The following is a 55,643-nucleotide window of genomic DNA, read 5'->3' on the forward strand; positions in this document are numbered from 1 at the left end:
GCCGGGTGGCGGGAAGCAACTCCTCGACTGGAAAGGACATCTGACTCCTCGTTCCCGTTCGTGTCCGGCTCGGCGCGGCCGACCATACCCCGGGCTCCACCGGACCCGCCTCCCTTTTCCCGGGCGCCGTACGACCGCGCACGGCCCGGGCGGTGCTGCCGCCGATCCGGCTGCCGGGTGGGCGGGGCGGCTCCGGGCGGCACGGGCTTGCGGGGAGCTGCGCGCCCGGGCGGCGCGGGCGCCGTCCGGCCGCCGGTGCCGCACAGTCACCACCCGATCAGATTCACGGTTCGCCGCGCGACCGCACGGAGAAGAGAGTGTGATGGGGACGCGGTAGCGGGCCGACGGACGTGAGGAGCTGGGGATGGAGAGCGCGTACGTGATCGTGGGTGCCAGCTTGGCGGGGGCCAAGGCGGCCGAAACCCTGCGCGAGGAGGGTTTCGAGGGGCCGGTGGTCCTGATCGGGGACGAGCAGGAGCGCCCGTATGAGCGCCCGCCGCTCTCCAAGGGGTACCTGATGGGCAAGACCGCGCGGGAGAAGATCCACGTCCACTCCCCCGAGTGGTACAAGGAGCATTCGATCGATCTCCGCCTGGGCACCACCGTCACCGCCGTGGACCTCGCCGCGCACCGGGTGACGCTGGCCGACGGCAGCAGCATCGGCTTCGGCAGACTGCTGCTCACCACCGGCGCGAGCCCGCGCCGGCTGCAGGTGCCGGGCGCCGACCGGGAGAACGTCTGCTACCTGCGCCGGGTCGAGGACAGTGACCGGATCCAGGCGTTCCTGCGGCCCGGCGCCAGGGTGGCCGTGATCGGTGCCGGGTGGATCGGCATGGAGACCGCGTCCGCCGCACGCGAAGCCGGCTGCGAGGTCACGGTGCTCGGGCGGTCGGAGCTGCCGCTGCTGGGCACCCTGGGCCGGGAGGCGGCGCGGGTCTTCGCCGATCTGCACCGCGACCACGGGGTGGAGCTGCGCTTCGGCGTCCAGGTCACGGAGATCACCGAGCACGGGGTCCGGCTCGGCGACGGCACGCTGGTCGAGGCGGACGCGGTGATCGTCGGCATCGGGGTCACCCCGAACACCCGACTCGCCGCCGCGGCCGGACTGAGGGTCGACAACGGCGTGCTGACCGACCAGCACCTGCAGAGCTCGCACCCGGACGTGTTCGCGGCCGGCGACGTGGTCAACGCCTTCCACCCGCTGTACGACAGGCCGATCCGGGTCGAACACTGGGCCAACGCGCTGCACCAGCCGAGGACGGCGGCGCGTTCGATGCTCGGCGAGGAGGCGGTGCACGACCGGGTGCCGTACTTCTTCACCGACCAGTACGAGCTGGGCATGGAGTACACGGGCTACATCGAGCCCGGTGGCTACGACCGGGTGGTCTTCCGGGGCGACGTGCCGGGGCGGGAGTTCATCGCCTTCTGGCTCTCCCGTGACCGGGTGCTCGCCGGAATGAACGTCAACATCTGGGACGTGACCGACGCGATCCGCGACCTGGTCCGCTCCGGACGCCCGGTGGACCCGGACGCCCTGGCCGACCCGGACACGCCGCTCGACCGGACCGGCCGGCCCCAGCAGGGCTGACCGATCCGGGCGGGGCCGGAGCCAGGGCCGGGACGGGACTCGAGGCCGAGGCGGGAGTCGGGGCCCGGGCAGCACGCCGGGTGGCGGCGCGCTCAACCGGCCCGGGCGGTGAACGAGTCCATCGCGCGGAGCTACTTGAGCTCGTCGTGCGCCTTGGTCAGCAGTTGCATCGCGAGGTCGTTGAGCGCTCTGGCCCCGGCGACCTCCTCACCGACTCTGGGCTGCGGCGCGTCGGCGTGGTGCCGGGTGCTGTAGCCATGGGAGCGGACCTCCGTGCCGTCCGGGAGCCGGACCAGCGCGACGGCCTTGGTGCGGTCCCCTTCTTCCTCGAACTCCAGCTCCACGTGCCATCCGACGAGTGTGTGCATCATGATCGCCACCTCCACGGGTTCCGCTATCCAGCGTGCTCCGGGCGGCGGGCGCTCGCCACCCGCCCCGGTGGCGATCCTGACGGACGCCGGATGGGGGCGGTAGCGGTGCGGGACAGGTCCGGGCGGGTGTGGGCCTTCTCGGCCCCAGTGCGCCCGGACGGCCGGCGGGGCAACCGGGAGCCATGTTGAACGCGTTCAGTTTTGCCGTAGAGTCTACTGCGGCAGTGTTTTGAACGCGTTCAAGCGCGGCGCCGACCGACAACGGCCACGCCCGCGCACGTCCACACAAGGGGTGGGACCGTGACCGCACAAGGGGTGGGACCGTGACCGCACTGGTCAACCTCATCGTCATGCTCGGCATGTTCGTCGTGATACCGACAGGGCTCACGCTCATCGACGGCCCCGGCACCGGCCGGGCGGCCCGGCTCTGGCCGATCGCCGCCACCGCGGGCGCGCTGGCGCTCTGGCTGCCGCGCGGGCCGGGCGCCACCGCTCTGGGCTGCGGCTACGCCGGCGCCACCTTGGCGCTGGCCGCGCTGGCGCCGCTGCGGCTGCGCCTCACCGGATCCCTCGCCCCCGCCGAGATCGCCACGCTGACCGCGCTCGTGACACCCTCGGTGGCCGGCGTTGCACTGGTCGCCGAACGCTCCGGGCACCGGCTGTTCGGCTTCGACCTCAGGATCCTGGCGCTCACCGTGCCGCACTTCCACTTCGCCGGATTCACCGCCGCGCTGATCGCCGGCCTCCTCTGCCGCACCTCCCCCGACCGGCTCGCCGCCCGGGCCGCGGCACTCAGCGTCCCGGTCGGCACCCTGCTGGTCCTCGCCGGGTACTTCATCGACGACTGGGCCCAACTCCTCGGCGCCGTCGTGCTGACCTGCGGCATGTGGCTGGTCGGACTGCTCACCTGGCGGGACCTGCGCTCCCGCGCCTGCTCGAGGGACCTGCTCACCGGCCGGCTGTTCGCAGTCTCCTCCGCGGTGCTCGCCGCCACCATGGTGCTCGCACTCTGGTGGGCCCTCGGCCGAGCCGCCGGCTTCCCGCACCCCACACTGACCTGGATGGCCGCCACCCACGGCCTCGGCAACGCGCTCGGCTTCGCGCTCTGCGGACTGCTCGCCTGGCGCCGGACCAAGGAGCTCCACCCGTGACCAGCAAGCTCAACTACCCGGAGGTCGGCCGTACCACGGTCCCCGGCCGGGCACTGCCCGCCGGCTACAACCACCTCCACCACCGGGTCCTGATAGGCCACGGCCGGGACGTCCTTCAGGCCGCGGGCGCGGCCGTCACCGGCTGGCGGATGCACCGTGCAGCCGGAGTCCGGATGCGGACGACCGCGGTCCGGGCGGAACCGGGGGTCGCGGTCGAGTGCGCGATCGGCATCGGGCCGCTCCGGCTGACCGCGCCGTGCGAGGTGGTCTGGAGCAGCTACCAGCCCGACCGGATCGGCTTCGCGTACGGCACCCGCAACGGGCACCCCGAGTGCGGCGAGGAGTCCTTCGTCGTCGAGATGGGCCCGGACAAGGCCGTCTGGTTCACCGTGACCGCTTTCAGTCGCCCCAGCCGCTGGTACACCCGGCTGGCCGGGCCGATCGTGCCCTACCTGCAGCTGCGTTACGCCCGGCACTGCGGACGCACCCTGCGGCGGCTGGCCGGCTGCGGCTGAGCAAGCGTTCGAAGCGTGCGGGGAGCGAACGACCGGCGGCGGCCAGCGCCGGGGCCAGACCGAGGCCGTATCCGATCGCCAGCGGGACGCCAGAGGAGGTCCGGCCGCGGGCGGCCGCGCCGAGCGGCGCAGCGGCCCGTATCCGCGCCCCGGTGCCCGGCACGTCCCCGGCGTGCGCGCCGACCGCGAGGGCGGCCCGGGCACCGCGGCCGCCCCGTCCACGGGGACTCTCACCGGCCGAGCCGCCGCAGGGCCCGCCCGGCGCGCAGCACGACCCCAACCGGGCGCACCCACAGTGCCGCGCATGCGTCGACCGTCCACACCAGCGTCCGGATCATCGTCAACAACGCCCTTCTCCCAACGGTGTTCTGGCCTTCTCGGCGTGGTATGGCGAGAAGTACGGGTTGAGCCGGACGGCCTCGCGCAGCTGGCCGTCGGCCTCGGGTACGCCGAGCGAGCGCTCGATCGCGTTCCGGTGGTAGGCGAACACGGCACTGGCCCAACCGGTGGGCCGGCCCGACGCGGGGCCCGGCCGAGTTCGTCGGCGGCCAGGACACTCTTCATCTCCAGGGCAGCGGGGCGGGAGCTGGTCCGAGGGCGGGTGCGCGCGTGTCCAACCGCCGGGCACTCGCGGGCCGTTCGGCCGTGCCACAACCTAAGGCGGCGGTTGATCTTCGCGTACGCGCGACCCCGGTCACGCACCGGATGGGCCACCGATTTCCCCCGTAAGGATCAAGAATTCACGATCGGAGGACATCCGGGCCACCGCGGGCACGGGCGTTCGAGCTCGGCGCCGATGACGTGCGGCCACGAACCGCCCTTGGCACTGCCGCTCGACGATGGGTTTCCCCACGCAGCCTGTCCGGGGCTGGTACACCGGCCGCCCGGGCCCGAAGGCGGGTTCGCTGCCCGGCGGGCTGACGCCGGGATCCGACTACGTGCCGGCGTTCGGGTGACCGGTGCGCCGCGCCAGGAATAGCGGGCCGCCGGCTTTGGTTGAGGCGGGTCGTACGTCCACCGACCGCACTGAAAGGGCAGGTGTCCCGAGATGAGCACCGTCGAGCTGACCAAGGACAACTTCGACGAGGTCGTCCAGGGCCCGGATGGCAAGGGCTTCGTCTTCATCGACTTCTGGGCGAGCTGGTGCGGGCCGTGCCGCCAGTTCGCCCCGGTGTACGAGAAGGCTTCCGGGCGCCACCCCGATCTGGTCTTCGCCAAGGTGGACACCGAGGCGCAGCAGGAGCTGGCGGCGGCGTTCGAGATCCGCTCGATCCCGACCCTCGCGATCATCCGTGACGGGGTCCTGGTGTTCTCGCAGCCGGGCGCGCTTCCGGAGCCGGTGCTGGAGGACTTGATCGGCAAGGCCCGGGCGCTGGACATGGACGAGGTCCGCGCCAAGGTGGCGGAGGAGCAGGCGAACGCCCGGGGGTGACCGGCCTGGAGGCGGCTCTCCACGACGGCCGGGCCGGCCTTTCCGGGGCCGGCCGACTGTCGTGCAACTCCCCGGGCGCGGTGGCCGGCACGGCCTGTTACACGGTCCGGTCCGTACTCGTCGGGTCGGGTCGACCCCTGGACGGTCCCGGTCACCTGCTCCCCGCGCCACCCGCAGCACCTGCTGCGCGGACACGCCCCTGGACGGACCTGATCCCTTGAACGGACGCCCGCTGCGGCTCCGGTCCGCGCTGGTATTGCCGACGACACGCCGTCGGTGCGGCCGCCGGGCGGGGTGGGCCCGTCGGAGGATGGTTCCGCCCCGTCGGATGGCGGCGGCAGCGCACGCACAGCGGCAGCAGAGCGAGAGCGAGAGCCATGACCCCGCAACCCGAGCAGTACGACGTGGTGGTCCTCGGCGCGGGTCCGGCCGGCGAGAACGTCGCCGACCGCACCCGCGCCGCCGGGTTGAGCACCGTCATCGTGGAGAGCCAGTTGGTCGGCGGCGAGTGCTCGTACTGGGCCTGTATCCCGAGCAAGGCACTGCTGCGACCGGGCAGCGCGCTGGCCCACGTACGCGCCCTGCCCGGTGCCAAGCAGGCCGTCAACGGCGGTCTGGACACGGCCGCCGTACTGGCCTACCGGGACGAGTTCACCTCCCACTGGCACGACGACGGCCAGGTCGAGTGGCTCCGCTCGGCCGGGATCGACCTGGTGCGCGGGCACGGTCGACTGGCGGGTGAGCGGGCCGTGCTGGTCGACGACGAACGGCTGCTGACCGCCCGGCACGCCGTCGCCGTGTGCACCGGCAGCCGCCCCGCCCTGCCGCACATCCCCGGGCTGGCCGAGGCCCACCCCTGGACCAGCCGGGACGCCACCAGCTCCGCCGTCGTACCGCCCCGGCTGGCGGTGGTCGGCGGCGGCGTGGTCGCCGTCGAGATGGCGGCCGCCTGGCGCTCACTGGGCTCCGAGGTCACCGTGCTGGCCCGCGGAGGGCGGCTGCTGGGACGGATGGAGTCCTTCGCGGGCGAGCTGGTCGCCGAGGGCCTGCGGGAGGCCGGAGTTGACGTACGGTTCCACACCGAGGTCACCGCGCTGCACCGTGACGGGCCGGTGACGCTCACCCTCGGCGGCGACGGGGAGCTGGTGGCCGACCAAGTGCTTTACGCCACCGGGCGGTTGCCCCGCACCGACGACATCGGAATGGAGAGCATCGGCCTCTCCCCCGGCAACTGGCTCGACGTGGACGACAGTTGCCTGGTCAAGACGGTACAGGGCGGCTGGCTCTACGCCGTCGGCGACGTCAACCACCGCAACCTGCTCACCCACCAGGGAAAGTACCAGGCGCGGATCGCCGGCGCCGCGATCGTCGCCCGCGCCCGCGGGGAGCAACCGGACACCTCCGTGCGCTGGGGCGAGTACGCGGCCAGCGCGGACACCGCGGGGCCGCCCCAGGTGGTCTTCACCGAGCCGGAAGCGGCGGCGGTCGGTCTGACCCTCGACGCCGCCGAGCGCGCGGGACTGCGCGTGCGGGCGATCGACTACGAACTCGGCCAGGTCTCCGGCGCCTCGCTCTACACCGACGGTTACCAGGGGCGGGCCCGGATCGTGCTCGACCTTGAACGCCGGGTGGTCGTCGGCGCGACCTTCGTCGGCCCGGCCGTGGCCGAACTGCTGCACTCCGCCACCGTGGCCGTGGTCGGCGAGGTCCCGATCGACCGGCTCTGGCACGCGGTCCCGGCCTTCCCGACCATCAGCGAGGTGTGGCTGCGACTGCTGGAGACGTGCCGGGACAGCGGGTGAGCTGTCGAGGCGGTCGACACGCCGGGGGCGCGCGGCAGCCGGGGGTATCCACGAAGGAGATCAGATGAGCGGGACACTGTTGGCCGTCGGCACGCAGAAGGGCCTCTTCCTGGGACGCAGCCCCGACCGGGTGCGGTGGGAGTTCAGCGGGCCGCACTTCCAGATGAACGCGATCTACTCGATCGGGATCGACCGGCGGGACGGACGGGTGCGGCTGCTGGTCGGGGCCGACAGCAGCCACTGGGGACCGTCCGTGCAGTGGTCCGACGACCTGGGGGCGAGCTGGCAGGACCCGCCCCGCCCGGCCGTGCGCTTCCCCGCGCACACCGGGACCTCGCTGGAGCGGGTCTGGCAGCTCCAGCCCGCGGGGAACGAGGCCCCCGGCGTGGTGTACGCGGGGACACAGCCCGCCGCCCTGTTCCGCTCGGAGGACCGCGGTGAGAGCTTCACCCTGGACGAGTCGCTCTGGTCCCACCCGCAACGCAAGGACTGGGCGGCCGGGTTCGGCGGCCAGGGCCTGCACACCGTCATCACCGATCCGCGCGACGCGAACGTGCTGACGGTGGCGGTCTCCGCCGGCGGGGTGTACCGCACGGCGGACGGCGGGCGGGCCTGGCATCCCTCCAACGCCGGTATCCGGGCGCCGTTCCTGCCGAACCAGTACCCGGAGTTCGGCCAGTGCGTGCACAAGGTGGCGGCCGACCCCGTCGACCGCGACCGCCTCTACCTGCAGAACCACGGCGGGGTCTACCGCAGTGACGACGGCGGCGGCCACTGGCAGGACGTCGGCGACGGCCTCCCCGCCACGTTCGGCTTCGGCGTCGCCACCCACCCCCGGCAGTCCGGCACGGCCTACCTCTTCCCGCTCGACGCCGACTACGCCCGGCTCCCGGTCGGCCACCGCTGCCGGATCTTCCGCACCCAGGACGCGGGCGCCAGCTGGCACCCGCTCTCCGACGGCCTGCCGGAAGGAGACCACTACGGTGTGGTGCTGCGCGACGCGCTCTGCACCGACGACGGCGAACCGGCCGGGGTGTACTTCGGCAACCGCAACGGCGAGGTCTACGGCAGCGCGAACGACGGCGACAGCTGGGCGCTGATCACCTCGCACCTGCCGGACGTGCTCTGCGTCCGGGCGGCGGCGCTGTCCTGAACGAGGGGCCGTCGCGGCACCACCCCGGCGGAGGCGTCCTGAGCGAGGGGCCCTGCGAGCAGCTTCGAGAGAGCCGCTATGCGAACAGCTCCGCGGTGACGAACCCGGGAGCAACTCCGAGACGGCAGGCGCGGAACAGGGCTCGGAGCCAAGAGGGCAGCCGTGGGACGACGGCTGCGAGCGATCCCGAATCGAGGTCATCTCAAGCGGGGAGCCGTCGATGCTGGTGGCGAGTTGGATCTACTGCCCGCCGGCGGGTCGATCTCGGCCCAGTGATGCGCTTGCCTGCAGCGTCGCGGAGGGCGTCGGCGAGGGCGGGGAAGGCGGGGCGGGGGCAACCAGGTCGAACGGGTTCTCGCCCGCCGGCCGTGGCCCGCCAACCTCGAGGACCGAAGCGACCCGCGCGCCGATCCGCCGGCCGTGCACCACCGTCAGCGTTCCGCGCCCCCGCGTTCCGCACTCCGGCGCTCGGCCGCCCGCAGCCGATCGCTGACCTCACCCAGACTCTCGCCCAGCATCGCCAGCTGTTCCCGGCTCAGCACGTCGATCAGCACCTCGCGCACGGTGGCGACATGCCCCGGCGCGGCCTCCCGCAGGACTCGCCAGCCTTCCTCGGTCAGCTCGGCGAACACCCCGCGCACATCGCTGGCACAGGAGCGGCGGCGGACCATCCCCGCCTTCTCCATCTGGGTGACCTGGTAGGTCAGGCCACTCTTGGAGGTGACCAGCCGGTCGGCCAGATCGGTCATCCGCAGCGAGCCGTCGGGCACCGCGGAGAGCTGCACCAGGATCTCGTACTGGGTGTGGGAGAGTCCGGCGTTCTCCTTGAGCTGCTGCTCCAGGCGCCGTTCGATCAGGTTGCTGGCGACGACGAAGCCCCGCCAGGCGGCCATCTCCTGCTCGTCGAGCCAACGGGGTTCGTCCATGACGCCATTCTACCCTGTTGTTCAAATTCGAACTAAGGTGTACCGTCGAACATGCACGGTTCAAATTTGAACTACTTAGCCGGGAGTCGAGCAGACCATGACCACCGCCGCCCCCACGCGCATGCCCGCTCTCTACCTCTCGCACGGCGCACCCCCGCTGGCCGACGATCCGGTCTGGCCCGGCGAGCTGGCCGCCTGGTCGGCCGGGTTGCCCCGGCCGAGGGCGATCCTGATGATCTCCGCGCACTGGGAGGAGGCCCCGCTAGCCCTGGGTGCGACCACCCCCGTGCCACTGGTCTACGACTTCTGGGGCTTCCCCGAGCACTACTACCGGGTCCAGTACGCCGCCCCTGGCGCACCGGAGCTCGCGGAGAGCGTACGCAAGCTGCTGCGCGCCCCCGGCGTCCCGCTCCAGGACATCCCCGACCGCGGGCTGGACCACGGCGCCTACGTGCCGCTGGTGGAAATGTTCCCGGACGCCGACGTCCCGGTGCTCCAGGTCTCGATGCCGACCCTCGACCCCCAGCGGCTACTGGAGATCGGCCGCCGGCTGGCTCCGCTGCGCGACGAGGGCGTACTGATCGTCGGCAGTGGCTTCTTCACCCACAACCTGCGGGCGATCAGCCCCGACGGCCGAGTGCCCTCCGTGATGGCCGAGTTCGACGACTGGGGCCGGCGCGCCATGGCCGCCCAGGACCTGGACGCACTGCTCGATTTCGAACGCAAGGCTCCCGCCGCGAGGTTGGCCCACCCCCGGACCGAGCACTTCGCACCGCTCTTCGTCACCCTCGGCGCGGGAGAGGCCGACCTCGGCTCGCAGCGCAGCGTCATCGACGGCTTCTGGATGGGCCTCGCCAAGCGCTCGATCCAACTCGGCTGAGCCGCCGCCCCGTCCCGTCCCACCCCTCGCCCACCGCCCCCTCGACCCACCGCGTCCCGGCCCCGCACCGCCACTCCGCCTCCCGGCAGCCCGAAGGGCCGACCGGGAGCGCCCGTTGATCGCCCGATCGGCCCTTCGAACCCTGCGGTCAGCCGGCGTCCGCGTCACCACCGACCGCGAAGGCGGTGCCACCGGCGCCACTGGCGTCGGCGTCACCACCGACCGCGGCGGCCACGCCACCGGCAGCGGTGTCGGTCGCGTCGCCGCCGACGGCGTAGGCGCCGTTCGGGGACACGACCGCATCGAGGTGGTGGGCGAAGGCCACATCGGCGCCGCCGATGAGAGCGACGCCGGCCATGGCCGCCGCAGCGGCGATCCTGGCGATCGAGGTGCGCATGAGTCCTCCGGATGTGGTGCGGAACCAGATTGCTGACAGGACGCCACGATCTTCGGCGCACCGGAGCGCGACCCGGCAACCGGACGCACCCGATCCACCCTCACGGACCACGAAATACACCGGTACGGCCGAGCAGCCGCCCGCCGACACCGGAGGCCGCCTCCGTGCGGCCGCCCTTGACCCTGACACTGGCGGCAGGGTTGCACGCTCTCCCCATGAACAGCATCGACAGCACCACCCCGCTGCACGGAAAGGTCGTCGTGGTCACGGGCGCGGGGACCGGGATCGGCCGCGCCACCGCACACGAGTTCGCCGCCCTCGGCGCCGAGGTGGTGGCCGTCGGGCGCCGTCCCGGGCCCCTCGCCGAGACGGCCGCCGGCTGCGCCTCCTCCCGGATCACTCCCCTGTCCGCCGACATCACCGCCCCCGGTGCGTGCGATCGGCTCGTCGAAACCGCGCTGGCCCGGCACGGGCGCCTGGACGTCCTGGTGAACAACGCGGGGATCACCCGCAGCACACCGCTCGGCGGCATCTCACCCGCCGCGCTCGAACCGCTGCTGGCCACCAACCTCACCGCCCCGATCCTGCTCACCCAGGCCGCACTTCCCGCGCTGACCGCCGCCCGCGGCGTGGTCGTCAACGTCACCACCTCGGTCGGTCAGCGCGCCTGGCCCGGTGGCGCCGCGGTGTACGCGGCCACCAAGTCCGCGCTGGAACTCCTCACCCGCAGCTGGGCGGTGGAGCTCGCTCCGCGCGGCGTCCGGGTGGTGGCCGTCGCCCCGGGTGCGATCGAGACGCCGATCGGCGAGCATGCGGGACACACGCCGGAGCAGAGCGCCCGGATCCGCGACTGGCAGATCGCGCACACCCCGCTCGGCCGGCTCGGCCGGCCCGAGGAGGTCGCCTGGGCGATCACCCGGCTGGCCTGCCCGCAGAGCTCCTTCGTCACCGGCGTAGTCTTCCCCGTGGACGGCGGCGCGGTCGTCGCATGAGACCGGCGGGGTGCGTGGGGGCGACGGTGCGGATCGGTGAACTGGCCGCGACCTCTGGCGTGTCGGTCCGTGCCCTGCGGCACTACGAGCAGGCCGGCCTGGTCCACTCCGAGCGTTCGGACAACGGCTACCGGTCGTACGGTGTCGAAGCCGTCAATCGGGTACGCAACATCCGCCATCTGCTGGACGCCGGCCTGACCCTGGAAGACGTCCGGGTCTTCCTGCCCTGCCTGGACGGCGACTTGACCACCGCCGCCCCCTCCGCGAAGGGCCTGCGGGTGGCGCTGGACCGGCTCGCCGTGCTGGAACGGCGGATCGCGGCGCAGCGCGAGGTGCGCGACCGCCTCGCGGCCGCCCTGCGCTCGGCCGGAGTGACGCCTGGAGTGATGACAGGGTGACGATCCGGATGCCGGCCGGACCGATGGACGGAGTTACGGGCAACACCACGGCCGCGCTCACGATCAGGGGTAGGCGGGAGGCGGCGAGGCCGGGCAGAGTGGCGTCATGCAGACACCACTCACCGTGATGGACTTCCTCGACCGGGCCGAGCTGGTCTACGGAGACCGCGTCGGCCTGATCGACGAACCGGTTCAACCAGCCGAATCCTGGGGCGAGGTGACGTACCGACGGATGGCTCAGCTGGCCCGCGCCCAGGCCGCCGGCCTGGACCGGCTCGGCGTCGGTCCCGGCGAGCGGGTCGCCGTCGTCTCGCACAACTCGGCCCGCCTGATGACCTCGCTGTACGGGGTGAGCGGCCACGGCCGGATCCTGGTACCGGTCAACTTCCGGCTGAAGGCGGAGGAGGTGGCGTACATCGTCGAACAGAGCGGTGCCTCCGTCCTGTTGGTGGACCCGGAACTGGACGAGGCGCTCGCCGGGATCGCGGTCAAGCACCGGTTCGTGCTCGGCGCCGGGAGCGACGAGGTGCTGTACGACTTCGCGAACGAGCCGGTCCGGCACCCGGTCAGCGAGTCGCAGACCGCGACCGTCAACTACACCAGCGGAACCACCGCCCGTCCCAAGGGAGTCCAGCTCACCCACCGCAACCTGTGGCTCAACGCGGTGCTGATGGGACTGCACTTCGGGGCGAGCGACCGGGACGTCTATCTGCACACGCTGCCGCTGTTCCACGTCAACGGCTGGGGCCTGCCGTTCGGGCTGACCGGGCTCGGCGCCCAGCACGTCATCCTGCGCAAGGTGGACGGCGCCGAGATCCTGCGCCGGGTCGAGCGGCACGGGGTGACCTTCCTGAGCGGCGCACCCGCCGTCGCGGCGATGATCCTGGAGGCCGCCGCCGACTGGGACGGGCCGGTCCCGGGGCGGGACCGGGTCCGCATGGTCCTCGCCGGCGCACCGCCGCCCACCGCGCTGGTGCAGCGCTTCGAGGACGAGTTGGGCTGGGAGTTCATGCAGCTCTACGGCCTGACCGAGACCTCTCCCCTGGTCACGGTCAACCGCGGCCGGGCCGAGTGGGACGCGCTCCCCGCCGCCGAGCGGGCCGGGAAGCTGGCGCAGGCCGGTGCGCCCGCGCTGGGCACCCGGCTGCGGGTGGACGGGCAGGGTGAGGTGCTCGTCCGCTCCAACACGGTGCTGGAGGGCTACTGGCAGCAGGCGGAGGAGACGGAGGCGGTGCTGAAGGACGGCTGGTTCCACACCGGCGACGGCGGCACCCTGACGGACGGCTACCTCGCCATCGCCGACCGGAAGAAGGATGTCATCATCTCCGGTGGCGAGAACGTCTCCTCGATCGAGGTGGAGGACTGCCTCTACCGCCACCCGGCGGTCCTGGAGGTCGCGGTGATCGGCGTGCCGGACGCCAAGTGGGGCGAGACGGTCAAGGCGCTGGTCGTCCTCAAGGACGGGCACCGCGCCGACGAGGCGGAGCTGATCGCGCACTGCAAGCAGCGGCTGGCCGGCTACAAGTGCCCGACCTCGCTGGAGTTCCGTGACGCGCTGCCCAGGACCGCCACCGGCAAGCTGCAGAAGTTCCGGCTGCGCTCGCCCTACTGGGAGGGACACGAGCGGCAGGTCAACTGACCGCGGCGGGCCGGGTGACGGTCCATCGGATCGGTCCGGCCGGGCGACGGACTCCTGACCAAAATCCCGACCGCCCGGCCCGGCGCGGCCGTTACGCTGTGGATGCCGCAGCACCTCGCCGTTGGAGACGTAGGAAGGGCACCCGGATGGCAGAGCTCACCTCGCTACTGGACGACCTGCGGGCGGAGAGCGCCGACCTGGACGACCTGGTCGCCGGACTGGCCGGGGCCGGGCTGGCCACCCCGACCCCGGCCACCGGCTGGACCATCGCCCATCAGATCGCCCACCTGGCCTGGACGGACCGCTGGTCGCTGCTGGCGGCCCGCGACCCGGAGGGCTTCCGGGCCGCCGCCGAGCGGGAGTTCACCTCCGGCGCGGATCCAATCGAGGCGGGCGCGGCGGAGGGCGTGGGCGAGGAGGGCGCCGTACTGCTGGACCGCTGGCGCGCGGGGCGGGCGGAGTTGGCGTCCGCCCTGCGTGAGGCCGAGGCCGCCGGGCTCCGGCTGCCGTGGTTCGGGCCGCCGATGAAGCCCGCCACCATGGCCACCGCCCGGCTGATGGAGACCTGGGCACACGGGCAGGACGTCGCGGACGCCCTCGGCGTGGAGCGCGAGCCGACGGGCCGGCTGCGGCAGGTGGCCCACCTGGGCGTACGGACCATGGGGTTCGCGTTCGCCCTCCACGGACTGCCGGTACCGCCACCCGACCTGCCGCTCCGCGTTGAACTCTCCGCACCCACCGGCGAATTGTGGACCTGGGGCCCCGAGGGCGCGGCCGACCGGGTGAGCGGTCCCGCACTGGACTTCTGCCTTCTGGTGACCCAGCGTCGACACCGGGACGACCTGGCACTGCACGCCGAGGGCGCCACGGCGTCGGCCTGGCTGCCGATCGCCCAGGCGTTCGCGGGTCCTCCCGGAGGCGGCCGGCTGCCGGGAGCGGCCGGCTGACCGGACCCACCGACGCATGGTCGGCGTCCGCCGCCGGAGCCGAGGCAGGGGATCTCCTGTCCGACCGGGCAGCCTAACCGTCCGACAGCCCCGGCACAGGCGAAGGCAGCCGGGCCTTCGGCGCTCCGTGGCACACAACCCGGGGCTCCGCCCGACGGCAATCAGGGCACCCAGCTGACCGCATGAGGGCCGGACGCCAGGCTCCCGGAGCTCGGTACCGATGCCTCAGACACCGATGCGGAGCGCGGTCAGACGGGTGGCGACCAAGTTGGTGGCGCCGTGGTCGCGCTCCACCAGGCCGTGGACGAGGAGGCCGGCCCGGTCCAGGGCGGTGCGGCGGTTGGGCTCCCAGACCATGCGGTTGCACACGACGTTGATCAGTCCGGTCTCGTCCTCCAGGCTGAGGAAGAGGACACCGCCTGCGGTCGGTGGACGCTGACGGTGCGTCACCAGTCCGCCGACCAGGACGGAGGTGCCGGGCTCGATCCCCGGGAGGGCCGATGCCGGGAGGACTCCGCCCCGGTCGAGGGTGGGGCGCAGGTGCTGCATGGGGTGGCTGGTGGCGGAGGTGCCGGTGGCCCAGAGGTCGGCGATGGTCTCCTCGACCGGAGTCATGGCGGGCAGCGGCGGCGCGTCCACACCGGGGGCGGTTCCCGGCAGGGTGTCCGGCGAGACGGTCGCGTACACCCCGGCGGACCACAGCGCCTGGCGCCTGGTCAGCCCGAAGCAGCCGAAGGCCCCGGCCGTGGCCAGTGCCTCCAGGACCGGCGCGGGCAGGACCGTGCGCCGGGCGAAGTCCTCCAGGTCCGCGTAGGGCTGCCCGGCGGCGATCGCCTCGGCCTGCGGGGCGCCGATCCCCCGGACGGTGGTCAGCCCGAGCCGGATGGCGGGCTGCGGATTGACGGGACGGCCGGGACGGCCGCGGCCGGGCAGGACCGGGACGCCTTCCAGGGTGGGCCTCGGGGCACTGGCGTTGACGTCCACCCCGAGGACCTGGACGCCGTGCCGCCGGACATCGGCGACCAGGCTCAACGGCGAGTAGAAGCCCATGGGTTGGTTGGCCAGCAGGGCGCAGGTGAAGGCGGCCGGGTAGTGGTGCTTGAGCCAGGCACTGGCGTACACCAGGTAGGCGAAGCTGATCGCGTGGCTCTCCGGGAAGCCGTAGTTGGAGAACGCCTCGATCTTGACGTAGACGTCCTCGGCGATGTCGGCGCGGATGCCGCGCTCGGCCATGCCGTCCAGCAGGCGCTGCCGCAGTTCGGCGACCCGCCGGTGGGAGCGTTTGGCGCCCATCGCCTGGCGCAGCCGGTCGGCCTCGGCCGGGGTGAACCCGGCGCAGTCGATGGCCAGTTGCATCATCTGCTCCTGGAACAGCGGCACCCCGAGGGTCTTGCTCAGGGCGTTCTCCATCAACGGGTGCGGGCAGTGGGCCGGTTCGACCCCGGCGCGGCGGCGCAGGTAGGGGTGGACGGAGCCGCCCTGGATCGGTCCGGGTCGGATCAGCGCGACCTCGACCACCAGGTCGTAGAACTCGCGCGGCTTCAGTCTCGGCAGGGTGGCCATCTGGGCCCGCGACTCGACCTGGAAGACGCCGACCGTGTCGGCCCGGCAGAGCATCTCGTACACCGCCTCGTCATCCGGCGGAATGGCGGCCAGGTCGAGCCGGCGGCCGTGGTGGGCGGCGATCAGGTCGCAGGTGTCGTGCAGGGCGGAGAGCATGCCGAGACCGAGCAGGTCGATCTTGACCAGCCCGGCTCCGGCGGTGGAGTCCTTGTCCCACTGCAGCACCGAGCGCCCCGGCATCCGGGCCCACTCGGTGGGGCAGATCTCGCCGACCGGTTCCCGGGTGAGCACCATGCCACCCGAGTGGATGCCCAGATGCCTCGGCAGCCCGTGGAGTTGGCGGCCGAGGTCGAGCACGTCGGCGGGGATCACCGCGTCCGCCCCGGGTGGGCCGTGGAAGTCGACCTGCCGGGTGAAGGCCTCGATCTGCCCCTGCGGGTAGCCGAGCACCCGGGCAGCGTCGCGCAGCGCCAGCCGGGGCCGGTAGGTGATGACGTTGGCGACCTGGGCGGCGTGCTCGCGCCCGTAGCGGCGGTAGACGTACTGGATGACCTCCTCGCGGCGGCGGTTCTCGATGTCGAGGTCGATGTCGGGCGGCCCGTCGCGTTCGACGCTGAGGAAGCGCTCGAAGAGCAGCCGGTAGCGGATCGGGTCCACGGCGGTGATGCCGAGGGCGTAGCAGACGGCGGAGTTGGCGGCGGAGCCCCGGCCCTGGCACCAGATGTCCTGCTTCCGGCAGAAGTCCACGATGTCGTGGACGATGAGGAAGTACCCGGCCAGGTCCAGCTGTTCGATGACGTCGAGTTCGCGGGCGAGCTGGCGCAGCGCGGGTTCGTTGCCGGCACCGAACCGGACCGGGCCGGCCTCGGCGACCAGGGCGCGCAGCTGGCCGGTCTCGCTCTGCCCCTCGGGCACCGGGAAGCCCGGGAGCCGGGGGTCCAGTCCGCCGAAGTCGAAGGCGCAGGCGCGGCCCAGTTCCACGGTGGCCTGCTGGACGCCCGGGTAGCGGGCCAACCGGGCGGCCATCTCGCGGCCGGACCGCAGATGGGCCGTGCCGGAGGCCTGCGTCCAGCCGGCCGCCTGCTCGACGGTGCGGCGCTCGTGCAGTGCGGCCAGCCCCTGGGCCAGTCTGGCCTCGGCCGGGGTGGCGTGGTGCACGTTGTTGGAGGCGACGGCGGTCAGACCGAGCTCCGCCGCGAGCGCGGCCAGCCGGTCGTTGCGCAGGTCGTCGCCGGGCAGGCGCTGGTCGATCAGTTCGACATGGACGTTCTCCCGGCCGAACGCCTCCATCAGCAGCTGGAGTTCGCGCTTCGCCGCCGCCGGACCGCCGGAGGCCAGCGCGGCGGGTACCCGTCCCTTGCGGCAGCCGGTGAGCACCGCCCACTGGCCCTGGTGGGCGGCGGCGAGCCTGGCGAAGTCGTACGCCGGACGGTTCTTGGCACTGCCCGCGAGCTGGGCGGCACTGATCTCGGCGGACAGGCGGCGGTAGCCGGCCGGGCCGCGGGCCAGGACCAGCAGATGCTCGTCGGGGCTCAGCCCGAGCTCGGCGCCGAAGACGGTCCGCAGTCCCAGGTCCTTTGCCGCGTCGGCGAACCGCACCGCCCCGTACAGGCCGTTGTGATCGGTGAGCCCGACGGTCTCGATACCGAGCCGGACCGCTTCCTCGGCCAGCACCTCGGGATCGCTCGCGCCGTCGAGGAAGCTGAACGCCGAGTGGGTGTGCAGCTCCGCCCACGGGACTCCCGCCCCGGGCGGGAGTTGGGACGGCGACGGCGTGCGCGGGGACGGGCGGCGGCGCAGCGGTACGACATCGCCGCCGGTACGCGCGGGCGCGGGCCCGCCGGTCCGGTCGGCCCCTGGCTCGAACCTGCCGGTACGCACGGGCGCGGGCGCGGACTCGCCCGGTCGGCCGGCCATGCGGCGGCGCAACTCGTTCCAGGGGAGTGAGGGGTGACTGGTGAATCCCATCGCGGGTCGTGCTCCGTCGGGGTGGTGCGGGGTGGTGCGGTGGTGCGGTTCGGCCTGCCGGAGCCTCCTTCGTGCCGTCCGTCCACGCGCGGTCGCGGATGCGGTAGCGGCGGTACGCCGGCGCCGGTTTCGGACGGCGCCGGTCGCGGGCGGTATCAGTCGTAGGCGGCCTCCACGGACCAGTGGCCGCCCTCGGCGGTGAGCATCAGAGCCCGTTCGCCGGCCACCGTGATCTGGAAGCGGGCCCGGCGGCGACGCCGGTCCGGGTCCCACCAGTACTCGACTGCGGGCCAGGGCCCGGTCCAGCCGGTGACCTCCAGCAGCCTGCCGTCCAGGACGAGCCGGGCCGGTGGGGCGGACACCTCGGCCCGGCCGCTGACGGTGACGGGCAGGCCGTCCGGGTCCAGGACGGTGGCCGGGACCGGGCTGCGCGGCACCACGCTGGGCGCCGGGTCCTGCACCCGGCCCGGCCAGGGGGCGGGTGCGGGTGCCTCGTACGCCTCGCCCCAGGGGACGCGCGCCAGTTGCTCGGCCGGGCCCCGGCCGCCGGCGGGCTCGGCCCGGCGCAGTCCGGCGTGCCCGAGCACCGCCTGCACCCGGGCGACGGCGCGTTCGACCCGGTCCTCGGCCACGGCCTGGCCCCAGAGCGCCAACTGCCGTCCCTGATCGGGCACCAGGCCGTCGGGGACGAGGCGCAGCGTGGTGAAGCCGGCGGAGGCGGCGGGTTCACCGGAGCCTGCGGCGTCGGCAGGGTCAGTGGCGTCGGTGGAGTCGGCGGCGGAAGCCGGCGTGAAGGTGCCCGCGGTCTGCCAGGCCTGGAGCTGCCAGCGGACGCGTTCGGCGAGTGCGAAGGGACCGAGCTTGCCCTCGTGCCGCCAGAGGCGGGTGGCACTACGGCCGTCGGCGCAGGTCACCTCGACGGCGAAGCGCCGACAGGCCAGTCCGGCCGCGGCCAGCCGAGTGTGCAGCTGTTCGGCGAGCGTGCGGGCGATGAAGATCAGTGGTTCGGCGAGCAGCTCCGGCGGGTCGAAGCGGTGTTCCACCGCGAGGTCGAGGCCCTCGGGACGGGGCACCAGCGGACGGGACTGGAGCCCTCGGGCGCGACGGTGCGCGGCCGTCCCGGTCGGGCCGAAGCGGTCGGCGACCGCCCGGCCGGAGAGCGCGGCGAAGTCGCCGACGGTGTGCACTCCGAGCCGGACCAGCAGTTCGGCCAGCGGCTCGTCACCGAGCGCGGCCACGGGGTACGGGGCGAGGAACTCCGCCGTCCTGCCGTCCGGTACGAGTATCCCGGCACGGGCCGCCAGCACCGCCGCGAACAGCCCGTCGGCCACCCCGACCTGGCAGTGCGGCAGCACCCGGGCCTCGGGGTTCGCGGCCTCCGGCCCGTCGCCGGGGACTCGCTGCCCGGTCGGCAGCCGTACCCCCGCCTCCGGCGGCGCGTCGGCCTGGGCGTCCGGGGCGGGCCGGGACATGCCCCGGGCGAGGGCCGCGGCGACCGCCGCGTGCACCCGGGTGGCCAGCGCCGCCTCGCCGCCGAAGTAGCGGCCGGGCCCCTTGACCGGGATCGCGCACATCCCCGGGCGCAGCACCTCGACCCGGGGCGTGAACGCCTCCACCGCGGCGACCACCGGTTCGAACAGGCGGGTCTCGGTCTCCGGGTCACGGTCGCGGAGCTCCAGCGCCGGGCAGAGCCGCTGGGCCAGCCGCAGCCGCTGCCCGCGGCGGACGCCCGCGGCCCGAGCCGCGTCCGAACAGGCCAGCACCCGCCCAGCTTCCAGCACCGCGACCGCCCGGTCCGTACCGGCGGCTTCCGGCGCCGTGGCCACGACCGGCCAGTCCGGGCACCACACCACCAGTACCCGCGGCACGCCCGGGCCCGGACCGGCGCCTGCGCCCCCGTCCGGGTTCGGACCCCGCTCCGCCGTCACCGCCATCTCACACCGCCGTACCGCTCACACCGTCGCCACACCGCTGCCCGAACCACCGCTCACACCACCGCCAGTCCGAGACCGCCGAGCGCGGGCTCCGCCTCGTCGGGCCCGGAAAGCACGGCGGGCCCGGAAAGCACGGCGGATCCGGGGAACACAGTGGCCCCGGGAGGCACAGCAGTCCCGGAGCGCACAGCAGCCCCGGAAGACCCGACGGGCACCGTCTCGACCGACTCCGCGGATTCGATCACCCGCGCCGTGCCGTGTTCGTCCGGCAGCCACAGGTGCGCCGAACGGGCGCGGGCTCCGGCCCCGCGCCCCTCCGCCGTGATCTCGGCCTGCCGTCCCACCAGCTGTCCGTACCCCTCACCGAGGCCGAACCAGCGGGCGGACTTCACGGCCAGCCGCAGCCCGGCGCCCGGCCAGGGGCCCGCGACCAGCAGCGCACAGCCGCCGCGCCGCAGCACGGCGGTGAGCCTGGCCGCCAGCTGCGCGGACACCGGCCCTTCCGGGCGCAGCAGGATCAACCCGACCGCTCCGGCCAGGGCCGCGACGACCTCCGGCCAGTGCTGCCCCGGGTCGTCCACGAGCAGCAGTCGTCGCAGGTCGAAGCCGTAGCCGGCGGCGGCCGTCAGCCCTAGGTCGGGCAGTCCCACGGCCGCCGACCAGGTGCCCTCCACCGCCGCCGCACCGGCCGCCAGGGCCAGCAGCAGTCCGGTGTCGCCCAGGACCGACACCGCCGTGCCTCGCCGCAGCCCGCCGCCGGGCAGCAGTAGTGCCAGCGCGGGGAGGACGGGCAGCAGGTCTTCTCCGGTCGGCGCGAGGGTGGCCGGCCGGATCAGCGCGGAATCGAAAGTGGGCACACTTCAGGATCGAACATATGTTCAGTGATATTCAAGTCCAACTATCTGATAGGGCGACAGAAACGCTCTGACCTGCTCAAATGAGGAAATCCGAGACCGTTCGATCACGCTCCGCATTCGGACGTCAAAATCGAACACCCGACATGCCGACTCGCCACCGACACCGCCCGGGGGCGGTGCCGGCAGTGGAGGTCACACGGCGGTGGCAGCCCCGACGGCCGGACGGGCGCTGCGGCGAGCGCCCAGCATCCGGTCGAGCGCAAGCGCACCGGGGCCGCTGAACACCAGGAGCAGGAAGGCCCAGCAGTAGAGCGCGGAGAGCTCGCCGTGGTTCTGCAGCGGGAGCAGCGCGGCCCGCTGGTGCTCGACGAAGTACGCGTACGCCATCGAGCCGGAGCAGATCAGCGCGGCGGCACGGGTGAACAGACCGGAGAGCACCAGCACTCCGCCTGCCAGCTGGATCACTGCCGCATACCAGAACGGCCAGGTGCCGGCGGGAACGGAACCGCCGCCCGGTGCGCCACCGAGGACCCCGAACAGCGAGGCGGCGCCGTGACAGGCGAAGAGGAAGCCCATGGCGATCCGGAAGAGGGCCAGGGCGTAGGGCCGGGCAGCATCGAGGCGCGCGTTGAACAAAGGCATGAACATGCTCCTGTAGGCCGGGAATTGACGCGCGCACAGATTAGGACAGGCTAACCTACCAGGCAAGAGCCGCAGTTGATGCTCTGCCCGGCAACCTGTTCGCGTGGCGACTCCTGACGCCACGTCACCCGAGGGCCCGGTCCAGGTTGAACGCGGCGCTGATCAGCGAGAGATGGGTGAACGCCTGGGGGAAGTTGCCCAGTTGCTCGCCGGTCGGGCCGATCTCCTCGGCGTAGAGGCCGAGGTGGTTGGCGTAGGTGAGCATCTTCTCGAAGGCCAGCCGGGCCTCCTCCAGGCGCCCGGCGCGGGCCAGGGCCTCGACGTACCAGAAGGAGCAGATCGAGAAGGTGCCCTCGGTGCCGCGCAGGCCGTCGGGGCTGGACTCGGGGTCGTAGCGGTAGACCAGCGAGTCCGACACCAGCTCAGCGGTGAGCGCGTCCAGGGTGGAGAGCCACTTGGGATCGGTGGGCGAGACGAACTTGGCCATCGGCATCATCAGCAGGGCGGCGTCGAGCACGTCGCCGTCCAGGCACTGGACGAACGCCTTCCGCTCGGCCGACCAGCCGCGCCGCATGATCTGCCGGTAGATCGCGTCACGGCTCTGCTGCCAGCGCTGGAGGTCGGCGGGCAGACCGCGCCGGTGCGCCATCCGGATCGCCCGCTCCATCGCCACCCAGCACATCAGCCGGGAGTACAGGAAGTTCCTCCGGCCGCCCCGGGTCTCCCAGACGCCCTCGTCCGGCTGGTCCCAGTGGTCGCAGAGCCAGTCCACCACGCCGCCGACCTCGTCCCACCGGTCGCTGCCGATCGGCTGCCCCCACTTGTCGTACAGGTAGACCGAGTCGATCAGCGCGCCGTAGATGTCCAGCTGGAGCTGGCCGGTGGCGGCGTTGCCGACCCTGACCGGCGCCGATCCCAGGTGACCCGCCAGGTGGGCGAGCTCGTACTCGGGCAGCTCGCGGCGTCCGTCGATGCCGTACATGATCTGCAACGGGCCGGTGGCGTCGAGGTCGTGCCCGGGGTCCAGCCGGACCGCCCGCTCGTCCAGGAACCCCATGAACGCCTCGGCCTCCGAGGTGAAGCCCAGCCGGAGCATGGCGTAGATGCAGAAGGCGGCGTCGCGGACCCAGACGTACCGGTAGTCCCAGTTGCGCTCGCCGCCGATCTGCTCGGGGAGGCTGGTGGTCGGTGCGGCCACGATGGCGCCGGTCGGCGCGTAGGTGAGCAGCTTCAGCACCAGCGCGGAGCGGTGCACCGTCTCCCGCCAGCGTCCGTGGTAGCGCGAACCGGCCAGCCAGCGGCGCCAGAACCCGACCGTGGCGCAGAACTCGTCCTCCGCCTCGGCCTTGGGGCAGGCCCTGGGCCCCACCTGGTCGCCGATCCGGTCCAGGGCGAACACCGCGGACTCGCCCTCCAGGAGCTTGAAGTGCGAGATGACGTCCTTCCCGTCGCACTCCAGTGTCGTGGTGGTGGTGAGCGCCAGCGACAGCGACCGCGACTCGAAGATCGCCTCGTGGCCCGCCAGCCGCACCGTGTGCGGTTCGGCCCCGTAACCGAACCGGGGCGCCACCCGGACCCGGAACGGCAGCACGCCGCGCACGCACACCACCCGCCGGATCAGCCGGTGCCGACCCGCCTCCCGGGACTCGTCGACGACCGGCATGAAGTCCTGGATCTCCGCCACCCCGTCGGCGGCGAAGAACCGTGTGATCAGCACGTTGGTGTCGGGGAAGTAGAACTGCCTGGTGCGGCTCGGGACATCGGCGGCCAGCTCGAAGGATCCGCCCCGGTCTGCGTCGAGGATCGCCCCGAACACGCTGGGTGCGTCGAAGCGCGGGCAGCAGTACCAGTCGATGGTGCCGTCAGTTCCCACCAGCGCGGCGGTGCGGAGGTCGCCGATCAACCCGTGCTCGGAGATCGGCAGATAGCGCGAGCCGTCCACGCCCCCAAAACCGGTGTTGTCGAATGCCATACCGGCCTCCCTACCGCTGCGGTACGGGCACCGAGAGAACCTCGCATTTCATGGTAAACCCGACCTCGAAGCGGACAACCGGCCGTGGTCTCCGGGGCGGTCGCGGCACCGCCGGCCCGCCCGCGGCCGGGCTCCGGGGCCCGGCCGCGATCCGGCCGGGCCCTCTCGCGCCGATGTCGCGTCAGGCCGTAGAGTCTGGCCGACCGTTCAGTAACAGAAAGTCGCGGCAGCGGCGGCCGGCGAAGGATCCCGATGAAGCGTCACGCGTGGTTGGACCGGATACACCAGCTCGACCCCGAGACCGACTTCACCGAGATCTACCGGATCAGCAGCCAGTACGAGTTCCCGTGGGACACCAACCAGTCGCTGGGCTTCGCCCTCTACCGCACCTACGCCGTGCCGAGCATCGGCCGGCTGCTCGCCAGGACGGGCGAGTTCACCGAGCGGACCCAGAAGCGGTACGACGACACGGTGCTGATCCTGGACGCGGTGGTCGAGCACGGCTTCGACTCCGCGCAGGGCCGCGAGGCGATCCGCCGGATGAACCAGATGCACCGGCGCTACGACATCTCCGACGAGGACTACCTCTACGTCCTGTCCACCTTCGTCGTGGTACCCAAACGCTGGCTGGACGAGTACGGCTGGCGGCCGTACTCCCCGCACGAGCTGCGGGCCGCCGTCAACTACTACCGCGAACTGGGCCGCCACATGGGCCTGCGGGACATCCCGGAGACCTACCAGGAGTTCGAGCGGCTGCTGGACGACTACGAGCGGGCCCACTTCGGCTTCGACCAGGGCGGCCGGGACGTCTCCGACGCCACCCTGGCGCTGACCGCGAGCTGGTACCCGGAGGCATTCGGCGGGGCGGTGCACACCGCCTCGATCTGCCTGCTGGACGACCCGCTGCGCGAGGCCTTCGGCTACCCCCGGCCGCCCGCCCTGCTGCGGAAGGCGGTCCGGTCCGCGCTGCGGCTGCGCGGGCGGGTGGTACGGCTGCTGCCGCCGCGCCGCAAGCCGGCGCCCGCCCGGGAGAGCAGCCAGGTCAGGGGCTATCCGAACGGCTACCGGCTGAGCGAGCTGGGCACCTTCGAGGAGAGCGGCGGGTGTCCGTTCAAGGCCGCGGCCCCCACCCCCACGGACGGCACCGACCCCGGACATGTCAGTCCCCGGTAGTCCCGATCTCGTCCTGAAACCTTCAGTCGTCACTGCTGATTCCGGTGTCGGGCGAACTTGCCGGGGGCTTAGCCAGATCCTGGATCATTGCCACTTCGGTTGACAAACGTCTTCGTCAGCCTCAACGACTCTGTCCGGTTTTCCGGTGTATTGACCAGTTTCCTCCTTATTCGGCGCGGGTCAAGAGTTACAGGCAAACCTCTTCAGCGCGCTTCACCTCCACCACCCACAGTGCGCACGCCGGGACGGATGGTGGCCGACGGGGCCGTGAGCTCGGCGGCCGGGCGGTCGCATCGCCGTCGACGTCCGCACCGGAGAGAGCCGGGGCCATGGGAACGGGACCATGCCGGGCGCGTTCACCGACCACCGGATACCGGCCGTCCGCGACGAACGGCCGAGGACGGCCAACCGGCGCCCGAGCCCGCTGGCGCGCGCTCTTGACGAACCGGGGACCGTGGCCAAGCCTGGTCGGGCACAGCCCAACGCACCCGCTCCACCCGCCGAGAGCCGGAGGTCAACGGTGACCGAGCAGGCGTCCTACTCCCTTGGCAGTACCGGGAGTCCGCTGTTGACCTGCACCATCGCAGAGCGCCTCGACCAGGTGGCGTCCGCCTTCCCGGACCGGGAGGCGCTGGTGGACGTACCGAGCGGGCGGCGCTGGACGTACCGCGAACTGGCCGCGGACGTCGACCGGTTGGCCCGGGGGCTGCGGGCGCACGGGGTGGCCAAGGGCGACCGGGTGGGCATCTGGGCGCTCAACTGCCCGGAGTGGGTACTGGTGCAGTACGCCACCGCCCGGCTCGGCGCCGTCCTGGTGAACGTCAACCCGGCCTACCGCAGCCATGAACTGGCGTATGTGCTGAACCAGTCCGGGGTCAGCCTGCTGGTGGCCCAGCCCGCCTACCGCGGCAGCGACTACCGGGCGATGGTCGACGAGGCGGTAACCGAGGGCCGGTGTCCCGCGCTGCGCGGGACACTGTGGATCGGCGACCCGCAGTGGCAGCGACTGACCGGCCCCGCGGGCGACTTCCCGGCGCTGCACTGCGACGAGCCGATCAACATCCAGTACACGTCCGGCACCACCGGCTTCCCCAAGGGCGCCACCCTCTCGCACCGCAACATCCTCAACAACGCCCACTCGGTGGGCGAGTTGCTCGGCTACACCGAGCAGGACCGGATCTGCGTGCCGGTGCCCTTCTACCACTGCTTCGGCATGGTGATCGGCAACCTCGCGGCACTCAGCCGCGGCGCCTGCGTGGTGATCCCCTCGCAGGGCTTCGACCCGGCCGCCGCCCTGTGCGCCGTCGCCGCCGAGCGGGCCACCTCGCTGTACGGGGTGCCGACCATGTTCATCGCCGAACTCGGCCTGCCGGACTTCGACTCCTACGACCTCTCCTCGCTGCGGACCGGGCTGATGGGCGGCTCACCCTGCCCGGTGGAGGTGATGAAGCGGGTCCAGTCGGACATGCACATGGCCGAGGTCGCCATCGTGTACGGGATGACCGAGACCTCCCCCGTCTCCACCATGACCCGGCGCACGGACGACCTGGCCCGCCGCACCGAGACGGTCGGCCGGGCGATGCCGCACGTCGAGGTGAAGGTGATCGACCCGGAGAGCGGACGGACGGCGCCGCGCGGCGAGGCGGGCGAGCTGTGCACCCGGGGGTACTCGGTGATGCTCGGCTACTGGGACGAGCCCGAGCGCACCGCGGAGGCGGTCGACGCCGAGGGCTGGATGCACACCGGCGACCTGGCCGTGATGCGCGAGGACGGCTACCTGTCCGTGGTCGGGCGGATCAAGGACATGATCATCCGCGGTGGGGAGAACGTCTATCCGCGCGAGATCGAGGAGTTCCTGCACACCCATCCGGCGATCGCGGACGTCCAGGTGGTCGGGGTACCGGACGACCGGCTGGGCGAGGAGATCTTCGCCTTCGTCGTGCTGCGCGACCCGGCGGCCACCCTCAGCACCGAGGACGTGACCGCGTACTGCGCGGGGCGGCTCGCGCACTTCAAGACACCGCGCCACGTGCGGGTGGTGCGGACGTTCCCGATGACGGTGAGCGGCAAGGTCCGCAAGACCGAACTGCGCGAGATGGCGGCCCGGGAGCTGCTGCGGTGAGCGCACCGGAGGCGGCCACGGGCCGCGGGTGGTTATCGAAACGTGTTCGACCACCCCCATAAGTTCATCTAACCTGATGGCATGCTTATTCTTATGAGTCGTCGCCACGTGGACCTGTGCCGCGTCACGAGCATGTCCTGTCGACGCTCCGACTGATCTCGCCCTTCCCCGCCCTCGGGCACCACCCTCCCCCGGCACCGCTGCGCCGCCCCCACCCGTGGCGTCGCAGCGACGGCCTTCCGGCGACCACCGGAGCAGCCGGGGCACCGAACTCAGCGGATGTCACCCATGACTCAGCAGTCGCGTTCCATCGCTCTTCCCGTGATCGACCTCTCACTCGCCGACGGCGGCGCCGAGGACCGCGCCCTCCTGCACCGCAACCTGCGGGAGGCGGCGACCGAGGTGGGCTTCTTCCAGCTCACCGGCCATGGCGTAACCCCGGCCGAGACGGCCGTCCTCACCGACACGATGCGGGCCTTCTTCGCCCTCCCCGAGGCCGACCGGCTCTCCGTGTCCAACCTCAACTCCCCGCACTTCCGCGGCTACACCCGCACCGGCGACGAGCGCACCGGCGGCAGCCGGGACTGGCGCGACCAGCTGGACATCGGCGCCGAGCTGCCCCCGCACGTCCCCGGCCCCGAGGAGCCCGCGTACTGGTGGCTGGAGGGCCCCAACCAGTGGCCCGAGGCGCTGCCGGAGCTGCGCACCGCGGCACTGGGCTGGATCGACCGGCTGAGCGGTGTGGCCGAACGGCTGCTGCACGAACTGCTCGCCGCGATCGGCGCCGAGCCGGACTTCTACGACCACGCCTTCGCCGGGCACCCGCACCTGCGACTCAAGCTGGTCCGCTACCCGGGTACCGCGCCCGACGGCGCCGGACAGGGCGTGGGCTCGCACAAGGACTACGGGTTCATCACCCTGCTGCTCCAGGACGAGGTCGGCGGGCTCCAGGTGGAGCACGACGGGTCCTACCTGGACGTGCCGCCGATGCCCGGCGCCTTCGTGGTCAACCTCGGCGAGCTGCTCGAGGTCGCCACCAACGGATACCTCAAGGCCACCGACCACCGGGTGGTCAGCCCGCCCGGAGCGCGCGAGCGGTTCTCGGTCCCGTTCTTCTACAACCCGCGCCTGGACGCCCACATCGAGCCGCTGGACTTCCCGGGCGCCGGGGACGCGCCCGGCACCACCCAGGACCCGGCCAACCCGCTCTACGCCGACTTCGGATTCAACGAGCTGAAGGGGTACCTCCGCGCCCACCCCGAGGTCACCAGCCGCCACCACGCCGGTCTGGTGCCCAGCGCGTAGCCGGAGCCGTCGGACCGCGCCACCGGCGGGCAGCGCCCCGTCGGCGGCGCGCCGACGTTCCCACCGGCCGGGCCGACGGGTCAGAGCGGCAGGTCCCCGCCGGGTGCGGGCTCCAGCCGGCCCAGCAGGAAGGGGAGCATCCCGCGTTCGAGCAAGGCGGCCCGCCATGCCTCGCGGGCCAGCAGGAGGCTGTCCGGGACGGGCTCCGCGGCCTCGGCGTGCGCCACCGCGGCCTCGGCGTGCGCCAGGGCGGCCGAGCGGTGCCGGGCCGCCGTGACCAGCAGTCCGACCACGCCGACGACCGCCCCGGCCGCCGCGGCGATCGCCGCGGACCAGGCGACCTCGGTCACCGAGTCGGCCAGGTGGCGTTCGGAGCGCGCGAAGAACCTGAGCAGGCTGCCGATCAGGTAGCAGAGCACCGCTGTGGCACCCGCCAGCACCGGGGCGAAGACCGCGAGTGCGCTCAGCAGACCACCGTCGCGCCGGCCCTCCCCCTCCTCGCGCGGCCGTCCGCCGAGCGGTCCGGCCAGGTCCGCGGCGGCCCGCAGCCTGGCGTACTCGCCGTACTCGTCCGCTGCCGCGGAGACGATCTCCGCGGAGGCGGACCGGGCCAGGGCGCGCAGGCTCGCCCGGTCCAGGCCCCGGGCGCCGCGTACGAGCGCCGCCCGGATGTCGTCGCTGGCCAGGGCCTGGGTGAGCGCACGCTCGAAGTCGGCCTGATCCTGCTGCCGAAGCCGGGGAGGTACGTCCACAGGTGTCCTCCGATGCGTGGGACGCCGGACCGGCCCGGCCGGCTGTCCGAGTCGCGGATGAAGCGTGCGGCACACTGAATCTACAGCAGTGTAGAGGAGCCGGCTCCCCGCCGGAGGGCGGGTGACGGCCGCCGCCCCGCGCTCATCACCGCCCCGCGCGCTCACTAGGATGAAGCGCGCAGCCGGACGCGCGCTGCGCGCACGGGCGGGCCCGCCGGGAGGAGACACCATGGACCGGAGCAGAGGCGATCTCGGCAGGCGGCCGCGCAAGCGGGGCCAGGGCGAACTGGAGAGCCAGGTCCTGGAGGTGCTCAGCAAGGCCACCGAGCCGGTCACCGCGGGCTGGGTGCAGGAGCGCCTCGGCGGCGAACTGGCCTACACCACGGTGATGACCATCCTCTCCCGGCTGCTCACCAAGCAGGCGGTCTCCCGCAGCCGCTCGGGCCGGGTCTATCTGTGGCTCGCCGCCTCGGACGCGGCTGGGCTGGCCGCGATGAGGATGCGCAGGGTGCTCGACACCGAGTCCGACCGGGACGCGGTACTGGCCAGCTTCGTCAGCGCGCTGCTCCCCGAGGACGAGCGCCGGTTGCGGGCCCTGCTGGACGGCTCCGCCGAGGGACGCCCGGCGGACGGGTACTCGCCGCAGGACCGCCCGGCCGGGCGACGGGAGCACTGAGCCGTGGGCGTCTTCGTCTTCCTCCCGTTGATCCTGCCCCTGACGGCGCTGCCGATCGCCCGCCTCGCCGAGCACCACCTGCACCCGCGCAACGCGGTCCGGTTGCTCACCTGGATCAGCGTGAGCATGGCGGTCTGCAGTTCGCTCTGCCTCGGCCTGCTCTTCGTGGTCGGCACCGCGCAGATCCCGGGCAACCCGCTGCCGGACAACTGGTCCGACCCTGAGGTGCGCGCGGCGGTGCCGTTCCACGAGGAGGTCGGTACGGCGGCGGTGATCGTCCTGGTCACCGTGCTCACCATGTGCTCGGTCACCCTGCGGCGGCACCTGCGGATCAGGGCCCGCGCCCAGCACGCCCTGGAGTTCGTGCCGCGCGACTCCGACCTGGCGGTGCTGCCCGACAGCAACCCGTACGCCTACGCGGTACCCGGCGCGCCCGGGCGGATCGTCGTCTCCACCGGCATGATCGACAGCCTCGGGACCGAGGAGCGCCGGGCCCTGATCGCGCACGAGCGTTCCCACTTGGCCAACCGGCACCACCGCTACCTGCTGGCGACCCAACTGGCCAGCTGCGTCAACCCGTTCCTGCGGCCACTGGAGAAGGCCGTCGCCTACGGCACCGAGCGCTGGGCCGACGAGGAGGCCGCGCACACCGTCGGCAGCCGCCGGGTGACGGCCCGGGCGGTCGCCAAGGCCGCCCTCGTCACCCGGCACGTACCCGCACCCGGGTTCGCCGCCTTCGCCGCCCCCGGCCCCGTCCCGCGCCGGGTGGCCGCACTGCTCAACCCCGAGGTGCTGCCCGAGACCTGGCCCCCGGCGCACAGCCCGGTCGGCCTGGCCGCGATGGTCGCCGCCGCCGGCACCGCGGCCTCGGCGCTGTCCGCGCTGAACGCGGCCGTCGCCCTGCTGCTCGTGCTCAAGGCCGCCACACCGCTGTAGTCCGGCCTGCGCCGACCAGGGCCGTCGGGCGGCGCGGCCCGACGGCCCTCACGCCTTCCGGATCCGCTCAGATCCCCGACAGCGGCAGCAGGACCAGCCGCTCGGGGTCGAAGGGCATCCAGGTCAACGCGCCGCCCTTGCCGATGGTCCGCACCCGGCACCACGCCTCACCGCCGGCCGGATGCCACCAGGCGTTGATCCGGCCCAGCGCCCAGGTCCCGTCCTCACGGTGCACCTCGACCGGCTGGTACACCCGGCGCACCTCCGCCTCCGGCGGCTGGAAGGCCCCGCCGCCGGGACGCCGAGCTGCGCCGGAGCGCCCCTGTGTTCCGTACACCGTCCGCTCCCCTGCTCTGTGGGCGACTGCCACCAGAACTCTACAGACCTGTAGAACTCTGCGGGGAGGTCCCCGACCGGGTACCGGCCCCGCGGCGGGGGCCGGTACCGCCACGCCGGCATGGACCCCGGGGCCGGAGCAGTGTCACACTGATGCTGTTACAGCAGATCTGCCATATCGGGCTCTCCCTGACTCAGCATGAGGTTTCGTTCCATGACAGCAACTCCGGCCGGGCCGCCGCGGCTCACCGTCGACGAACTGGCGGCCAGGGCCGGGGTGACGGTGCGGACGCTGCGGTTCTACAGCACCAAGGGCCTGCTGCCGCCGCCGGAGCTGGGACCGCGCCGGGTCGGGCTGTACGGCCCCGAGCACCTCGGGCGGCTGGAACTGATCGAGGAGCTGCAGCGGCAGGGCCTCACCCTGGCGGCGATCGAACGGTACCTGGCCCAACTGCCCGAGGACATCAGCTCCCTGGACCTGGCCATCCACCGGGCACTGGTGGCCTCCTGGACCCCGGAAGCCGCCGAGGAGGCCACCCGCGACCAGCTCGGCCGACGGGCCGGCCGGGCACTCTCGGACGCCGACGTGGACCGGCTGGCCGCGATGGGCGCGCTGCACCGCACCGACGACCCCGAGGTCTTCGAGATCGATCCGGGTCTGCTCCCGCTCGGGGTACGGGTGTTGGACGTGCCCATCCCGCTGGAGACGTTGGTCGCGGCCCGCGCGGTGGTCCGCCTGCACAGCCAGGCGACCGCCCACGACCTGCACCGGCTGTTCCGCGAGACGGTCTGGAAGCCCTACCGCGAGAGCGCCCCGCCGCCGGCGGAACTGGAGCGGATGAAGGAACTGACCGACCGGATCCAGCCGATGGTGGTCCAGGCCCTGGTGACGGCCTTCCAGCGCTCCCTCGCCGACGAGCTGGCCGCGCAGCGGCCGTAGCGCCGCCGGGACGGCCCGCCGCCGGGCGAGCACCCGAGGGGCGCGGGGTACCGCGCGACCGGCCAGGCACCGAGGCGCATGGTCTCCCGCACGGTTCCCCGTGCCCCTCGGACAGTGCGGGTCCGGGTTCGCAGCATCCACTACGAAGTCGCGGGGTTGCGCGCACAGTTCCCCGCGCCCCTGCTGCGCAAGCCACCACACATCCTCACTGTCAGTCCTGGAAGCGCCCGCCCTCCGCCGCGAGGCGCTCCAGCAGTGCGGGCGGCTCGAAGCGCTCGCCGTACGCCGCCGTCAACTCCCGTGCGCGGGCGAGGAACCCGGGCAGCCCGCCCTGGTAGCCGTTGATGTACTGGAGCACGCCGCCCGTCCAGGCCGGGAAGCCGATGCCCAGGACGGAGCCGACGTTGGCGTCGGCGACCGAGGTCAGCACCCCCTCCTCCAGGCAGCGCACCGAGTCCAGCGCCTCCGCGAAGAGCATCCGCTCCTTCATGTCCTCGAACGGGATCTGAACCCCGGGCTTCCCGAAGTGCTCCCGCAGCCCCGGCCACAGCCGGACGCGCCTGCCGTCCTGGTACTCGTAGAAGCCGGCGCCGCCGCTGCGCCCCGGCCGGTCGAACTCGTCCAGCATCCGGTCCATCACCGCGTCCGCGGGGTGCGGCTGCCAGGTCCCGCCCTCCTCCTCGACGGCGTGCCGCGCCTCGTTACGGATCTTGCGCGGCAGGGTGAGGGTCAGCTCGTCCAGCAGCGAGAGCACCTTGGCGGGGTACCCGGCCTGGGCGGCGGCCTGCTCGACGGAGACCGGGTCGGCACCCTCACCGACCATCGCCACGCCCTCGTTGATGAACTGGCCGATGACGCGCGAGGTGAAGAAGCCGCGCGAGTCGTTGACCACGATCGGGGTCTTGCGGATCTGCCGGACCAGGTCGAAGGCGCGGGCCAGCGCCTCATCGCCGGTCCGCGGGCCCCGGATGATCTCCACCAGCGGCATCTTGTCGACCGGCGAGAAGAAGTGCAGGCCGATGAAGTCGGCGCTGCGGGTGACCCCTTCGGCGAGCAGGCCGATCGGCAGGGTGGAGGTGTTGGAGCAGAGCAGCGCGTCCGGCGCGACGATGTCCTCGATCTCCTGGAAGACCTTGTGCTTGAGCTCCGGGTTCTCGAAGACCGCCTCGATCACCGCCTCGCAGCCCGCCAGGTCCGCCGCCTCGGCGGTCGGCGTGATCCGGGCCAGGAGCTCCTCCCGCTCCTCGGGCGTGGTCCGCCCGCGCGCCACCGCCTTGTCCAGCAGCCCGGCCGAGTACGCCTTTCCCCGCTCGGCGGCCTCCGGCGAGACGTCCTTGAGCAGCACCTGCATCCCGGCCTTGGCACAGGAGTACGCGATGCCCGCGCCCATCATCCCGGCGCCGAGCACGGCGACCTTGCCCACCTTGCGGGCCGGCACGTCCTTCGGCCGGCCGGCACCGGAGTTGACGGCCTGCATGTCGAAGAAGAACGCCTGGATCATGTTCTTGGCGGTCTGTCCGCAGGCCAGCTCGGTGAAGTACCGGGACTCGATCACCAGCGCGGTGTCCACGTCCACCTGGGCGCCCTCCACCGCGGCTGCCAGGATGTTCCGCGGGGCGGGGTAGGGCGCGCCGTTCAGCTGCTTGCTCAGGTTGGCCGGGAACGCCGGGAGGTTGGCCGCGAAGGCGGGAGTGGCCGGGGTGCCGCCCGGGATCCTGTACCCCTTGACGTCCCAGCGCTGCACCGCTGCGGGGTTGGCGTCGATGAAGGCGCGCGCCTTGGCGGTCATCTCCTCGGTGTCCTGGGCGAGTTCGTCCACCAGGCCGATCTCCAGCGCCTGCGCCGGCCGGTACTGCCGGCCCTGCAGCAGCACCTTGAGCAGGGCGTCGGTGATGCCGAGCATCCGTACCGTACGGACCACGCCACCGCCGCCGGGGAGCAGGCCGAGGGTGACCTCGGGCAGGCCGATCCTGCTTCCGGGTACGTCCAGCGCGATCCGGTGGTGGCAGGCGAGCGCGAGCTCCAGGCCGCCGCCGAGGGCGGCGCCGTTGATCGCGGCGACCACCGGCCTGCCCAGCGTCTCCAGCTCGCGCATGGCTCGCTTGAGGCGCAGCGTGTTCTCCAGGAACTCGCCCGCCTGCTCGGGCTCCACGGCGCGCAGCAGGTGCAGGTCTCCGCCGGCGAAGAAGGTCTTCTTGGCGGAGGTGATGATGACGCCGCGCAGGTTCCCGGTCGCCTTGAGGCGCTCGACCACGGCGATGAACGCCTCGGTGAAGGCGGCGTTCATGGTGTTGACGGACTGGGCGGGGTCGTCGAGGACGAGGGTGACCACGCCCTCCTCGTCCTGCTCCCAGCGGATGACGGTTGCTTCGGTCATGGGATGAGTCCTTGGGGATGCGGGAGTCAGGAGGTGGTCAGACGCGCTCGATGACGGTGGCGATGCCCATGCCGCCGCCGACGCAGAGGGTGGCCAGGCCGTAGCGCAGGTCGCGGCGCTCCAGCTCGTCGATCAGGGTGCCGATCAGCATCGCGCCGGTCGCGCCGAGCGGGTGGCCGAGCGCGATGGCGCCGCCGTTGACGTTCACCTGGTCGTGGCTGAAGCCGAGTTCGCGCATGAAGCGCAGCGCGACGGCGGCGAAGGCCTCGTTGATCTCGACCAGGTCGATGTCCTCGGGCCGCAGGTCCGCCTTGGCGAGCGCCTTGCGGGTGGCCGGGGCGGGGCCGGTGAGCATGATGGTCGGCTCGGAGCCGGAGACGGCGGCCGAGACGATCCGGGCCCGCGGGCGCAGCCCGTACCGCTCGCCGATCTCGCGCGAGCCGATGGCGACCAGGGCGGCGCCGTCCACGATCCCGGAGGAGTTGCCCGCGGTGTGCACGTGGTCGATCGACTCGACCCAGTGGTACTTCTGCAGCGCGACCGCGTCGAATCCGCCCTGCTCGCCGATGGCGGCGAAGGAGGGCTTGAGGCCGGCCAGCGTCTCCACGGTGGTGCCGGGGCGGAAGAACTCGTCGCGCTCCAGCACCACGAGTCCGTTGCGGTCCTTGACCGGTACCACCGAGCGGTCGAACTTGCCGTCCGCCCAGGCCTTCGCGGCGCGGGCTTGGGACTCGGCTGCGAAGGTGTCCACGTCGGTGCGGGAGAAGCCCTCGATGGTGGCGATCAGGTCGGCGCCGACGCCCTGCGGGACGAACCCGACCTGGAAGCTGGTCATCGGGTCCATCGCCCAGGCGCCGCCGTCCGAGCCCATCGGCACCCGGGACATCGACTCCACGCCGCCGGCCAGGATCAGGTCCTCCCACCCCGAACGGACCTTCGCCGCGGCCAGGTTGACGGCTTCCAGGCCGGAGGCGCAGAAGCGGTTCTCCTGGACGCCCGCCACCGAGTCCGGCAGTCCGGCGGCGACGGCGGCGATCCGGGCGATGTCGGAGCCCTGGTCACCGAGCGGGCTGACCACACCGAGCACGATGTCGTCGATCGCAGCGGGGTCGAGGTCCGGGAAGCGGGCGCGGATCTCGTGGATCAGGCCGACCACCAGGTCGATCGGCTTGGTGCCGTGCAGCGAGCCGGTGGCCTTGCCCCGCCCGCGCGGGGTGCGGATCGCGTCGTAGACGTACGCTTCGGTGGTCACGGTGGGATGCCTTTCGGGAGGTCGGAGCCTTAGGTTCAGCCGAGCAGGGAGCGGCCGATGATCTCTTTCATGATCTCGGTGGTACCGCCGTAGATGGTCTGGATCCGGCCGTCGGTGAACGCCTTGGCGACCGGATACTCCGCCATGTAGCCGTATCCGCCGTGGAGTTGGAGGCAGCGGTCGGCGGTGCGCTTCTGGAGTTCGGTGGCCCACCACTTGGCCATCGAGGCGTCCACCGGGGTGAGCGCGGACCGGTTGTGCTCGGTGATGCAGCGGTCGATGAACGTCCGGGTGACCGCGCACTCGGTCGCCAGCTCGGCCATCTCGAACCGGACGTGCTGCAGCTTGGCGAGCGGCCGGCCGAAGGCGGTGCGGTCCTTGACGTACGCGGTGGTGAGCTCGACCAGGTGCTCGGCCCCCGCGATCGCGGAGACCGCGATCGCCAGGCGCTCCTGGGCGAGGTTGCGCATCAGGTACACGAAGCCCTGGTTCTCCTCGCCGAGCAGGTTCTCCTTCGGGACGCGCACGTCGTCGAAGAACAGCTCGGCGGTGTCCTGGGCCTTCTGGCCGATCTTGTCGAGGTTGCGGCCCCGCTCGAAGCCCGCCATCCCGCGCTCCACCACCAGCAGGCTGAGGCCGTGCGCACCGCCATCGGGGGTGGTCTTGGCGACGACCACCACCAGGTCGGCGAGGATGCCGTTGGAGATGAAGGTCTTGGCGCCGTTGAGCAGGTAGTGGTCGCCCTGGTCGACCGCGGTGGTGCGGATGCCCTGGAGGTCGGACCCGGCGCCCGGCTCGGTCATCGCGATCGCGGTGACGATCTCGCCGCTGCAGAACCCGGGCAGCCAGCGCCGCTGCTGCTCCTCGGTGGCGAGCGAGGTCAGGTAGGGACCGATGATGTCGTTGTGCAGCCCGAGGGCCAGCCCGCTGACCCCGGCCCTGGCGAACTCCTCGGCCAGCACGGCCGGATAGCGGAAGTCCGGGGTGCCGCCGCCCCCGTACTCCTCCGGGACGGCGAGGCCGAGCAGCCCCTGCTTGCCCGCCGCCAGCCAGGCCGAGCGGTCGACGATGCCCGCCTGCTCCCAGCGGTCGTTGTGCGGGAGCACCTCACGGACCAGGAACGCCCGGACGCTCTCGCGGAACGCCTCGTGCTCCTCGGTGTAGATCTCGCGCTGCACTGCGCTCTCCTCCAGGTCAGCGATCGGTTGTCGGGTCGGAGCCGGGCAGCAGTCCGGCCACGCCCCAGTCGCGGGCCACCTCCTCGGTGTGCGCGCCCGGCTGGGCGGGCGGGCGGCGCAGCCCACCCGGGGTGGCCGAGAAGCGCGGCGCGGGCGCCGGCTGGGTGATGCCCTGGTGTGCGGTGTAGGTGCCGCGTGCCGTGAGGTGCGGGTGACCCGCGGCCTGACCGAGCGTCAGAACGGGTGCGGTGCAGGCGTCGGTGCCCTCGAACACCGCTGTCCACTCGGCCTGGGTGCGGGTGGCGAAACGGGCCGCGATCCGCTCGCGCAGCTCGGGCCAGCGGGCCGACTCGAACTGGCCCGGAGCGTCGGCCTCCAGCTCCAGCAGTCTGGTGAACTCGGCGTAGAACTGCGGCTCCAGCGCGCCGACCGCCATGTACTCGCCGTCGGCGGTGCGGTAGACCGAGTAGCAGGGGGCGCCGCCGTCGAGCAGGTTGACGCCGCGCCGGTCCTGCCACTGCCCGGCGGCGAGCAGGCCCCAGAGGATCGCGGTGAGATGCGCGGCGCCGTCCACGATGGCCGCGTCCACGACCTGGCCGGTGCCGGTGGCGCGGGCGTGGTGCAGCGCGGCCAGCAGGCCCACGACCAGGTAGAGCGAGCCGCCCGCGTAGTCGCCGAGCAGGTTCACGGGGATGGCCGGGGCCTGGCCGGGCGCGCCGATCAGCCCGAGCACCCCCGCCGTGGCGGCGTACCCGATGTCATGGCCGGCGCTCGCGGCGAGCGGCCCGTCCTGCCCCCAGCCGGTGATCCGGCCGTAGACCAGCGCGGGGTTGCGGGCCAGGCACGCCTCGGGTCCGACGCCGAGCCGTTCGGCCACCCCGGGGCGGTAGCCCTCGATCAACAGGTCGGCGCGTTCGACGAGTTCGAGCACCAGGCCGGGCCCCTCGGGCGACTTGAGGTCGATCACCACGGAGCGCTTGTTGCGGTTGGTGACGTCGTGGCCGGGATCCGGCCCGATCGCCGGCGGGCCGGGGCGGTCCACCCGGACCACGTCCGCGCCGAGATCGGCCAGCAGCATCGCGGCGAACGGGCCGGGGCCGATCCCCGCCAGCTCCACCACGCGCACCCCTGCGAGCGGCCCACTGCTGCGCTCCGGCACCGGCGGCTCTCCCCTGTCCGATGTGTTTGACAGTTTGGCTGTCACAGTCGTGATGATAGGGATCTGACTCACCGGTAACAAGGGGCGCGGCGCCCCGGGGCGCGGGGAACCGCACGGCCGGCCCACCTCCGGCTCATTGCCTGCGACCTGCACCGTCCGGGCCGGGGGCACCACGCGGCGGCCGCCTCCCGGGAAGCCGCGCGATCGGTTCGGGTCGCGGCGGGCGGCACCGGCCATCATCCGCGGGACCAGCCCCACCGCCGGAACGCCGCCACGAACTCACCCGGGAGGCTGGGGAACCGTACGGTGGCGCAGCGAGTCCAACGGTGCGTGCCCCAAGCGCTTTCTGTGATCGAGACGGCCTCCGGGGCCGGCGACGCCTCGATGGTTCTCGTCGGCCTCGCCTTCTTCGGCCCGTACATCGCACCGGTCCTGTTCCTGATCGGTGCGGTCGTGGTGGTGCGCCGGGTGGTGCTCGCCCGGCGTGAGCGGTGCTCCCCCCTCGACGCCGGCGCGCTCGTCCGGCTGTCCCTCCTGGGTGTCTGCGCGGCGTACTGGGCGTTCAGTACCGGTCTGATGTCGGGGCCGATGTGGACGTCCGCCCGCAAGTACTGCAACGCTCGGGGCTTCCCCGCGGACGGGGTCGTCACCCGGACGTTTCCGGTGAGCGTGCGGTGCGGGCCGGACGGTGAACTGGTGCCGTCCTGGGTCAACCCGGTGCTGGTGGGCAGCCTGGTGCTCGCGCTGGCAGCCCTCGGTGCCGCTGCGGTGACGGTGTACCGGGCACGCCGCCGCGCCTCCGTGTCGTGAGTCGGCAGTGTCAGGCCACTGTCACCCATCCCGCGGCTCCGCGTCACCGAGGGTCAACGGCCGGAGGCGGAGAGCGCCCGGACCCCGGCCACGCCTTGCCAACGCCCGCGGCCCGGCGGATTCTGATGCTTACGATCTCTCCATCCGAGGAGATGAGCCGCCATGCACAACCACTGGATCGTCGACCTCAACTTCGAAGAGGACGAGGACCGCACCACCTGCACCGCCTCGCTGAGCGGGTTCAGCGCTCCCGGTGTCCAGGGCCTCGGTGTGGCCCGCCGCAATCCGGACGACACCCCGGACGCCACGGTCGGCGAGGAGCTGGCCGCCGCCCGCGCCTGCTCCAACCTGGCGCACGAACTGATCAACAAGGCCGCCACCGGAATCGAGGTCCGCACCCACGAGCGTGCCCACCTGATCTTCTGACCCGGGTCTCCCCTGACCCCGGCCACTCGCCCGTTTCCTCCGGCCCGGCCGGCTGACCGCGCCCGGACCGACCGGCCTCCGGGAGGAGGTCGGCCTCCCCCGCCGGAGGGAGGCCGATCGTAGCCGGGGGCGATGACCGCACCGGGCCAGCGGCGGGAGAGTGGTGGCCATGGGCCTCATCGACCTCTCCCACCACGGCGGCGTGCGCGGCACGCTCAGCGCCGACCTGCGCAGCAGCGGCGCCGTGACCGCCGCCACCGTCCCGCCTTCGGCACTCGAACCGCTCCGGCCGAACGGCGGGATCACGGATGCGGACCGCTGATGACAGCGGCCGTCTCCCGCTGCACCCCCGCACGGCCCGCAGCTGACGTAGGGTCAGCACGGTGAGTACGGTGCTGGGTGCCCTGGTCGGACGGCGCGCCGCGCTGCGCTGGGTGCACCTGGTGCTCGGCGGCGCGCTGCTGATGCCGTACTGGCTGCTGTCCACCGTGCTGCTGACCCCGGCCCTCCCGAGGGGGAACACGGACCCCGGACAGCAGCTCCTGGCCCAACTGATCGCGCTCCCGCTCTCGCTGCCGATGGCAGCGGTCACGGCGCTGGTCCCGATGGTCCGACCGCTCGAAGGCGCGGCGGCCCGGGCGCTGTGCGCGGGCGCGCTCGCACCCCGACGCGGCGGTCCGGTACGGGAGTTGGCGAGTTCCCCCGCCCGCAGCTGGGCGGCACGCCGGCGGACGTCGGCGTGGTTCGTACTGCACGTCCTGCTCGGCGGCATCGTCAGCGGGATGTCGCTCACGGTGCCGCCCACCGTGCTGTTCCTTCTGGCCTCCTCCTCCGGTGCGCTCGGGCACACCGGACGGGACACGCTCCACCGCGCCTTCGGCGAGTACGCGCCGCCGGAGCTGCTGATCGCACCGGCCCTGCTGTTCCTACTGCTGACGACCAACGCCCTCTCCGGCGCCCTGCTGGCCCGCTGCGCACCCGCACTGCTCGGCCCGACCCCCGACGAGCGGCTGGCCGCCGCAGAACAGCGCGCCGCCGAACTGGCCCACCGCAACCGGCTGGCACGGGAGTTGCACGACTCGGTTGGCCATGCGCTCAGCGCGGTGACCATCCAGGCGGCAGCGGCGGGCAGGGTCCTGCGCTCGGACCCGGAGTTCGCCGCGGAGGCGCTGCAGGCCATCGAGGAGACCGCCCGCGCGGCGGTCGCCGAACTCGACACCGTCCTCGGCCTGTTGCGCGAGGACACCGCCGACGGCCGCCGCGCCGACTGCGGCCCGACACTCGCCGGACTCGACACCCTGGTACGGCAGATGGGCCTGGCCGGAGTGCGCGTGGAGACCCACACCGGCCCCGGGCTCGGCGACCTTCCGCCCGAACTCTCCCGCGAGGCCTACCGGGTGGTCCAGGAGGGCCTCACCAACGTGCTCCGGCACGCCGGCCCGGTCCCCGCCCGGCTGCGGCTCCGGCTCTCCGGCGGAAGGCTGGAGGTGGACCTGGAGAACCCGCTCGGCGCCGACCGCCCCAGCCGCCCCGGCGGCGGCCGGGGACTGCGCGGGATAGCCGAGCGCGCCGAGTCCCGGCGCGGCGACTACCGGGCCGGGCCGCAGCCGGACGGCAGCTGGCGGCTCTCCGTCCGGCTCCCCGTCTCCGCACCGCCGGCACCGCCGGCGAATGCCGCACAGCCTCACTGACCGCGCAACCACACTGACCGCACGACCACCGCATACGGCGGTACCGAGTACAGCAGAGGGGGACGGCCGTGATCCGCGTGGTGATCGCCGATGACGAACGGCTGGTACGTACCGGCCTGCGGGTGGTGCTCGACGCCGAGCCCGGAATCACTGTGGTGGGCGAGGCGGCGGACGGCGCCGAAGTCCTCCCGCTGGCCCGCGAACTGCAGCCGGACGTCATCCTGATGGACATCCGGATGCCCGGCCTGGACGGCATCCGGGCCACCGAACTGGTCCTGGACGCGCTCCAGCCGCCGCCGAAGATCCTGGTGGTCACCACCTTCGAGAACGACGACCACGTGTACGAGGCGCTGCGCGCCGGCGCCGCCGGCTTCCTGCTGAAGCGGGCCCGCGCCGAGGAGATGGTGCAGGCCGTCCGGCTGGTGGCGCACGGCGACTCGCTGCTGTTCCCGGCCGCCGTCCGCGAGCTGGCCGTGCACCACGCCGCCCGGCGCGGGCGCACCCCCGCCCCGCTCCCCCGGCTGACCGAGCGGGAGGGCGAGATCCTGCGGCTGATGTCCGCCGGCCTGACCAACGGCGAGATCGCCGAACGGCTGGTGGTGAGCCCGGAGACGGTCAAGACCCACGTCGCCAGCGTCCTCGGCAAGCTGGGCGTCCGGGACCGCACCCAGGCCGTGATCGCCGCCTACGAGTCCGGCTTCGTCCGCCCCCGCTGAGCCGTCGGCTGTCGTCCCGGTGCGGACGCCGGCCGGGCAGCGCCCGTCCCGGAAGTCGGCTTTGGCGGGTTTCGCCCAGTCGGTACCCGTGGGTAGAGTGCCACGATCCCACGGACCGTACGAGAAGAACCGGTGAGCGCATGTCTGTCTGGACCCGCCCTGCCCTCTGGTGGCGCCTGGCCATCGTGCTCTCGGCCGGACTCGGGCTGATCCTCGGTACCAGCTCCCTCGTCTACTTCACCGTCCAGAGCAACGTCGTAGTGCTCGGCTACTTCACGGGCGCGGTGTACTGGATGGTCAGACGCGACACCACCGATGCCCCGGCGCCCCGGCTGCGCGGCGCCGCCGTGCTCTACATCACCATCACCGGCCTGGTCGCCCACATCATCCTCAACCACGGCGCGAACCCGCTGCCGGGCCTTGTATCCGGCCCCGATCGCCTGCAGAACTGGTCCAGCTTCTTCCTGCACTACGTGTCACCGGTGATGGTCATGCTGGACTGGCTCTGCCTGAAGCCCCGCAACGTCTCGCACTGGCGCGACCTGCCGCTCTGGCTCTCCTTCCCGCTCGGCTACGCCGCGATCACCGAGTTGCGCGCCGCGCTCTTCCCGCACTTCGACAACAAGTACCCGTACTTCTTCCTGGACCCCACCCAGAACGGCTACGCCTGGGTCGGCGGCCAGATCGCCCAGCTGACCGTCGAGTTCATCGCCCTCGGCGCCACCGTGGTCGCCCTCGACCGCCTGGGCACCACCATCCGTCGCAAGCTCCGCCCGGCCGCCGGCTGAGAGATCGACGAAGACACGTCTGCTGTCACTGGGCGCTGGGCGCCGAACTTGCCCGAAAGGCGAAGGTCGACGGTTCACCCCAGCCCGGTCCCGACGGCAGATGCTCCATGTGGATCACCACTGCGGCTTTCCGGGTGCCTGCCGGACGGTTCGTGAGCGGGAGACGCCCGGTAGGGGTATGCCGTTCCCCACGAGATGACCTCGGGATCCGTGAGGAGAACAGCTATGTACGCAGCGGTTCGGCGGTACGAAGGGGTGGTCGATCCTGCCGAGGTGGGACGCCGGGTGAGCCAGGGATTCGTGCCTCTCCTCCGGCAGGTCCCCGGGTTCGTGGCCTACTACTGGCTCGACGCCGGGGATGGGGTGATGGTGTCGACCAGCGTCTTCGAGGACCAGACCGGGGCCGAAGAATCGATCAAGAGGGCAGCGGACTTCGTACGGGACAACCTCGCGTCGCTGCTCCCCAACGCCCCTCAGGTCACGGCCGGCCGGGTTGTGGCTTCTGCGTAGCGACCTTCCGGAGTAGCACCGGATCCCCAGCCCCTGGCGCTGCGTCACAACGGCACCGGGGCATCGAAGTCGATCCCTCCGCAGGGCCTCACCGCTCCCGGAGGTCCACCACCCGGCGGATCTTGCCGACCGAGCGCTCCAGCGTCTCCGGGTCGACGACCTCCACCTCGACCGTGACGCCCACTCCGTCCTTGACGCTCCTGACGATCTCCTCGGCGGCTGCCGCGCGCCGCTCGGGCCCGGTGTCCGGCCGCGCCTCGACCCGGACCGTCATGTGGTCCAGCCGGCCGCGCCGGGACAGCCGCAGCTGGAAGTGCGGTGCCACGCCGGGCGTTCGCAGCGCGATCTCCTCGATCTGGCTCGGGAACACGTTGACCCCGCGCAGGATGATCATGTCGTCGCAGCGCGCGGTGATCTTCTCGATCCGGCGGAAGGCCGGACGTGCGGTGCCGGGCAGCAGCCGGGTCAGATCGCGGGTTCGGTAGCGGATGACCGGCAGCGCCTCCTTGGTGAGCGAGGTGAGGATCAGCTCGCCGCCCGTTCCGTCGGGCAGCACCCGGTCGGTGAGCGGGTCCACGATCTCGGGCAGGAAGTGGTCCTCCCACAGGTGCAGCCCGTCCTTGGTCTCCACGCACTCCTGTGCCACACCGGGACCGAGCGCCTCGGACAGCCCGTAGATGTCCACCGCGTGGATGCCCATCCGCTGCTCGATCTCGCGGCGCATCTCCTCGGTCCACGGCTCGGCGCCGAAGATGCCGGTCCGCAGCGAGGTGCCGCGCGGGTCGATGCCCTGGCGCTCGAACTCGTCCAGCAGGGTGAGCAGATACGACGGCGTGACCATGATGATCTCGGGTCGGAGGTCCTGGATCAGCTGGACCTGCCGGGCGGTCATGCCGCCGGAGGCGGGGATGACGGTGCAGCCGAGCCGCTCCGCCCCGTAGTGCGCGCCCAGTCCCCCGGTGAACAGCCCGTACCCGTAGGCGATGTGCACCCGGTGCCCGGACCGGCCGCCGGCGGCGCGGATGCAGCGGGCCACCAGGTCGGCCCAGAGCGAGAGGTCGTGCTCGGTGTAGCCGACCACGGTGGGCCGCCCGGTGGTCCCGCTGGAGGCGTGCAGCCGGCGGACCTCGGCCATCGGGACGGCGAACATCCCGAACGGGTAGGAGTCCCGCAGGTCCGCCTTGGTGGTGAAGGGGAACCGGGCGATGTCCTCCAGCGTGCGGCAGTCCTCGGGCTTGACCCCGGCCGCGTCGAACTTCCGCCGGTAGAGCTCGACATGGTCGTACGCGTGGCGCAGCGTGGCGCGCAGCTGGACGAGTTGGTGGGACCTGAGCTCCTCGCGGCTCATCCGCTCCCCGGCGTCGAGGAGTTCCACCGGGGTCGGCTCGCCGAGGCGCCGGCCGCCTCCGGTGCTTTCGGTCGGGGTGTGGCTCAACGGCGCGTCCTCTCCGATCGGCTGCCGTCGACCCTGCCGCGGGCCCGGCATGCCGACCGAACATTCGGTCATCGGCGGTGTGAAAGCCAGTAATCCAGCAGGTGATCCGGCTGTCAAGGGATCGCACCGATGTCCGCCCGCGCGTGTCCGGACGGTCACCGACCGGAGGCGACGGCCCGGAGGGCGCAGCGGTTCAGATCCGCCAGGAGCGGATGCGCCGGGCGGCGGTGAAGACGTCCGCGGTGCCCTCTGCCACGTCGCGGGCCAGTTCGACAAGGGCGCCGTACGGCGGGTCGATGCCCTCGTCGGCGGCGTGCATGTAGGCGGCGGTGGCCATGCAGGCGTAGAGGTTGTTGCGGACGGGCAGCGGCCGCAGCAGCACGATGGTGTGCATCAGGGCGGCCGCGCACCAGGCCGGATCGGCGTCATGGCCGAGCTGCACGGTGTTGACCCGGTGGCGGGCGACGGCGGCCTGCAGGGCGGAGTAGTCGCGCACGCTGAGGTCCTCGGGTGAGGCCAGCTCCTGGACGTCGAGCAGCCAGCGGATGTCGACCTGGAGCATCGTCAGGCGGCGGCCGGATCGGGGCGCGCACCGTCGCGGTGTTCGGCGTCGGGGGCGTCCTCGGGGAAGGCCGCGTCGAACTCCTCGACGTGGGCGTTCCAGAAGGCCACCGCGTGGCTGACGAAGGTGCGCCGCTTCTGCTCACGGACGCTCAGGTCGTGCACGTACGCCTTGACACTCTTGCCGTCCGCGGCGGCGGCCTCGCGGATCGCCGCGAGTTCGAGCTCCGTGTACTCAATACTGAGCGCTGGCATGCGGGGATGGTACCGGAGGGGCGCCGGCTCGCGGCACCCCTCCCGGTCACCCCTCAGCGTCCCGCCCCGGGCCGAGGGGGGTACCCCCGGCCGAAGGCTGGGGGCGGCCCGTCGGTGCCGGTTCCTTCGGCCCGGAGGTGAGTGGGCGAGCAACCGTCAGGGAGTGTCGACGGTCCGCAACTCGCCGTCCAGCTCCAGCCATCGGGTGATCCCGATCCCGCGCAGGAACGGCACGTCGTGGCTGGCCACGATCAGCGCGCCCTGGTAGCCGGCCAGCGCCTGGGTGAGCTGGCGGACGCTGGCCAGGTCGAGGCTGTTGGTCGGCTCGTCCAGCAGCAGCAGTTGCGGCGGCGGGTCGGCGAGCAGCAGGGCGGCCAGTGCGGCCCGGAAGCGCTCGCCGCCGGAGAGGGTGCCCGCGAGCTGTTCGGCCCGCGCGCCCCGGAACTGGAAACGGGCCAGTCGGGCCCGGATCGCGTTGTCGCCCGCCCCGGGCGCGTACGCCTTGACGTTCTCGGCCACCGAGCGGCCGTCGTCCAGCAGGTCGAGGCGCTGCGGCAGGTAGCGCACGGGCACCGGCACGCCGATCTCCCCGGCTGACGGGGCGAGTTCACCCGCGATGGTGCGCAGCAGGGTGGTCTTGCCCGCGCCGTTCCGGCCGACCAGCGCGATCCGCTCGGGCCCGCGCAGCTCCAGGTCGGCGTAGGCGCCGTACGGCAGCCGGACCCGGTCGAGGTGCAGCACGGTGCGGCCCGGCGGGACGAAGGTGCGCGGGAGGTCGATCCGGATCTCGGCGTCGTCCCGGACGGCTTCCTCCGCTGCGGTGAGCCGCTCCTTGGCCTCGGCGAGGCGGTCGGTGTGCATGCCCTTCACCCGCCCGGCCGTCTCCTCGGCCTGTCGTTTGAACTTGCCGGCGAAGATCTTCGGGTCGTTGCGCTGCACCGAGCGCTTCTTGCCGTAACTGGCGCTGCGGGCGAGCTTGGTACGGGCCTCGATCAGGTCGCGCTGCTGCCGCTGGACGTCGGCCTCGGCGACCCGTACCAGCCGCTCGGCGGTCTCCTGCTGGGCGGCCACGGTGCGCTCGTAGGCGGCGAAGTTGCCCCCGTACCAGGTGACCGTGCCGTCGCGCAGCTCGGCGATCTGGTCGACGTGATGGAGCAGTTCGCGGTCGTGGCTGACGATGACCATGACCCCGGGCCAGCTCTCGACGGCCTGGTAGAGCAGTGAACGGGCGTGCCGGTCAAGGTTGTTGGTCGGCTCGTCCAGCAGCAGTACGTCCGGGCGGCGCAGCAGCAGCGCGGCCAGCTGCAGCAGCACCGCCTCGCCGCCGGAGAGTTCGCCGGTGGTGCGGTCGAGGTCAAGGCGTCCGAGGCCGAGCTTGTCGAGGGTGGCGCGGGCACGCTCCTCGACGTCCCAGTCCTCGCCGATCGCGGTGAAGTGCCGCTCGTCGGTGTCGCCGGACTCGATGGCGTGCAGTGCCTCGCGGGCGGCCCGGATGCCGAGCGCCTCGTCCACGCGCTGCGCGGTGTCCAGGGTGAGGTCCTGGGGCAGATAGCCGAACTCGCCGCTGATGTGGACGGTGCCGGTGGCGGGGGTGAGTTCGCCGGCGATCAGGCGCAGCAGGGTGGACTTGCCCGCTCCGTTGAGCCCGATCAGGCCGGTGCGGCCGGGGCCGACGGCGAGGTGGAATCCGTCCAGGACGACGGTGCCGTCGGCCCACTCGAAGCCCAGGTCGGTGCAGAGGACGGCGGTGGTGGGATGTGCCATGGAGGCCTCCGGTGTGTTCGCTACGGGTGGGGAGCTACACGGGAGACACCGCGCGGTGCGGTCGCGAAGGGAAGGAGATCGCGAGGAGGCGCAGGAAAGGTGCCCGCCGCCGAGGTCGCACGCTCACGCCACGCACACATCTGAGTGCGTGGGGGCGATGTCTCGCAACCTCAGTAGAGCAACGGCCTTCTCCTCGTCTGGCGGCAACGGGATCAACGGTAGGGAGCCCGTCCCGAGCCCGCAAAGGGTTTTTCCGCTGCCGAAGAGGGTCCTTCGCCGCCGCCGATAGGATCGGGGGCATCATGAGCGCCACTCTCGTAGTCAACGACCTCTCCGCCGGCCACGGCGACCGCACCCTGTTCTCCGGCCTGGACCTGGTCGTCGCCCCCGGCGACGTGGTCGGCCTGGTCGGGGTCAACGGCGCGGGCAAGTCCACCCTGCTGCGGACGCTGGCCGGTCTCTCCACCCCCGAGCGCGGCACCGTCAGGCTGAGCCCGCCGACCGCCAACGTCGGCCACCTGCCGCAGGAGCCGGAGCGCCGCGCTGGTGAGTCGGTCCGCGACTTCCTGGCCCGCCGTACCGGCGTGGCCGCGGCGCAGGCCGCACTGGACGAGGCCACCGAGGGCCTGGTCGAGGGCCGTCCGGGCGCGGACGACGCGTACGCGGCCGGTCTGGACCGCTGGCTGGACCTGGGCGGCGCCGACCTGGAGGAGCGCTCGGAGGAGATCGCCGGCTCGCTGGGCCTGAAGGTGAGCCTGGACGCGCCGATGACCGGACTCTCCGGCGGCCAGGCCGCCCGCGCGGGCCTGGCTTCGCTGCTGCTCTCCCGCTACGACGTGTTCCTGCTGGACGAGCCCACCAACGACCTGGACCTGGACGGCCTGGAGCGCCTGGAGTCCTTCGTCAAGGGCCTGCGCGCGGGCACCCTGCTGGTCAGCCACGACCGCGAGTTCCTGGCCCGCACGGTCACCCGGGTGCTGGAGCTGGACCTGCACCAGCAGCAGGTCAACCTCTACGGCGGCGGCTACGAGGCCTACCTGGAGGAGCGCGAGGTGGCCCGCCGCCACGCCCGCGAGCAGTTCGAGGACTACGCGGACACCAGGGCGGGCCTGGAGGCGCGGGCCCGGATGCAGCGGAACTGGATGGAGCACGGCGTCCGCAACGCCCGCCGCAAGGGCGGCGACAACGACAAGATGGGCCGCGCGATGCGGCAGGAGTCGACCGAGAAGCAGGCCGCCAAGGCCCGGCAGACCCAGCGCATGATCGAGCGCCTGGAGGTGGTCGAGGAGCCGCGCAAGGAGTGGGAGCTGCGGATGGAGATCGCCACCGCGCCGCGCTCCGGCTCGGTGGTCGCCACCCTGCGCGCGGCTTCGGTCGAGCGCGGGGACTTCGTCTTCGGGCCGGTGGACCTGCAGATCGACTGGGCCGACCGGGTCGCGATCACCGGCGCCAACGGCGCGGGCAAGTCCACGCTGCTGGCCGCGCTGCTCGGGCGACTCGAACTGGACGGCGGCAGCGCCTCGTTGGGCTCGGGCGTGGTGGTCGGCGAGGTGGACCAGGCGCGCGGCCTGTTCCTCGGCGCGCACCCGCTGGCGGAGGCGTTCGCGGCGGCGGTGCCCGAGCTCTCGCCGGAGGAGGTCCGCACCCTGCTGGCCAAGTTCGGTCTGAAGGCGGCCCATGTGCTGCGCCCGGCCGACACCCTCTCCCCCGGCGAGCGGACCCGGGCGGCGCTCGCCCTGCTCCAGGCCCGCGGGGTCAACCTGCTGGTCCTGGACGAGCCCACCAACCACCTGGACCTCCCTGCCATCGAGCAGTTGGAGTCCGCCCTCGCCTCGTACACCGGCACCCTGCTGCTGGTGACCCACGACCGGCGGATGCTCGACACCGTTTCGGTCAACCGCCGCATCGAGGTCACCGCGGGCCGGGTCCGGGAGCACTGAGACCGCGGCGCCGCGCCGGAAGGGCCGGGCCGCGCGTGCGGCGGCTGCTCGTGCTGCCGCCGCCCTGCGGCCCGCCCTTCCGCCGGGCCGCGTCATGTGCTGTGCTGGGCGACATGGTTGACAGTGCATCGACAGCAGCCGGACATCCGACGGTTCCGCTCCGCCCCACGACGGTGCCCGCCGACGAGGCCGCAGCCCGCTGCAGGGCCTTCCACGACGTGATGTCGCAGCGCCGGACCGTCCGCGACTACTCCACCCGCCCGATCCCCGACGACGTGATCGAGTGGGCGGTCCGTACCGCCGCCACCGCACCCAGCGGTGCGCACGTCCAGCCCTGGCGGTTCGTGGTGATCACCGACCCGGAGCGCAAGCGGCGCCTGCGCGAGGCCGCCGAGGCGGAGGAGCGCGAGTTCTACGGGCACCGCGCCTCCGAGGAGTGGCTCGAAGCCCTCCGGCCGATCGGAACGGACTGGCGCAAGCCGTTCCTGGAGGACGCCCCCGCCGTGATCGTGGTCTTCGAGGTGCACAAGGGCCCGCAGTCGCCGCGCCCGTACTACACCAAGGAGTCGGTCGGCATCGCCGTCGGCCTGCTGCTCACCGCCCTGCACCAGGCCGGCCTCGCCACCCTCACCCACACGCCCAGCCCGATGCGCTTCCTCAACGAGGTGTGCGAACGCCCGGCCGAGGAGCGTGCCGCGTACGTCATCCCGGTCGGCTACCCGGCGGACGGCGCACGGGTGCCGGACCTGCGCCGGAAGGACCTCGACCAGGTCCTGATCCGCCTCTGACCCGGCCGGCCGCCGCCCGTCGCAGCCCACCACCGCCCGCGCCGCGAGTGCCGCTCGCACCCTCCGCGCCGCCGCGCTGCCGCCGCAACGGTCCGCAACCGGCCCGCACCGGTCGCCCACGCGCCCCCGAGAGCTGACATGCCCCCAGAAAACCGCTGTTCGGCGCCGATACCGGAGGGAAATAATCCGGTCATGAGTCAAAGCACCAACGAGCTCGCCGCCGTCACCGAGGGGCGCCCGCCCGAGCTGATCCCGCTGCCGGGCGGGTTCTCACTGCGCCGCCGTACGGTGGCGGACGCCCCCGAGCTGAACGCCGCCGTGACAGCCAGCCTCGACCACCTGCGGCCGTGGATGGAATGGGCAGGGGAGACGCCGAGCCTGGACCACACCCGGGAGATGACCCGGGCCGGGGTGGACGCCTGGCAGGCGGGCAGCGACTTCATGTACCTGCTCGGCGCGGACGACCGACCGGGCAGCGTGGTCGGCGCCTTCGGCCTGCACGGGCGGATCGGCCCGGGCGCGCTGGAGATCGGCTACTGGGTCGCCGTCGACCACGTCGGCCACGGCCTGGCGACCGCCGCGGCCCGCGCGCTGACCGAGGCCGCGCTCGCCCTGCCGGGCGTCGGCCGGGTGGAGATCCACTGCGACGAGGGCAACCTGGCCAGCGCCGCCGTCCCGCGCAAGCTCGGCTACCGGCTGGACCGGGTGGACGACTTCGCGCCCACCGCACCCGCCGAGACCGGGCGCAGGCTGATCTGGATCACGGAGCGGCCCACCGCCTGAACGCTCACCGGTGCGCCGTGGGCCGCAGGGAGCTCCACGGCTTCCCGCGGCCCACAACGGCACATCCGGACCGGGCTGTTCAGTACCTGCCGCCGACCGGCGCCGCCATCGCGTCGAGCTCGGCCAGGTCGGCCGCACCGAGCCGCACGTCCGCCGCGGCGGCGTTGTCCGCCAGGTACTTGGGCGTCTTGGTACCCGGGATCGGGATCACGTACCGCCCCTGCGCCAGCACCCAGGCGAGCGCCACCTGTGCCGGGGTGGCACCGACCCTGGCGGCGATCTCCTTGACCTTCTCCACCAGAGCCAGGTTGGCCTGCAGCGCCTCGGCCTGGAAGCGCGGCAGGGTCGAGCGCCAGTCGTCGGCCGCCAGGTCGCTCGCCGAGGTGATCCGGCCGGTCAGGAAGCCCCGGCCGAGCGGCGAGAACGGCAGGAAGGCGATCCCCTGCTCCTCGGTGTACGGGAGCACCTCGGCGAGCGAGTCCCTGGTCCAGAGCGAGAGTTCGTTCTGCACCGAGGCCACCGGGTGCACCGCCTGCGCCCGCTTGATCTGCTCGAGCGTCACCTCGGACAGGCCGATCCACCGGGCCTTGCCCGCCGCGACCACCTCGGCGAGCGCGCCCCAGGTCTCCTCGATCGGGACCGCCGGGTCCACCCGGTGCAGCTGGTACAGGTCGACGTGGTCGGTGCCGAGCCGGCGCAGGCTGTCGTCGATCGCCTTGCGCACGTGCTCGGGACGCCCGTCGTTCGCCGTCCGGACGTCGCCCGTCCCGGGCACCAGGCCGACCTTGGTGGCCAGCACCGCCCGCTCCCGGTAGGGGCCGGCCAGCGCCCGGCCGACCAGTCCTTCGTTGGTGTAGGGACCGTAGATGTCCGAGGTGTCGATCAGCGTGACCCCGAGGTCCAGTGCCTCCCGCACCACCCCGAGCGACACCTCGTCGTCCCGCCCGCTCGGGTCGTACGCCCAGGTCATGCCCATGCAGCCGAGCCCGATCACGCCGACCTCGGGTCCGGTGCTTCCCAGCGTCGTGTTGCGCATGTCTCTCTCCTCCAGACCGTTCCGGGAGTACGTGGTCTCCGGAAGTACCTGACCGACTCTGCCCCTTGGAGCGCACTCCAGGTCAAGCCTCCACACCCGACCCCACGTACCGGGCCGCCGCACTCCGGGCCGATGGAACGAGAACCTCGGCCGGGCAGGACTTCCGACCGGTCGTCGGATCGTCGGTGCCCGTTGACCATCGCATGATCGACGGGGAGCCGCATGCCGCGGGCGCGGGGCTCCGGATCGCCACCGAAGCCCGCGCCCGCGGCTGCGAGGCCACCGGCCTGCGCACCCTCATCGACAACCGGGCTCAGCCGGCGGGCGGTTCATTCCTCACGCGACAGCGTCCAGCAGTCCGGGTCGGCCGGCGCCGGAGCGCACTACCGACTGCGGACCGCGTTCTCGCCCACCGCGCAGGCCCCGCCGCGGACCCCAAGTACGCCGCAAAACCCGGCGGAACGCTTGACGCACACAGTTGGTCTAGTCCATTTTGATGGGCAGGGCGGGCCCACCCGCCGTCTTCAGGACCACCCCAACAGCCGACCGCCGGCCGCTCCCCCATGCCCCCGCGCCCGGCGTCCTCGGCGTGTCCCGAAAGGCAGCCCCGCATGCCACGCGCTCTCAACCGCCCCACCAGCACGCCCTCCCGGCGCACCGGACGGGCAGCCAAGCCCCTGCCGATCGGCTGCGCCGCCGCGCTCGCCGCCGGCGCGCTGACCGCACTGGGCGTCAACGCCAGCGCGGCGGACGGGAACCTGCTCGCCGACCCCGGTTTCGAGAGCGGTTCGCTCGGCCCGTGGAGCTGTTCCGCCGGCACCGGGTCGGTGGTCAACTCCGGCACACACGGCGGCTCGTACGCCCTCCAGGGCGCCGCGAGCGGCAGCGACACCGCCCAGTGCGGGCAGAGCGTCAGCGTCCGGCCGAACACCACGTACTCGCTGAGCACCTGGGTCCGGGGCCAGTACGTCTACCTCGGCGCGACCGGATCCGGCGTCACCGACCCGGCCGTCTGGACGCCCGGCGGCAGCTCCTGGCAGCAGCTGAGCACCAGCTTCACCACCGGCCCTAGCACCACCAGCGTCACCGTCTACCTGCACGGCTGGTACGGCCAGGACGCCTACTTCGCCGACGACGTGGTGCTCGCCGGACCGGGCGGCACGCCACCGCCCACCTCCCCGCCGCCGAGCAGCACCTCGCCCTCGCCCTCGCCGAGCTCCAGCCGGACCGCACCCCCGCCGCCGAACGTCGCGGTCCCGGTGGCCCCGTACGTGGACATGGGCGCCTGGCCGACCCCCTCGCTGGGGGACATGGCGGCCAAGGGCGACCTCAAGTCCTTCACCCTGGCGTTCATCACCGCGCCGGCCGGCTGCAAGGCGTCCTGGTTCAACGCCTATGATCCGCGCAGCGGTTGGGCCAAGGACCAGATCGACGCCGTCCGCGCGGCCGGCGGTGACGTCAAGGTCTCCTTCGGCGGCGCCTCCGGCACCGAACTAGCCCAGGCCTGCTCGACGGTGGACTCGCTCTTCACCGAGTACGACGCCGTGGTGAACGCCTACAGCCTGAGGTACGTGGACTTCGACATCGAGGGCACCGCCGTGGTCGACACGGCCGCCAACGACCGCCGTTCGGCCGCGCTGGCCAGGCTCCAGCACGCCCACCCCGGCCTGAAGGTCTCGCTCACCCTGCCGGTGCTGCCGGAGGGGCTGACCGCCGACGGCCTCGCCGTGGTCAGGTCCGCCCGCGACGCCGGGGTCGACCTGGACCTGGTGAACGTGATGGCGATGGACTACAACCGGCCGAGCACCGACTACGGCGCCGACGCCGTCCAGGCCGCGCAGTCCACCCACGACCAGCTCGCGGCGCTCTACCCGGCCAGCACCGACGCCCGGCTCTGGGCGATGACCGGGGTCACCCCGATGCTCGGCGAGAACGACGACCACGGCGTCTTCAACCAGGCCGCCGCCGGCCGGCTGGTCGCCTTCGCCCAGCAGCACCACCTCGGAGTGCTGGCCTTCTGGGAGATGACCCGGGACGCCGCCGCCTGCACCGGCCCGCTCTTCAAGTGCACCAACATCCCGCAGTCGCCGTACGAGTTCTCGAAGACCTTCGCCCAGTACGCCGGCTGACGCACCCCCGGCTCCCGCTCCCGGGTGACCTCCGGGGGCGGCGGGCCCGGCCGGAATCCCGTTGCCGGGCCGGTGAGCGGTCCCCCGGTCCTCGCCTTCAGCCCCTGACACGTGACCGGCGCCGGGCGAGGCATTTCACCGCGACCGGACAGCAGCGCACACCGTCCGCCAGGACTACGATCTTTCAATGACGGACACCACTGACAGAGCAGCAGAACTCGCCGACCTGGCAGCCCGCTTCCCTCGACTGCACGCGCCGCAGCGCTGGGCCTGGGGCGGCATCGACGCCCGGTTCTCCGCCGAGCTGCCACCGGACGCGCTGATCACCAACATCCATCTGGTGGGATTCTCGGGCGACGGGGTGGTGCTCTGCCGCGACGCGCGCGGGCACTGGTTCCTGCCGGGTGGCACCCGGGAGGAGGCGGAGAGCATCGAGTCGTGCCTGGCAAGGGAGTTGCGCGAGGAGGCCGGGGCGCGGCTGGCCGGAGCGCCGGTGTGGATCGGTGCGCACCGGTGTGTGACGGACCGGCCGGTGCCGTACCGGCCGTGGCAGCCGCACCCGGAGAAGGCCTGGCTCTGGGGCTGGGCCGAGGTGACGGTGGACTCCGCCCCGACCAACCCGGAGGACGGTGAACAGGTCGTCGAGGTCCGCGCGGTGGCGCCGGAGGAGGCCCGCCGGCTGCTCACCCAGGGCCGGGAGGCTTGGTGGGGTGAGCTCGTCGATCTCGCGGTCGAGTCCCGCGCGCGGGCCGACTGACCTGCCGCGCGGAGCAGTCGGCCGGCCGGCCCCGGCCGCCACGCCGAGTCCCGCCCCGGCCGGCCGGCTTACCGCAGAAGGCAGTCGGCCGGCCGGCCCCGGCCGGTCACAGCCGCCACCAGGCGGCCAGCCCGAGCAGGCCGATCAGCAGGCACACGCCGAAGTTGACCACCCGGTGGGCGAGGAAGACGGCGGCGAACTCGCGGATGGTCGCGCTGGGCCAGTAGTACGCGGCGGTGTGCGAGCCCACGACGTGGCCGTTGACCCCGGTGCTGCGGGCCAGCAGCGCGGCCCGGAAGGCGTGGAAGTTGTTGGTCACGATGACGCACCGGTAGCCGGGCCTGGCCTGCTCCATGATCGCCCTGCTGTACGTCAGGTTCTCCTCGGTGGTCCGGGAGCGGTCCTCGCGGACTATCCGGTCGGCCGGGAAGCCGCGCTCCGTCAGGTAGTCGGCCATCGCCTCGGCCTCGGACAGGTGCTCGTCGGGCCCCTGGCCGCCCGAGGTGATCAGTATCGGCACCTGCCCGCGCGCGACCTGCCGCTCGTACACGGCGCGGCCGTGCTCCAGCCGGCTGGCCAGCAGCGGCGAGACACGGGAGCCGCCGATCAGCCCGGAGCCGAGCACCACCACGAAGTCCGCCTTCCCGGCCGCCGTCAGCCGGCCGTAGCGGCCGTAGAGGAAGGCGTAGCCGACGAAGCAGACGAACAGGAACGCGACGTAGCCGGTCACCAGCAGCAGGGTGCCGACCAGTACCGCCAGCGTGCGGGAGTGGGTGAACGCGGCCTGCACCATCAGCCCGACGAGGCCGAGGATGCCCAGACCCACCAGCAGCGACAGCAGGTTGGGCAGGCTCCGGCCCTCCTTGCGCAGCATCGTCCGGCCGTTGAGGATCAGCAGGACGGCGAGCACCAGGGTGCCCAGCGTGGGGACCAGCAGGATCGCCGCGGCCAGCAGCGCGACCGCCACCGGCGGGAGCCGGTCGTGCGCGCCGATCACCGCGACGGAGAGTGAGATGACGAGCAGGCCGAGGTGGACGGCGTTGCCGAACCGGCGGCGGTCCCGCAGTACACCGACGACGAAGAGCAGCAGGAACAGACCGGGCACCGCATAGACGAACATGTCGCCACTGTAGGTGCGGTATCCGGCGCCCCGATGAGACCGCAGGAGGATTCGTAACCATCCTGCGGCGGTAGCCCGGTGACAGCCGGTCAGCTGTCACCGGGCTACCGCGGAAGGGTCAGCGCCTGCCGGAGTCGCCGCCGGTCAGACCGGCCCGGCGCAGTGCGTCGGCCATCGCGCTGTTGGCGATCGGGGCCGGTCCCCCGCCTCGGCGGTCGCCGCCGCGGCGCTCGCCCTCACGCCGGTCACTCACTCCGCGCCGCTCCTGGCGCGGCGGACGCGGGCCGCGGTCGCGCCGCCCCTCCCCGCCGGAGCCGCCGGCGCCCGGGCCGACCTCGTCGTCCAGCCGGAGGGTGAGGCCGATCCGCTTGCGCTGGACGTCCACCGAGGTGACCCGGACCCGGACGATGTCGCCGGGCTTGACCACCTCGCGCGGGTCCTTGACGAAGTTCCGTGACAGCGCCGAGACATGGACCAGGCCGTCCTGGTGCACGCCCACGTCCACGAACGCGCCGAACGCGGCGACGTTGGTGACCACACCCTCCAGCACCATGCCGACCTCCAGGTCGCCGATCTTGTCGACGCCCTCCTTGAAGACGGCGGTGCGGAAGGCCGGGCGCGGGTCGCGACCCGGCTTGTCCAGCTCGGCGAGGATGTCGGTGACGGTCGGCACACCGAAGGTCTCGTCGGCGAAGTCGGCCGGGCGCAGGGTGCGCAGCCGTTCGCTGTTGCCGATCAGCTCGCCCAGCGCCCCGCCGGCCTGGGCGAGGATCCGGCGGACCACCGGGTACGCCTCGGGGT

Annotated in this window: 52 protein-coding genes (1 of these 52 running past the window's edge); 30 read left to right on the forward strand and 22 right to left on the reverse strand. The window is 72.7% G+C overall.

Features of this window, described 5'->3' with window-relative positions:
• Positions 1–358: 358 nt before the first annotated feature.
• Positions 359–1,588, forward strand: coding sequence for an NAD(P)/FAD-dependent oxidoreductase (locus tag ACWDAK_RS17865; RefSeq protein WP_427393058.1), 1,230 nt, complete (start codon positions 359–361; stop codon positions 1,586–1,588).
• Between the two features lie 131 nt (positions 1,589–1,719).
• On the opposite strand, the gene ACWDAK_RS17870 is transcribed toward ACWDAK_RS17865, so the two are convergent.
• Complete coding sequence (locus tag ACWDAK_RS17870) at positions 1,720–1,959, reverse strand: DUF1876 domain-containing protein (RefSeq protein ID WP_427393024.1); 240 nt, start codon at positions 1,957–1,959, stop codon at positions 1,720–1,722.
• Positions 1,960–2,282: 323 nt separating this feature from the next.
• Here ACWDAK_RS17870 and ACWDAK_RS17875 point away from each other — a divergent pair, with 323 nt between their 5' ends.
• Both ACWDAK_RS17875 and ACWDAK_RS17880 read left to right on the forward strand, forming a co-directional pair.
• Positions 2,283–3,110: a YndJ family protein gene (locus ACWDAK_RS17875; protein ID WP_344635590.1), complete on the forward strand. Its 828-nt coding sequence runs from the start codon at positions 2,283–2,285 to the stop codon at positions 3,108–3,110.
• Positions 3,107–3,625 (forward strand): DUF1990 family protein, encoded by a 519-nt coding sequence (locus ACWDAK_RS17880; protein ID WP_344635591.1) that lies wholly within the window; start codon positions 3,107–3,109, stop codon positions 3,623–3,625. Before ACWDAK_RS17875 ends, ACWDAK_RS17880 begins: the two co-directional genes overlap by 4 nt.
• Positions 3,626–3,965: 340 nt before the next feature.
• Here ACWDAK_RS17880 and ACWDAK_RS17885 read toward each other — a convergent pair whose 3' ends face one another.
• Positions 3,966–4,115: a hypothetical protein gene (locus ACWDAK_RS17885; RefSeq protein ID WP_427393023.1), complete on the reverse strand. Its 150-nt coding sequence runs from the start codon at positions 4,113–4,115 to the stop codon at positions 3,966–3,968.
• A gap of 558 nt (positions 4,116–4,673) precedes the next feature.
• Here ACWDAK_RS17885 and ACWDAK_RS17890 point away from each other — a divergent pair.
• From ACWDAK_RS17890 to ACWDAK_RS17900, 3 genes are all read left to right on the forward strand, one after another.
• On the forward strand, positions 4,674–5,057 hold the full coding sequence (locus tag ACWDAK_RS17890; protein WP_344635593.1) for a thioredoxin family protein: 384 nt from the start codon (positions 4,674–4,676) through the stop codon (positions 5,055–5,057).
• 377 nt (positions 5,058–5,434) lie between these two features.
• Positions 5,435–6,859: a dihydrolipoyl dehydrogenase family protein gene (locus ACWDAK_RS17895; protein ID WP_344635594.1), complete on the forward strand. Its 1,425-nt coding sequence runs from the start codon at positions 5,435–5,437 to the stop codon at positions 6,857–6,859.
• A gap of 64 nt (positions 6,860–6,923) precedes the next feature.
• Entirely contained in the window at positions 6,924–8,012 is a 1,089-nt protein-coding gene (locus ACWDAK_RS17900) for a WD40/YVTN/BNR-like repeat-containing protein (protein WP_344635595.1), read from the forward strand.
• 431 nt (positions 8,013–8,443) lie between these two features.
• Here the strand turns inward: ACWDAK_RS17900 and ACWDAK_RS17905 are convergent, their stop codons facing one another.
• On the reverse strand, positions 8,444–8,938 hold the full coding sequence (locus ACWDAK_RS17905) for a MarR family winged helix-turn-helix transcriptional regulator (protein ID WP_427393022.1): 495 nt from the start codon (positions 8,936–8,938) through the stop codon (positions 8,444–8,446).
• A 97-nt stretch (positions 8,939–9,035) separates the two neighbouring features.
• On the opposite strand from ACWDAK_RS17905, the gene ACWDAK_RS17910 reads away from it, so the two are divergent.
• Positions 9,036–9,818, forward strand: a complete 783-nt coding sequence (locus ACWDAK_RS17910) for a dioxygenase family protein (protein WP_344635597.1) — start codon at positions 9,036–9,038, stop codon at positions 9,816–9,818.
• A 148-nt stretch (positions 9,819–9,966) separates the two neighbouring features.
• On the opposite strand, the gene ACWDAK_RS17915 is transcribed toward ACWDAK_RS17910, so the two are convergent.
• On the reverse strand, positions 9,967–10,215 hold the full coding sequence (locus ACWDAK_RS17915) for a hypothetical protein (protein WP_344635598.1): 249 nt from the start codon (positions 10,213–10,215) through the stop codon (positions 9,967–9,969).
• Positions 10,216–10,430: 215 nt separating this feature from the next.
• Between ACWDAK_RS17915 and ACWDAK_RS17920 the strand changes: the two genes are divergently transcribed.
• From ACWDAK_RS17920 to ACWDAK_RS17935, 4 genes are all read left to right on the forward strand, one after another.
• Positions 10,431–11,207, forward strand: a complete 777-nt coding sequence (locus ACWDAK_RS17920; RefSeq protein ID WP_344635599.1) for an SDR family NAD(P)-dependent oxidoreductase — start codon at positions 10,431–10,433, stop codon at positions 11,205–11,207.
• Between the two features lie 26 nt (positions 11,208–11,233).
• Entirely contained in the window at positions 11,234–11,605 is a 372-nt protein-coding gene (locus tag ACWDAK_RS17925; RefSeq protein WP_344635720.1) for a MerR family transcriptional regulator, read from the forward strand.
• A gap of 106 nt (positions 11,606–11,711) precedes the next feature.
• Complete coding sequence (locus ACWDAK_RS17930) at positions 11,712–13,244, forward strand: AMP-binding protein (protein WP_427393021.1); 1,533 nt, start codon at positions 11,712–11,714, stop codon at positions 13,242–13,244.
• A gap of 146 nt (positions 13,245–13,390) precedes the next feature.
• On the forward strand, positions 13,391–14,191 hold the full coding sequence (locus ACWDAK_RS17935; RefSeq protein ID WP_427393020.1) for a TIGR03084 family metal-binding protein: 801 nt from the start codon (positions 13,391–13,393) through the stop codon (positions 14,189–14,191).
• A 225-nt stretch (positions 14,192–14,416) separates the two neighbouring features.
• Here the strand turns inward: ACWDAK_RS17935 and ACWDAK_RS17940 are convergent, their stop codons facing one another.
• From ACWDAK_RS17940 to ACWDAK_RS17960, 5 genes are all read right to left on the reverse strand, one after another.
• The gene (locus ACWDAK_RS17940; RefSeq protein ID WP_427393019.1) at positions 14,417–17,722 is read right to left on the reverse strand and encodes an error-prone DNA polymerase; all 3,306 of its coding nucleotides are present in this window, start codon (positions 17,720–17,722) and stop codon (positions 14,417–14,419) included.
• A 155-nt stretch (positions 17,723–17,877) separates the two neighbouring features.
• A complete protein-coding gene (locus ACWDAK_RS17945) occupies positions 17,878–19,548 on the reverse strand; it encodes a DNA polymerase Y family protein (RefSeq protein ID WP_344635603.1) in 1,671 nt (556 codons plus the stop codon).
• 161 nt (positions 19,549–19,709) lie between these two features.
• Entirely contained in the window at positions 19,710–20,513 is an 804-nt protein-coding gene (locus ACWDAK_RS17950; protein ID WP_427393018.1) for a hypothetical protein, read from the reverse strand.
• A 192-nt stretch (positions 20,514–20,705) separates the two neighbouring features.
• Positions 20,706–21,155 carry a DoxX family protein gene (locus ACWDAK_RS17955; RefSeq protein WP_344635605.1) on the reverse strand — a complete coding sequence of 150 codons (450 nt, stop codon included), beginning with the start codon at positions 21,153–21,155 and terminating at the stop codon, positions 20,706–20,708.
• Positions 21,156–21,279: 124 nt separating this feature from the next.
• Complete coding sequence (locus tag ACWDAK_RS17960) at positions 21,280–23,127, reverse strand: glycoside hydrolase family 15 protein (protein ID WP_427393017.1); 1,848 nt, start codon at positions 23,125–23,127, stop codon at positions 21,280–21,282.
• Between the two features lie 252 nt (positions 23,128–23,379).
• Here ACWDAK_RS17960 and ACWDAK_RS17965 point away from each other — a divergent pair, with 252 nt between their 5' ends.
• The 4 genes from ACWDAK_RS17965 (at position 23,380) to ACWDAK_RS17980 (ending at position 27,727) form a co-directional block, all read left to right on the forward strand.
• Positions 23,380–24,300: an oxygenase MpaB family protein gene (locus tag ACWDAK_RS17965; protein WP_427393016.1), complete on the forward strand. Its 921-nt coding sequence runs from the start codon at positions 23,380–23,382 to the stop codon at positions 24,298–24,300.
• Positions 24,301–24,820: 520 nt separating this feature from the next.
• A complete protein-coding gene (locus tag ACWDAK_RS17970) occupies positions 24,821–26,422 on the forward strand; it encodes an AMP-binding protein (protein ID WP_427393015.1) in 1,602 nt (533 codons plus the stop codon).
• A gap of 81 nt (positions 26,423–26,503) precedes the next feature.
• Positions 26,504–26,578 (forward strand): putative leader peptide, encoded by a 75-nt coding sequence (locus ACWDAK_RS17975; protein ID WP_425557563.1) that lies wholly within the window; start codon positions 26,504–26,506, stop codon positions 26,576–26,578.
• 132 nt (positions 26,579–26,710) lie between these two features.
• On the forward strand, positions 26,711–27,727 hold the full coding sequence (locus tag ACWDAK_RS17980; RefSeq protein WP_344635609.1) for an isopenicillin N synthase family dioxygenase: 1,017 nt from the start codon (positions 26,711–26,713) through the stop codon (positions 27,725–27,727).
• 80 nt (positions 27,728–27,807) lie between these two features.
• Here ACWDAK_RS17980 and ACWDAK_RS17985 read toward each other — a convergent pair whose 3' ends face one another.
• The gene (locus ACWDAK_RS17985; protein WP_427393014.1) at positions 27,808–28,479 is read right to left on the reverse strand and encodes a hypothetical protein; all 672 of its coding nucleotides are present in this window, start codon (positions 28,477–28,479) and stop codon (positions 27,808–27,810) included.
• Positions 28,480–28,708: 229 nt separating this feature from the next.
• Here ACWDAK_RS17985 and ACWDAK_RS17990 point away from each other — a divergent pair, with 229 nt between their 5' ends.
• On the forward strand, positions 28,709–29,155 hold the full coding sequence (locus ACWDAK_RS17990) for a BlaI/MecI/CopY family transcriptional regulator (RefSeq protein ID WP_427393013.1): 447 nt from the start codon (positions 28,709–28,711) through the stop codon (positions 29,153–29,155).
• A 3-nt stretch (positions 29,156–29,158) separates the two neighbouring features.
• Positions 29,159–30,091 (forward strand): M56 family metallopeptidase, encoded by a 933-nt coding sequence (locus ACWDAK_RS17995; protein WP_344635612.1) that lies wholly within the window; start codon positions 29,159–29,161, stop codon positions 30,089–30,091.
• 67 nt (positions 30,092–30,158) lie between these two features.
• On the opposite strand, the gene ACWDAK_RS18000 is transcribed toward ACWDAK_RS17995, so the two are convergent.
• Positions 30,159–30,428 (reverse strand): hypothetical protein, encoded by a 270-nt coding sequence (locus ACWDAK_RS18000; RefSeq protein WP_427393012.1) that lies wholly within the window; start codon positions 30,426–30,428, stop codon positions 30,159–30,161.
• 213 nt (positions 30,429–30,641) lie between these two features.
• Between ACWDAK_RS18000 and ACWDAK_RS18005 the strand changes: the two genes are divergently transcribed.
• A complete protein-coding gene (locus tag ACWDAK_RS18005; RefSeq protein WP_344635614.1) occupies positions 30,642–31,367 on the forward strand; it encodes a MerR family transcriptional regulator in 726 nt (241 codons plus the stop codon).
• A 211-nt stretch (positions 31,368–31,578) separates the two neighbouring features.
• On the opposite strand, the gene ACWDAK_RS18010 is transcribed toward ACWDAK_RS18005, so the two are convergent.
• The 4 genes from ACWDAK_RS18010 to ACWDAK_RS18025 are packed head-to-tail and all read right to left on the reverse strand — an operon-like array spanning position 31,579 to position 37,333.
• A complete protein-coding gene (locus ACWDAK_RS18010; protein WP_344635615.1) occupies positions 31,579–33,744 on the reverse strand; it encodes a 3-hydroxyacyl-CoA dehydrogenase NAD-binding domain-containing protein in 2,166 nt (721 codons plus the stop codon).
• Between the two features lie 37 nt (positions 33,745–33,781).
• Positions 33,782–34,996: an acetyl-CoA C-acetyltransferase gene (locus ACWDAK_RS18015; RefSeq protein WP_344635616.1), complete on the reverse strand. Its 1,215-nt coding sequence runs from the start codon at positions 34,994–34,996 to the stop codon at positions 33,782–33,784.
• Positions 34,997–35,031: 35 nt separating this feature from the next.
• Entirely contained in the window at positions 35,032–36,174 is a 1,143-nt protein-coding gene (locus tag ACWDAK_RS18020; RefSeq protein WP_344635617.1) for an acyl-CoA dehydrogenase family protein, read from the reverse strand.
• Between the two features lie 16 nt (positions 36,175–36,190).
• On the reverse strand, positions 36,191–37,333 hold the full coding sequence (locus ACWDAK_RS18025) for a CaiB/BaiF CoA transferase family protein (protein ID WP_344635618.1): 1,143 nt from the start codon (positions 37,331–37,333) through the stop codon (positions 36,191–36,193).
• Positions 37,334–37,681: 348 nt separating this feature from the next.
• On the opposite strand from ACWDAK_RS18025, the gene ACWDAK_RS18030 reads away from it, so the two are divergent.
• From ACWDAK_RS18030 to ACWDAK_RS18060, 7 genes are all read left to right on the forward strand, one after another.
• Positions 37,682–38,143: a hypothetical protein gene (locus tag ACWDAK_RS18030; RefSeq protein ID WP_427393011.1), complete on the forward strand. Its 462-nt coding sequence runs from the start codon at positions 37,682–37,684 to the stop codon at positions 38,141–38,143.
• 162 nt (positions 38,144–38,305) lie between these two features.
• Entirely contained in the window at positions 38,306–38,569 is a 264-nt protein-coding gene (locus tag ACWDAK_RS18035) for a DUF1876 domain-containing protein (protein ID WP_344635620.1), read from the forward strand.
• A gap of 169 nt (positions 38,570–38,738) precedes the next feature.
• Complete coding sequence (locus ACWDAK_RS18040) at positions 38,739–38,891, forward strand: hypothetical protein (protein ID WP_344635621.1); 153 nt, start codon at positions 38,739–38,741, stop codon at positions 38,889–38,891.
• A gap of 61 nt (positions 38,892–38,952) precedes the next feature.
• Entirely contained in the window at positions 38,953–40,260 is a 1,308-nt protein-coding gene (locus tag ACWDAK_RS18045; protein ID WP_344635622.1) for a sensor histidine kinase, read from the forward strand.
• A 71-nt stretch (positions 40,261–40,331) separates the two neighbouring features.
• A complete protein-coding gene (locus ACWDAK_RS18050) occupies positions 40,332–40,976 on the forward strand; it encodes a response regulator transcription factor (protein WP_344635721.1) in 645 nt (214 codons plus the stop codon).
• A 140-nt stretch (positions 40,977–41,116) separates the two neighbouring features.
• Positions 41,117–41,764 carry a Pr6Pr family membrane protein gene (locus tag ACWDAK_RS18055; RefSeq protein ID WP_427393010.1) on the forward strand — a complete coding sequence of 216 codons (648 nt, stop codon included), beginning with the start codon at positions 41,117–41,119 and terminating at the stop codon, positions 41,762–41,764.
• 225 nt (positions 41,765–41,989) lie between these two features.
• Positions 41,990–42,274: a hypothetical protein gene (locus ACWDAK_RS18060; RefSeq protein WP_344635624.1), complete on the forward strand. Its 285-nt coding sequence runs from the start codon at positions 41,990–41,992 to the stop codon at positions 42,272–42,274.
• An 88-nt stretch (positions 42,275–42,362) separates the two neighbouring features.
• Here ACWDAK_RS18060 and paaK read toward each other — a convergent pair whose 3' ends face one another.
• From paaK to ACWDAK_RS18080, 4 genes are all read right to left on the reverse strand, one after another.
• Positions 42,363–43,622: a phenylacetate--CoA ligase PaaK gene (paaK, locus tag ACWDAK_RS18065; protein ID WP_344635722.1), complete on the reverse strand. Its 1,260-nt coding sequence runs from the start codon at positions 43,620–43,622 to the stop codon at positions 42,363–42,365.
• 280 nt (positions 43,623–43,902) lie between these two features.
• Positions 43,903–44,271: a toxin Doc gene (locus ACWDAK_RS18070; RefSeq protein WP_344635625.1), complete on the reverse strand. Its 369-nt coding sequence runs from the start codon at positions 44,269–44,271 to the stop codon at positions 43,903–43,905.
• A gap of 2 nt (positions 44,272–44,273) precedes the next feature.
• Complete coding sequence (locus ACWDAK_RS18075) at positions 44,274–44,525, reverse strand: hypothetical protein (protein ID WP_344635626.1); 252 nt, start codon at positions 44,523–44,525, stop codon at positions 44,274–44,276.
• A gap of 156 nt (positions 44,526–44,681) precedes the next feature.
• Positions 44,682–46,289 (reverse strand): ABC-F family ATP-binding cassette domain-containing protein, encoded by a 1,608-nt coding sequence (locus tag ACWDAK_RS18080; protein WP_427393009.1) that lies wholly within the window; start codon positions 46,287–46,289, stop codon positions 44,682–44,684.
• A gap of 302 nt (positions 46,290–46,591) precedes the next feature.
• Between ACWDAK_RS18080 and ACWDAK_RS18085 the strand changes: the two genes are divergently transcribed.
• From ACWDAK_RS18085 to ACWDAK_RS18095, 3 genes are all read left to right on the forward strand, one after another.
• Complete coding sequence (locus tag ACWDAK_RS18085) at positions 46,592–48,229, forward strand: ABC-F family ATP-binding cassette domain-containing protein (RefSeq protein WP_344635628.1); 1,638 nt, start codon at positions 46,592–46,594, stop codon at positions 48,227–48,229.
• A gap of 113 nt (positions 48,230–48,342) precedes the next feature.
• Positions 48,343–49,017, forward strand: coding sequence for a nitroreductase family protein (locus ACWDAK_RS18090; protein ID WP_344635629.1), 675 nt, complete (start codon positions 48,343–48,345; stop codon positions 49,015–49,017).
• Positions 49,018–49,209: 192 nt separating this feature from the next.
• Positions 49,210–49,800, forward strand: a complete 591-nt coding sequence (locus ACWDAK_RS18095; protein ID WP_427393008.1) for a GNAT family N-acetyltransferase — start codon at positions 49,210–49,212, stop codon at positions 49,798–49,800.
• A gap of 79 nt (positions 49,801–49,879) precedes the next feature.
• On the opposite strand, the gene ACWDAK_RS18100 is transcribed toward ACWDAK_RS18095, so the two are convergent.
• Positions 49,880–50,836: an aldo/keto reductase gene (locus ACWDAK_RS18100; protein ID WP_344635631.1), complete on the reverse strand. Its 957-nt coding sequence runs from the start codon at positions 50,834–50,836 to the stop codon at positions 49,880–49,882.
• A 611-nt stretch (positions 50,837–51,447) separates the two neighbouring features.
• Here ACWDAK_RS18100 and ACWDAK_RS18105 point away from each other — a divergent pair.
• Both ACWDAK_RS18105 and ACWDAK_RS18110 read left to right on the forward strand, forming a co-directional pair.
• Positions 51,448–52,965 carry a carbohydrate binding domain-containing protein gene (locus ACWDAK_RS18105; protein ID WP_427393007.1) on the forward strand — a complete coding sequence of 506 codons (1,518 nt, stop codon included), beginning with the start codon at positions 51,448–51,450 and terminating at the stop codon, positions 52,963–52,965.
• Positions 52,966–53,152: 187 nt separating this feature from the next.
• A complete protein-coding gene (locus ACWDAK_RS18110) occupies positions 53,153–53,722 on the forward strand; it encodes an NUDIX domain-containing protein (RefSeq protein WP_344635633.1) in 570 nt (189 codons plus the stop codon).
• 106 nt (positions 53,723–53,828) lie between these two features.
• Here the strand turns inward: ACWDAK_RS18110 and ACWDAK_RS18115 are convergent, their stop codons facing one another.
• Positions 53,829–54,842 carry a YdcF family protein gene (locus ACWDAK_RS18115; RefSeq protein ID WP_427393006.1) on the reverse strand — a complete coding sequence of 338 codons (1,014 nt, stop codon included), beginning with the start codon at positions 54,840–54,842 and terminating at the stop codon, positions 53,829–53,831.
• A 118-nt stretch (positions 54,843–54,960) separates the two neighbouring features.
• Positions 54,961–55,643, reverse strand: the 3' portion of a protein-coding gene (locus tag ACWDAK_RS18120) for a Tex family protein (protein WP_344635723.1). 1,702 nt of this gene lie beyond the right edge of the window; only the last 683 of its 2,385 coding nucleotides appear in the window; the start codon falls outside the window, past its right edge — the gene reads right to left on this strand; its stop codon occupies positions 54,961–54,963.

Source organism: Kitasatospora sp. NPDC001175 (assembly GCF_053598215.1).

Excerpts from the sequence above, each read along its gene's own strand:
- ACWDAK_RS17870 (WP_427393024.1), bottom strand. The coding sequence starts at position 1,959 with ATGATGCACACACTCGTCGGATGGCACGTGGAGCTGGAGTTCGAGGAA.
- ACWDAK_RS17890 (WP_344635593.1), top strand. The coding sequence starts at position 4,674 with ATGAGCACCGTCGAGCTGACCAAGGACAACTTCGACGAGGTCGTCCAG.
- ACWDAK_RS17895 (WP_344635594.1), top strand. The coding sequence starts at position 5,435 with ATGACCCCGCAACCCGAGCAGTACGACGTGGTGGTCCTCGGCGCGGGT.
- ACWDAK_RS17900 (WP_344635595.1), top strand. The coding sequence starts at position 6,924 with ATGAGCGGGACACTGTTGGCCGTCGGCACGCAGAAGGGCCTCTTCCTG.
- ACWDAK_RS17905 (WP_427393022.1), bottom strand. The coding sequence starts at position 8,938 with ATGGACGAACCCCGTTGGCTCGACGAGCAGGAGATGGCCGCCTGGCGG.
- ACWDAK_RS17910 (WP_344635597.1), top strand. The coding sequence starts at position 9,036 with ATGACCACCGCCGCCCCCACGCGCATGCCCGCTCTCTACCTCTCGCAC.
- ACWDAK_RS17915 (WP_344635598.1), bottom strand. The coding sequence starts at position 10,215 with ATGCGCACCTCGATCGCCAGGATCGCCGCTGCGGCGGCCATGGCCGGC.
- ACWDAK_RS17920 (WP_344635599.1), top strand. The coding sequence starts at position 10,431 with ATGAACAGCATCGACAGCACCACCCCGCTGCACGGAAAGGTCGTCGTG.
- ACWDAK_RS17930 (WP_427393021.1), top strand. The coding sequence starts at position 11,712 with ATGCAGACACCACTCACCGTGATGGACTTCCTCGACCGGGCCGAGCTG.
- ACWDAK_RS17935 (WP_427393020.1), top strand. The coding sequence starts at position 13,391 with ATGGCAGAGCTCACCTCGCTACTGGACGACCTGCGGGCGGAGAGCGCC.
- ACWDAK_RS17940 (WP_427393019.1), bottom strand. The coding sequence starts at position 17,722 with ATGGGATTCACCAGTCACCCCTCACTCCCCTGGAACGAGTTGCGCCGC.
- ACWDAK_RS17955 (WP_344635605.1), bottom strand. The coding sequence starts at position 21,155 with ATGCCTTTGTTCAACGCGCGCCTCGATGCTGCCCGGCCCTACGCCCTG.
- ACWDAK_RS17960 (WP_427393017.1), bottom strand. The coding sequence starts at position 23,127 with ATGGCATTCGACAACACCGGTTTTGGGGGCGTGGACGGCTCGCGCTAT.
- ACWDAK_RS17965 (WP_427393016.1), top strand. The coding sequence starts at position 23,380 with ATGAAGCGTCACGCGTGGTTGGACCGGATACACCAGCTCGACCCCGAG.
- ACWDAK_RS17980 (WP_344635609.1), top strand. The coding sequence starts at position 26,711 with ATGACTCAGCAGTCGCGTTCCATCGCTCTTCCCGTGATCGACCTCTCA.
- ACWDAK_RS17990 (WP_427393013.1), top strand. The coding sequence starts at position 28,709 with ATGGACCGGAGCAGAGGCGATCTCGGCAGGCGGCCGCGCAAGCGGGGC.
- ACWDAK_RS18005 (WP_344635614.1), top strand. The coding sequence starts at position 30,642 with ATGACAGCAACTCCGGCCGGGCCGCCGCGGCTCACCGTCGACGAACTG.
- ACWDAK_RS18010 (WP_344635615.1), bottom strand. The coding sequence starts at position 33,744 with ATGACCGAAGCAACCGTCATCCGCTGGGAGCAGGACGAGGAGGGCGTG.
- ACWDAK_RS18035 (WP_344635620.1), top strand. The coding sequence starts at position 38,306 with ATGCACAACCACTGGATCGTCGACCTCAACTTCGAAGAGGACGAGGAC.
- ACWDAK_RS18040 (WP_344635621.1), top strand. The coding sequence starts at position 38,739 with ATGGGCCTCATCGACCTCTCCCACCACGGCGGCGTGCGCGGCACGCTC.
- ACWDAK_RS18055 (WP_427393010.1), top strand. The coding sequence starts at position 41,117 with ATGTCTGTCTGGACCCGCCCTGCCCTCTGGTGGCGCCTGGCCATCGTG.
- ACWDAK_RS18060 (WP_344635624.1), top strand. The coding sequence starts at position 41,990 with ATGTACGCAGCGGTTCGGCGGTACGAAGGGGTGGTCGATCCTGCCGAG.
- paaK (WP_344635722.1), bottom strand. The coding sequence starts at position 43,622 with ATGAGCCGCGAGGAGCTCAGGTCCCACCAACTCGTCCAGCTGCGCGCC.
- ACWDAK_RS18070 (WP_344635625.1), bottom strand. The coding sequence starts at position 44,271 with ATGCTCCAGGTCGACATCCGCTGGCTGCTCGACGTCCAGGAGCTGGCC.
- ACWDAK_RS18075 (WP_344635626.1), bottom strand. The coding sequence starts at position 44,525 with ATGCCAGCGCTCAGTATTGAGTACACGGAGCTCGAACTCGCGGCGATC.
- ACWDAK_RS18080 (WP_427393009.1), bottom strand. The coding sequence starts at position 46,289 with ATGGCACATCCCACCACCGCCGTCCTCTGCACCGACCTGGGCTTCGAG.
- ACWDAK_RS18085 (WP_344635628.1), top strand. The coding sequence starts at position 46,592 with ATGAGCGCCACTCTCGTAGTCAACGACCTCTCCGCCGGCCACGGCGAC.
- ACWDAK_RS18090 (WP_344635629.1), top strand. The coding sequence starts at position 48,343 with ATGGTTGACAGTGCATCGACAGCAGCCGGACATCCGACGGTTCCGCTC.
- ACWDAK_RS18095 (WP_427393008.1), top strand. The coding sequence starts at position 49,210 with ATGAGTCAAAGCACCAACGAGCTCGCCGCCGTCACCGAGGGGCGCCCG.
- ACWDAK_RS18100 (WP_344635631.1), bottom strand. The coding sequence starts at position 50,836 with ATGCGCAACACGACGCTGGGAAGCACCGGACCCGAGGTCGGCGTGATC.
- ACWDAK_RS18105 (WP_427393007.1), top strand. The coding sequence starts at position 51,448 with ATGCCACGCGCTCTCAACCGCCCCACCAGCACGCCCTCCCGGCGCACC.
- ACWDAK_RS18110 (WP_344635633.1), top strand. The coding sequence starts at position 53,153 with ATGACGGACACCACTGACAGAGCAGCAGAACTCGCCGACCTGGCAGCC.
- ACWDAK_RS18115 (WP_427393006.1), bottom strand. The coding sequence starts at position 54,842 with ATGTTCGTCTATGCGGTGCCCGGTCTGTTCCTGCTGCTCTTCGTCGTC.